Origin of the sequence: Paenibacillus sp. EZ-K15 (genome assembly GCF_002573715.1) — a bacterium.
Lineage (GTDB): Bacteria > Bacillota > Bacilli > Paenibacillales > Paenibacillaceae > Paenibacillus_AQ.
The window spans coordinates 230,105-287,775 of the sequence record NZ_PDHM01000017.1 but is presented as its reverse complement, the minus strand read 5'-3'; the positions used below and the strand labels follow the sequence as shown (position 1 = coordinate 287,775).

Genomic DNA, 57,671 nt, shown 5'->3' with positions numbered 1-57,671 from the left:
TATCTGGACCAGACCTCATTGTTTAATCCCGATAACGTATGGAAGCAGGCAATGGACCGCTACCGCTTTGACGGCAGCAAGGTCGGTGCCGGAGACATGTACGGACTGCCCAAGGACGTAGGACCATGGTCATTTGTTTATAACAAGGATTTGTTTGACAAAGCGGGCGTACCTTACCCTTCTGCAACGGCAGGGGAATGGACCTGGGACAACATGCTGGAAGCCGCCCAAAAGCTGACGGTCGACGCTAACGGCGACGGAAAGCCCGATCAATATGGTGTAGGCGCTTACAGTTTGGAATCGGCAGTATGGGGCAACGGCGGTGAATATATCGACTACGCCACCGGCACGGTAAAGGTTAACGAGCCCGAATTCTATGAGGCGATGCAATTTGTCGCTGACCTGAACCTGAAACATAAGGTCAGTCCGAATCAGGAAGCCGAGCAAGCGATGAATGCATATACCCGCTTTATTAACGGCCAGCTGGCGATGTTTGCGATGGGCCCATGGGATCAGCCTGCATTCTGGGAGCTGCCCTTCGGTTGGGACATTGCTGCATGGCCGGCAAGCCCGAATACGGGACAAACGGCGACCTGGCTCGGCTCGATGGGATTTTCCGTTTCGGCGAAATCCAAACACCCGCAGGAAGCGTTCGACTTGGCGGCCTTTCTGTCCCTGGATGAGCAAGGGCAGCGCGAAAACTATCAGCTTGGTCAAGCGGTTCCTAACCTGATCGACATGGCAGAAGGCGAATTTAAGGAAATGGACGAAGGACCGCAAACACGGCAAGTATTCCTCGATATTATCCAAGATTACGGACGCCCGGACGTGGTGGCTTTCTCGAAGGATACGCAATGGATCGATACGTTCAACCAGAACGCGAGCAAAGTATGGAACGGTGAGATGTCGGCGAAAGACTTTACGGCCCAGATCCAGCCGAAGATGCAGGAGCTGTACGACAAAGGAAATAAATAAATAATGCCGCAGAGGCAGGGGGCGTCAGCCATCCATATCGGCGCCTCCCGCCGTACGGACATCCTGTCATAACGAATACAGGCGAAGGTGGAATGGAATATGGGTACCAAGCTTGGCGGGTATCGCAGAAGAGAACTGGCGTGGTTGTATCTGTTTGTGGCTCCGCCGGTTCTCGGGGTTCTTTTGTTCGGCCTTGTGCCGATATTGTTCTCGATCTATATCAGCTTTCATAAGTGGGATATGCTTACCGATCCACAGTGGTCGGGGCTCGCAAACTATAAGGATCTGTTGAAAGACGAGAAAGTGTTCAAATCGTTGTACAATACGATCTATTTGATGATCGGCATTCCACTTGGCATGATCCTCTCGATGCTGCTGGCCATTTTGATGAACCGCAAATTCGCCGGCATCTCGTTCATGCGGACGATTTATTATCTTCCGGTCATATCGCCGATTATCGCGGTATCACTGCTGTGGCAGTGGATATTGAATCAGGATTACGGATTGCTCAACAACTTCCTGTGGGAAACGTTCGGTATCACCGGGCCTAACTGGCTGGGCAAGCCGGAGTGGGTGAAGCCTTCGCTCATCCTGATCGGGCTGTGGAGCGGCATCGGCGGGAACATGGTGCTGTACCTTGCAGGACTGCAATCGATCTCCTCAACGTATTATGAAGCTGCGGAAATCGATGGTGCCGGTGCATGGCACAAGCTGACGCGAATTACGATCCCGCTGCTCACGCCGATCCATTTTTTCGTCATCGTCATGGGCATCATTGGCGCGTTCCAGTCATTCAGCCAAATTTACGTGCTTGCGGTGGATGGCGGGCCGGAATACAGCGGTGCCACGGTCGTCTATTACATTTTCCAGCACGCGTTCGAGTACTTCAATATGGGCTATGCCAGCGCGGTGGCCTGGGTACTGGGCATTCTCATCTTTATCGTTACGCTCATTCAATTTAAGCTTTCCAATCGATGGGTTTACCAAGACTAGGGGGGAAATCTGTGAAACGGGAAAAAATGACGGACCTCTGGTCGCTGCTGCTGTTGCTATGCGGTTCGATCTTTATGATCGCACCGTTCATATGGACCATCTCGACTTCATTAAAGGATCGGCGAAACGTATTTGAAATTCCGCCACAGTGGATTCCCGATCCGTTAACGTTCGATAACTACGCAAAAGTCTGGCTGGAGTCGCCCTTGCTACACGGATTCATGAACAGCTTGATCATCGTGGTGATCGTCCTAACGATTGGGATGCTGGTATCCGCGATGTCTGCCTATGCGTTCGGTAAATTCGAATTTCCTTACAAAGGCATGCTGTTCATGGGTTTGCTCGGAACGATGATGATTCCGTATTCGGTCGTTATGATACCGCAGTATATCGGATTTTCCAGGTTGGATTGGGTGGACACACTGCTGCCGCTCATCGTGCCCGGCCTGTTCGGCAATATCGTTGTCATCTTTTTTATCAGGCAATATTTGCAAAGCGCGATGCCGACGGAATTGATCGAAGCGGCGAAGATCGACGGCTGCAGCTTTCCGGGCATATTCTTCAAAATCGCGCTGCCGATCATGAAGCCGGCGCTCGCCGCCCAGGCCGCACTTGGCTTTATGGGCATCTGGAACGATTTTCTTGGTCCGCTGATTTACTTGCACACGCCCGAGAAGCAAACGATTCAAGTGCTGATCGCCTCAATGCAGGCTATGTACATTGGCCAGTCGGACTATCCGATGATCATGGCCGCTGCTATCATCGCCATGGTGCCGGTAATCATCGTGTTCTTTTTCTGCCAAAGATACTTTATCGAGTCGATGGCAATCAGCGGAATCAAGGGGTGAGGCATGTGCCGATAAGTATGCCGCGCCTGTCGAAGATCGTTTGTTGTCTTGGCACGTTAGGATTACTGGCCGGATTGGCATTGTCAGGATGCGATTCAAGAACGAAACCGGAGGCGGTCGATTTGGACATTTACAACGAAAAGATGTACGCCAATCCTTTTCCTTCCCTAGAGGAAGAATGGGAGGATTACGGCAACGGGGATCCGTATGTACTGCGGCATGACGGCCGCTATTATCTGTATGTCAGCACGAAGGATCACCGGACGGGCATCAAGGCGTGGATATCGGACAATCTGGTCGATTGGAGGTATGCGGGTCTGGTGACGGAGGATCCCGTATCGACCGGCGCCTACGCACCTGAAGTGATTTACTGGAACGGCTGGTTCTATCTCTATACGTCTCCGGCAGGAAGGGGGCATTATGTGTTTCGCAGCGAATCGCCGACAGGCCCGTTCGAACGGATCTCCGAGAACGTCGGGATGAGTATCGACGGCTCGGTGTTTATCGACGATGACGGCTCCTGGCTGTTTACCCATGCGGGTTCGTCGGGCATTGTCGGCGTTCCGATGGATGGACCTGCCGAATTCGGAGTGGGTCAGACGATCCCAGGGCCCTATCTGGGACATTGGACGGAAGGGTCCATGATTATCAAACGAAACGGAACCTATTACATGACGTATACCGGCAATCACGTGTTCAGCAAAGGCTATCGCATTCACTATGCCGTGTCCCATGATTCGCCGCTCGGTCCGTATACCGTTCCGGTCAACAACCCGCTTGTGATCAGTACCAAGCCGGAGTTCTACGGGCTCGGCCACAGCTCGACCGTATTGGGACCCGATCTGGATTCCTATTATCTCTTATATCATAACTTGACGGGAAGATCGCAAGAAGGCCCGCCTGTCCGTCGCATGAACATCGACAGGCTGGTCTTCAACGGAGACAAGATGGAGATTCTGGGGCCTACAAATTACGATCAGCCCGTTCCGGGAGGGCCGGTCTTTGCCGATAGGCTGGATGCAGCCGCCATCGATCAAAGCCGGTGGGAAGCAGTGAATTCTGGAGGAATGGCACAAATCATGAGCAAGGAGAGCACGGATCGAAGGTATACGGCCGAATACAACGTGGTCCCATCGAAGGCTCGCGTCGCGGCGTTGTTCGCGTATCAGGAAGCGAATCAATACGGATTCGCCGAAATCGAGCCCGAGCGAAACCGGATATCCGTGGGCAGGATGGAGGGCGGAACGCGCGATGTGCTTGCAACGGCGGAGATTGCCGAAGACACGGATTGGTCCAAGCTGCACACGATTCGCGTCGAGCGCGGAGAAGATCGGCTGCGGGTTTACCTGGACGGCACTCTGAAGCTTGATCAATCAGCGGAACCGTTTGGACCAGGCAAAATCGGTTATCGATACGAAACCGGCGAGCCGAGCTTTTCGTATACGGCATTCTCGAATCACGCTTCCGGCAGCAGTGACTTCGAAACGGCCAAACCGCTTCCGGGCAGCATTGAGGCGGTACATTACTTAAGCAATGAAGGCAGAGGATTCTCGGTCCGCCATCCATCGGCAGCAGGCGCATGGCGTAGTTCTGACGGTACGGCGATCCAGGTGGCAGAGGATGGGAGCTACTCGGCATCGCTGACGGAAAAAGGCGACTGGTTGCGTTATGCGGTGAACGTGTCGGAATCCGCCACGTATGCGCTGGACCTAACGGTCAAGGCCGGAGCGGGGCCGGCATCCTTCAAGCTGCTCGTGGACGATAAGAAAGCCGGGAACTATAAAGTCGACGGAAGCCATTACTCCGGTAGCGAACCCTGGGTTAAAATTCGGGTTGGATCCCTAAAGCTTGAAAAGGGATTACATAGCCTTGCCATTCAATTAGACAGCGACCAAAAGATGGAATGGAAAACAATGGACTTCGAGCTGGTCGACGAGCAAACGTTCAAGTTGGAGCATCTTCTGGAACAAACAAGCTCCGAGGATGTCCACGGCCAGTGGATCGAAACCACCGGCGGTTTTGCAGGCGCTGCCGATTCCGATGCCAAGATGTATGGAGGAAGCACACTTTGGACCGACTATCGCATCCGAACGACCGTAAAGCTTGGCGACGATCCGTCCGGTCAGGCGGGCGTGCTCTTCCGAGTGACTAACGAGTCGGATTTCCGGGATCAAGTGAGCGATTCGCTGATGGGATATTTCCTTGCGGTCAGCGCGACGAAGCTTGAGCTGTACAAGCATAATTACGATTCCGAATTGCTGCATAGCGTCAAGGTTTCGCTGGAACCAAACGAGCCGGCAAGCTTGCGAATTGAGGCGGTTCGAGGCACGATTCGCGTATATCTACAGGGCGGGGAAGAGCCGATCCTGACATATGATGATCCCCAGGCATTCATGCAGGGGAGAGTAGGCCTGCGATCGGTTCATGCGGAGCAGATCGAACTCGGCGACTTAACGGTGGAATCCATAGGTACGAAATAGATACGATAAACTTACAGAAGATGGAGAGTGGAACATAATGTCTAGCTCGCACAAATATATTAAAGACTATCCCAGACCGCAATTGGTACGTGAAAACTGGGAAAATCTGAACGGGGAATGGGATTTCCGGTTCGACGACGCATGGGAAGGGGAAGGTGGCAAGTGGTACGACCGTCTTGAAGCCGACCGCAAAATTACGGTCCCCTTCGCGTTCGAGACGAAAGCAAGCGGTATAGCAGATGAATCGTTCCATCCTTGCGTATGGTATGAGAAGATGGTTGCCATACCTGCTAAGGAAGCAGGCAAACGTGTCTTGCTGCATTTTCAAGCGGTCGATTACTCGGCGACCCTGTGGGTCAACGGCCACAAAATCGGTACGCATGAGGGAGGATACGCAGCCTTTTCCTTCGACATTACCGAAGCGGTCGAGCTTGGCCGAGAGAACAGGATTACCGTTCGAGCCGTGGACAGCAACAGCTGTACCCAACCGCGCGGCAAGCAGCGATGGATGAAGGACAACTTCGGCTGCTGGTACGTGCAGACGACGGGGATATGGCAGACCGTATGGATGGAGTACGTGAATCCGATTCATATCAACCGGGTGAAAATAACCCCGGAGCTTGAGCGCGGGGCAGCGAACTTCCATTACGAACTCGGCAATTCCGGGCATGATTATGATGGATTGACCCTGCAGACCATCATCCGGTTTGACGGTAAGCTGATCCGGTCGACGGAAACGAGCGTAGAGCGAGGCACCGTAGCAGTTGATGTGAGCGTTGTTAACGAGGCCGTGGGCGAATGGAAGATCAAGCCATGGCACCCGAACCATCCGAATTTATATGACGTCGAGATGATCCTGAAACAAAACGGTAATCCCATCGACACAGTCTATTCCTATTTCGGCATGCGGAGCATCCGGATCGTAGGCGATCAAATTATATTGAATCATACGCCGATCTATCAGAGACTGCTGCTGGACCAGGGCTATTGGAACGATACGCATCTGACGCCTCCGTCGGAGGAAGCGCTGCTGGAAGACATCGACAAAACGCTTGCCCTCGGCTTTAACGGCGTGCGCAAGCATCAGAAGCTGGAGGATCCCCGTTACTTATATTGGTGCGACCGCAAAGGGCTGCTGGTATGGTCGGAAATGCCGTCGACCTACGAATTCGGGGACGATGCGGTGGAGCGATTCACGAATGAGTGGATGGCTGTCGTCCGGCAGCATTACAATCATCCTTCCATTATCGCATGGGTACCGTTCAACGAGTCCTGGGGGATAACAGACATAGCCACCGACCGCAAGCAGCAGCAATTTACCGAATCGATCTATCATTTGACCAAGGCATTCGACCAGATGCGGCCGGTCATCGTGAACGATGGCTGGGAGCATACGGTTTCGGATATCATCACACTCCACGATTATGAAGAGATAGGCGCTATGCTGGAAGAGCGATATCGGGACAAAGACGCGCTGTTAGGCAACGAATTTGCGCATAACAAGCATCGTTATCCATTCGCACAGGGTTATGGCTATCGAGGCCAGCCTGTGATCATCAGCGAATATGGCGGCATCGCCTTTACAAGCGAAGAGGGTTGGGGTTACGGCAATCAGGTTCGCAACGAGGAGGAATTTTTGAAGCGATACGAGGGAATTACGCAAGCGATTAAAAACTTACCCTACGTGAGCGGATTCTGCTATACGCAAATTACGGACGTACAGCAGGAAGTGAACGGCTTGCTGACGATCGATCGTAAACCGAAAGTGAATATGGACTCGATACGAAGCATAAACCTGGCGTAAGCATCAAGAGGACGTTCACTCATACTTTTTTTCTTGGAATCGATTAAGTTTCTCGTGAGATATAGGCATGCACAGCGAAGAAGGGACCTGTCAATCGACGGGTCCCTTCTTCCAGCCGTTTTGGAGTTTGTTTTTCATATAACGGGCAAATACAACGTGCCGGATATAGGCCCACAATGAAGAGTTGCATGAGGCTCAACCTGAACAGAATGGATAAGCGCGAAAAACTCCACGAAAGAGCTGGTAATGACAACACCTATTCAATAAATGCAAACGTCGGACAATTGATGGGCAGTGTGCACTGATGCATGCGGTTTGCCCTGATGTATGCGGCGTGCACTGATGTATGCGGTGTGCGTCTGATATATGCGGCGTGCACTGATGTATGCAGCGTGCAACAGGTGTATACGGTGCCCAACTGATGTATGCGGACAGGAGATCCGCTATTTCCGAATAAATGTGCCAAATTCAAGTATTCGCGGACACAGAATCCGTTATTTTCGGCTTTTTCCTGTTTTTAGGGTGATATGCCAGGCAATAGCGGAATCTGTGTCCGCTTAACCTTATATTTAGCCCCTTTGCTTACAAATAGCGGAATCACGGTCCGCATGGAGTTAGTCTAACAGCTTCTATCTCGTAAAATGCCCCCAAAGCATCATTGGTTTCCCATAAGGGTTTCTCTATATTTTAAATATTTTCGTACCTGGCGATAAATATTCAGATTATATTAATGTGTCCAAAAGTAGATAAATTGGAAAGGATAATAGCGATACAAGAAACATGTCGTGTATCTATGAGTCTTATATAATGGCGCGCATCATGGAGATGTACCCTATGGTCGAATTCATGTAACTTTGACCGACCGATACACCCGAGAAATGGCGCTACAATAATTATATTACAATCCAAAAAGTTATCTCTAGTAAGGAGAACAGTATGCAATGTAGACGGGAGAACTTTATGTTACGACGTAAGTTGTTGTCCTCAGAAAACCACTATCTCTGCAAAGAAAATGAGGATATTATGTTCATATGGAAAGGGACTGACGAGAGAACTAAAAATGAACGGGAGGTTATTCTTATAATATGAAAGATATGAATTATTACAATACCTTTATTCAAGTTGCCGAAGACTGCCCTGCTAGCGCGGCTATAATTCGGAAGGCTAAAGGTGAGTCTAAGACCATACCGGTTATTCAGTATGAAATGATATCGAACCATCCCTACCAGTACACGCAAGAGGATGTGTTATTTGAAGTGTTTGCCGCGCGCAATCATATCTCGGAAAATGATAGGGTATCCGCTCGCGAGAAGTTTTTCTCCAAAGGGCAGCCTTGCCTGCGGACCTCATCATTGGGCAAGCGCTATGGCTGGGGTATTCATCATAACGCTCAAGGAAAAGTCGCGATCTATGCTGTAGAGTCAGACGATTATATAAAAATCATGAACGATAAAGGCATTACTCAAGTAAAGGCGATGCGCTCCAAACGAGCATAGGAGATATCGGAAATTTCATGTTCGCCTACACAGTCCAAAGAGACACACAAGAATTGTAATCAAAGGATCGGAACATAGATCATTGGATCGGCCGCCGTTCTGATGGACGTAAAATGAGCAATTAAGAAGAAATGTCACATGAGGTTTTAAGTTAAAATGAGTATAAATCGCGTGAGATAATACACGAAAGGGTGGGATGATGTCAGAAGCCGAAGATGATAAGAAAATCCATTGGAAAAGGAATATCATTCTCTTCTTAAGCAGCCAGACACTCTCACTGTTTGGTTCTGCCTTGGTGCAATATGCCATCATGTGGTACATCACGCTAACTACGCAGTCAGGCATGATGATGACGCTGTATATTATTTGCGGATTCATTCCGACGTTTTTGCTGTCGCCGTTTGCGGGCGTATGGGCGGACCGCTTCAATCGTAAATCGCTCATTATGATTGCGGATGCTATGATCGCGGTGGTTACGTTAATTTTGGCCATTACGTTTCTGCTTGGCTACCAAGCAGTTTGGCTGCTGTTTGTCATTTCTGCCGTACGCGCACTCGGGGCAGGCATTCAGACACCAGCGGTCGGGGCGATATTACCTCAAATTGTGCCGCAAGAGAAGCTAACGAAAGTTAACGGAATTAACGGCAGCCTGCAAGCACTCACCATGTTCGTAGCGCCTATTGTCAGCGCTGCTTTGCTTACCATGGCAACGATCGAAGTGATTTTTTTTATCGACGTCGTTACGGCTGCGATCGCGATCTTTACCTTGTTTGTTTTTCTCAAAATTCCGCTGCACAAAAAGGCATCTGATACGCAAAGTACAGGCTACCTGGACGACTTCAAGGAGGGCTTGGTGTATATAAAAACAGCATGCCTTTTTAAAATCCTTTTTTATCTTCTTCGCATTTTTCTTTGTGCTCATGGCACCTGCTGCCTTTCTGACTCCGCTGCAGGTTACCCGCAGCTTCGGTGACGATGTATGGCGCTTAACGGCAATCGAAATCGCGTTTTCAGTCGGCATGATGGCAGGAGGAGGGATCATTGCTTCATGGGGCGGGTTCAAAAATAAAGTGTACACGATGGCTATAGCCAGCTTCATCATGGCCGTGTCTACTTTTGCGCTCGGCATTGTACCTGTATTTTGGATTTACTTAGTCATCATGGCTGTATTTGGAGTAGCGATGCCCATATTTAATACGCCGACGACCGTCATGCTGCAGGAGAAGGTGGACGAAAATTATCTGGGACGTATATTCGGTGTCTTCGGGATGATCTCGACTTCGATGATGCCCATCGGGATGTTGATATTCGGCCCGCTTGCTGATGTGGTTAAAATCGAATGGCTGCTGATCGGTACCGGACTGTTTATGTTCGTACTTACGGTGTTCTTCGCTCGCAACAAGCGATTGCTTGAAGCGGGTTTGCCGCTGCCAAAAGAACAAGAAGCCACATCGGATTAATGCTTCAAGCCTGGACCACAGCGGCTTCAGATCTAGTACGTCCGTCTGCCATGGGATGTTTCTCCAGTTATAACAAGCGAGGATGAATATCCGAACGCCCCATTCGTTAAAGGATCAGCAGAAAAAAAGGATCAGCAGAGAATCGACATACCGAATGAAGTGTGGAAGCTTATACGATGTGTCCCAGGCTGGTTTCCGGTTGCGCAGGAACCATAAAGAATATGGCCACGTCATGAATATAAGGAGCTAGTGACCTTTAGAGGTTACAGCTCCTTTTGTCGTGAGACAAGAATATCTACGTCGATGAAGCCGTGGTTATCGAGACTCTGATCCATTCTTTATTTTTCTAATACCAACTGGGCGTAGTTTTTGACAATTTTCGCTCTATCGAATCATGTTATATTTATTGTTGACAGATTTTAACACCAGGAAGATAATAATTGTAACTATGGTAAAAGGAGGGAATGTGTTTTAGGAGTTTTTGTTCGAAATGGAATTTCTAAACGTAAAGATTGGGTTGTACCTCGTATATTAACCCACTAAAGGAGTGTAGTCATGTACGATAAAATCGTAGACATTTTGTGCTCTATCAAAGAAGACCAACCGGAACTCCGCCAAAACCTGTCCCCCGATACGGATCTAAACAACGATATAGGCCTCGATTCTCTGCAAATGATCCAGTTTATGCTCAAAGTCGAAGATCAGTTAAACGTGGTTATTGACTATGACCAATTCGATTACGAACATCTCCAGTCGATCGACTCATTTATCACTTTTCTGAAAAGCTGCCAATCGCAGGAGCAGCCCCTATACGAAGATGTCAAGCAATGAAGCCGGCGTGATTCCGAAAATCGTGATGGGTACTTTCGATCCCGAAACACGTTGGAGGGATCCGGATCTGGCCCGGCTGCCCGCTATGCCCGATAAGGACCGGGAATCGATTGTCCTCTGCATGGACGAGCTGCTATTTCCATTTTGCGGACCGGACGATGTCCTTTACAGTCGTTGCAAAATCGATCCGGCGCTGCACGAATACCTGAACGGGCTGGGTTTTTCTTTTCAGTCCCGTTATCACTATGATTTGAACGATGAGCATAAACCTTTACCAGGATCAGACGTTTTTAAGCGGTGCATGTTCAGCCTTGCAGCCGAACAAGCCCAAAATCCTATAACGGCAAACAGGGTGCTGCAGACGGCCGGTGCCGGTTATTCGGAGGGTGCACTCTTGCCGGGATCGATCTCTTCCTCATATGCCGCAAACGGTTTGCGCCAAACACAATCACCGGATGAAGCGTTGCTCACCAACGCCACAAACATTCTATCACCGTACGCTATTACGGCAGAAACGGAAACTTACCTCCGTACCGCCGGACCGTTTGGTCCTTTACCGGACATGGAGACGGTTGTACGTGTCAATTCCAAGATATACTCGAGCAGACTCCTTGCTAGAATTGGCGAGAAGCGCTACGGGATGGAGGCAAACAGCGCTGCGGAAATAGAGGCAATTGGAACTACGCTTTTGAGGCGGGGACCGTATTTGCTGAAAGATCCATTCGGTGTTTCGGGCAAAGGTAACCTGCTCATTGACAGCGGAGCTATGCAGCGAAGGATAGCGGAGCACCTGTATAAACAGGAGGGGAGTGGATTGCGCGTTCAATTCCTGCTGGAGCCCCTGCTGCCGAAAGTGACCGACTTCAGTTCTCACTGGTTTATCCAGGAGAACGGTGAGAAGGAGTTCATCTCCGTTCAGCGGATGATGAATCACCAGCAAAATTACAGCGGGTCTATCCAAGCCGATGAAGATTTTAACGACATGCTGGAGAACGCCGGCTATTTTACCGTGATAGAGAAAGCGCTCCGGACCCTGGCTGAGGACGGCTACCACGGCTTTGTCTGCTTCGACTCCATGATCCTGGAGGACGGAGAAGTCGTATCCATCGTGGAGATCAACGCCCGCAAGTCCATGGGACTGATTAACGCGTATCTCGATAAATGGTGGGAACCATACGGCCTTACCGGCTGGCTTACGTTCTTCTCTCTCGGTCTTCCGGAAGGCTTCACATTCGGGAAACTCCTGCAGTCTCTGCGCGAATCCGGTCTTCTGTTGACAGCACCCGGGGTTTACGGGATCGTTCCTTTATCATCCAATACCGTCATGGTGAACGAGATTCTAACACGGCGCCGTATCGCCGAAGGAACACAGAACAAACGGGGGATACCGAAGGGACGGCTGTATGCAGCCGTGCTGGGGCGTGACGACGAACATCGCAGTGAATTGGTCAAAAGCCTGCGTCAGATGCTCGCCGACTTATCCGTTAAAGTGTACAACTAAATCTGGAACTCGGAGGCTGCGCATGTATTCATCTTCGGTCACCTTGCTGGCGTCGGGCAATTCGCTTGGCGCATACATTCCGGCTATGCATCTGCATACGTACCTGCAAGGCAAAGGTATCGGAACAGAGGTTCATGTTCTGGAGAACTTGTATCACGAGGAAGTACGGCACAAGATACGCTCTACCAAAAAAGCATTCCATGCGGATTTCTCCGTTGCCCGTATGGGCCATAAGCTGGCCAAGCCCGTTGACTCTTCCCTGGACGAGGAAGCGGTTCGGAGAATGCTGGACGACTGGAGACAGGCCGGTGTCTCCCGCTTTGCCGTCTTTACCGGCTTCTGGCTGCCAATCCTGGAGCGTTATAAGGCAGCTGCCGGCATCCCGCTGGACATCCGGCTGATTCGGTTGGATGCGAGTGATACGCCGTCTTATAAGGTACACAAGCAATTATATTTAGGCTACGACAACATCTGGTTCTACGAGCCCTCAAAGCTGTCGCCGCGCAGTTACCTTGCTTCGGACGAAGTGGAGCCTCTGCCATACGCGCAGCGTACCGGACGCATTTTGATCCATGGCGGCGGCTGGGGGATCGGGACCTATGCCGGAACGATCTCAGAACTTCGTAAGCTCGGATACAGCCTTGATGTGATCGTTTACGATCCCTCCGAGGTGGAGGAGGACGACGGGGTTACGCGCTACTTCGGAACGGAGGCCTTCTGGGATCCGTGGAGCAGGGATGCGCGGGGACGGCACACATTTCCGCCGATGGTCCGTTATGTCCGTGAAGACGGCGTTCTCCGGGAGTTTCCACTCGGGGATTACTCTGCTTACACGGACCTCATGCGAAATTGCGTTGCAATCATCAGCAAGCCGGGGGGAGCGACCCTGAACGACTCGCTGGCGTTCGGAATCCCTTTTGTCATGCTGGAACCGTTTGGCGACCATGAACTTCATAATTCAGCCTATTGGGAATCCTGTGGTTTCGGTATCCGGTTTGGGGAATGGAAAGCTCAGGATTTTTCGAAACCTATGCTAGAGGAGATTTGCAGACGTTTGCTGGAGCAGCGATCAAAAATCAACCATTATGGGAGGAACACCTATGCAGCCGAAAACAGCAGTTACCTTTGACCAACTGACGTTCCGTAATATGAAAAGAACCCTGGTACCGCTAGCGGAAACGGGAAGGAAGCTCAAAGAGGACCCGACTTATGCGGCCCCTGTGCCTTATGAGATTGGGATCAAACTCAATAACGGATGCAATCTGCGCTGCAAGCATTGCTTCGAATGGAATCCGGAAGGCTTCCATCATGGCTTTGCAAAAGAAGTAAAGAACGACGAAATCGAGATTCCTGTCGTGGAGAAACTTCTTGCCGAAACGAGAGAACGCAAATCGCGCGTGTTCCTGTGGGGCGGGGAGCCGCTGTTCTACTCCAAGTTCGATGAACTGGCGGAGCTGCTGGCCAAAGAAGACCGGTATACGACCATTTGTACGAATGCGATTCTCATTGAACAGAAGCTGGATTCTATTCTGAAAATGTCGGAAAATCTGGTCATGCTGGTCAGCCTGGAAGGCTTCGAGAAAGAGAATGACGCAATAAGAGGCAAAGGCACATTCAAGAAAGTGATCCACGCCATACAACTCCTGCTGGATCTGCAAAAGCAGGGCTTGTATAAAGGCAAAGTATCTGTAGCTCTGACAGTAAATGACCAGATGGTCGGCAAGCTTTACAGCTTTATGGAATACTTTGAAGAGATGGGCGTAGATTCCGTGTACTTCTGCTTCCCTTGGTACATCCCTTCCGGTACGGCGGAGAAAATGGACACCTATTTTGATGCCCATTTCCCTCACCTTGCTTCCCGCTTTGCGGACGATCACAAGAACAGCTGGCACTCCTTCACGTTTCATATCTCGCCGGATAATTTTGATACATTGATCGAAGAGCTGAAACGCGTCAATTCGCGCGTATGGAATGTACGTATCCGCTATCAGCCCGCGCTGGAGCCCGAAGAGGTGGAAGGGTTTATCCGGGGAAGCGAGAAGCCGGCCATGAACCGGACGAAGTGCTTCTCGATCTCGAACCGGATGGACGTGATGCCGGACGGCAAAGTGAATCCGTGCAAATTTTTCCCGGAATTCAGTGTCGGCAATTTGTACGAAGATAGCGTGGCGGATATTTTCCACGGCGAAGATCTTCGCAAACAGCGCGAGGTTCTGGCCTGCGGTCTGATGCCGATTTGCTCGAAATGTGTGCTGCTTTATAACAATGGAGTTTAAGCGTTTAAACTTTATGCCGTTCATTCAGGCAGATCAGGCAAACGTTTGGGAGGAGCGGAGATGGACTATATCCGTGTGCGGGAGCTGCACAAATCGTTTGTGTATTACCGGAAAGAAGCAGGACTCAAAAATTCATTGAAAAATTTGTTTGCTCGCAAGTCACTGGTGAAGGAAGCGGTTAAATCCGTTTCCTTCGATATCGGTCCCGGCGAGTGCGTTGGTTTTCTCGGGCCCAACGGGGCGGGCAAGACTACGACGCTCAAGATGTTATCGGGCATTCTATATCCCACGAGTGGAGAGGCCGATGTACTCGGCTATGTCCCGTGGGAGCGAAAGAACGAGTTCAAGCGGCTATTCTCCATTGTGATGGGTCAGAAAAACCAGCTTTGGTGGGACCTTCCCGCCAGCGAGTCGATTTATTTGAACAAATGTATTTATGACGTGGACGATGATCTCTACCGCCGGAGTCTTGCCGAGTTATCGGAAATGCTCGATGTGCAGGACCTTCTGGACGTGCAGGTGCGTCGGTTATCCCTGGGGGAGCGGATGAAGATGGAGCTCATCGCCGCTCTGATCCACCGCCCTAAGCTGCTTTATCTCGATGAGCCGACGATCGGCCTCGATTTCCCTTCCCAGAAGAAGGTCAGGGAGTTTCTGAAATACTACAATGAACAATTCGGCGCGACGATTCTGCTGACGAGCCACTACATGAAGGATGTGGAGGATCTGTGCAAGCGGACGATCATCATTAATGAAGGCAGTATTCTGTATGACGGTGATCTTCATAAAATCAACGATCTTTTTGGCGAGAACAAAGTGATAAGGCTGCAATTCTCCGAACCCGTTGCTGAGCAGCGGGTGGCCAAATTCGGAAAAATAGTCAGCGCAGACGACTACAACGCAGTTTTGGAGCTGCCTAAGTACCGCTTGAAGGAAGTGTCGCGTGCCGTGCTCGACTCGTTTCCGATCGTGGACTGGACAATAGAGGACGTGGCGATCGAGGAAAGTATTTCGATGCTCTACCGCAAGGAATCCGTCGGATGAACAGAGGCAAATTGTATAGGGCTGTTTTTTCAATGGGCGTCCAGCATTCGATGGAATACCGTTTTCACTTCTTTCTTGGTCTTCTGGGGGCCACGTTTCCGATTCTTGTCCAGTATTTCATCTGGACGGCGGTGTACCGGCATTCCGGTCAGGATGCGCTGTTCTCGTATTCGTACGGTCAAATTATATTGTATACGATCTTGGCGGGATTGGTGTCCAAGCTGATCGCTACCCAGTTCGAGCACCAGATTGCCGACGATATCAAAAACGGTGGTCTTAACAAGTATTTGATCAAACCGATCAGCTATTTCGGGTATCGGCTGGTATCTTTTTTCGGCCAGAAGGCGATCTATTACGGGATTACAGCTTTACTGCTCATCGGGATTATTGGGTTCGCATCTGCTGGTGGCGTGCTCGAGCTCCAGGCTATACGCCTGATTCTGTTCGCGGTCACGCTATCGGGGGCGCTTTTGCTCAATTTCCTGATCGCCTACTGCATCTGCGCGAGTGCTTTTTATCTGCATGAGATCTCGTATTTTTTTGTCATTACAAGTCTGCTCGTCAATATTTTGAGCGGAGGCATGTTTCCGCTCGAGATTTTCGGGGAGTCGGTTGTGAAGGCACTTCAGTACACGCCATTCCCATATACGATTTATTTTCCGGTCAATATCCTCAGCGGCAAAGCGGAAGCAGCGGTTATGTACCAAGGGCTGCTCATCCAGTGTGGGTGGATTCTACTGTTCTTTTGGCTATCCCGCCTGACGTGGCACGTTTCCATGAAGAAATATTCGGCAGTAGGGGGGTAACGGATGTTGCGTATGTTAAAAATCGCGAGGAAATACATGCGGCTGTACGGTTTATTCATCAAAAATTGCCTCATCGCTCAAATGGAGTTTCGGGGCAATTTTATGATGAGCCTGCTGGTCGAATCCGTCTACCTGCTCGCCAAGCTGTTATATGTGCTCGTCGTGTTCCGCACCGATCTTCATGTAGATGGCATACCGCCCGAAGGGCTGCTTCTATTTATAGGCATGCATACGGTGGTGACCGGAATTTATGTCGGCCTGTTTTTTACAAATTTCATGAAAATTCCGGAATATATTAAGGACGGTTCGCTTGATTTAATGCTGACGAAGCCGGTATCCCTTCAGTTCATGGCTTCCTTGCGTTACGTCGATTTGGCGCTGCCGATCCCCGATATTCTGGTTGGGTTCGTCATGGTCGGTATCGGCTGGCATGCCATGGATATTCCACTGACGCTCCTGCAGTTTGCAGGGTTTGCCCTGCTGCTGCTCGTCTCTGTTGTCATCACATACTGCCTGATGATCATCCCGGCGCTGCTGTCATTCTGGTTCGTCCAGACGGGCTCTGTATCAGAGATCGCGCATTCCATTTGGGACGCCAACAATTTCCCTATGGCTATTTACCCGGCCTGGGTCCGACGGATCGGGACCTTTGTTATTCCTCTATTCCTCATTACCAATTTCGGACCGATGTTTCTGCTTGAGCAGCTCAACTGGCTTCATGTGGGACTGGCGCTGGCCGCTTCGCTTCTGCTCTTCGCAGCTGTACGGCTGCTCTGGAAACAGGCCGTAAAAGGATACAGCAGCGCGAGCAGTTAAGCCAGCAGTTTGGTGGGGCTGAATGCCAAACTTGCATCCATGCATGAGGAAGGAGAGTAGATGGGTCGGGCTCAATCGCAGGAACACTGCTGGTCAGGATTCCGGATCACTTGTCAGAAAGGGGAGAATCAGATGAACGCGTTTCAGCTTCCGGTGGTGAATCCGCCGCTTAAAGGATTTTTGCGGTGGGCTTACACACTCTCGATCACCAGCATCCACGAAGAAACGATGCCTTGGTATTACAGCAATTTTATCCAATTGTTCTGCAAAAAAAACTTTCTGGAGGACAGCAGGCAGTATTATGTCGATTTTTTTCGGGGCAAGCCCAACGAACTGAATTTCAACAACCCGTTTCTTCTCACCTGCTCGGTCAATTATACGATTCTGGAGAGTTTGGCATTGGACGCCTGGCCGAAATTTTTCGCGGATCAGATCCAAAACGGCTATTATTGCGTTGTGTTTTTGGACGAAGCCAGGCTATCGCCCGCGGCCTCCTATCAGAAGGAGCCGTTCCCTCATCATCTTTTTCTATACGGTTTCGATTGGGACGAGAGTGTCTTCTATGCGTCGATGTTCGATCATACGGGAGTTTACCGCAATTTGCAGATCCCGTTCCGGGAGTTCCAGGAGGCCGTTCAGTCCATGAGGCATCTTCTAAAGGAGAAGCTCACGGCCGACCATCATACGTACTTTTATAAATATGAGCCGCATTCTCCATATCCTTTTGATAAAACAGCCGCGATTGACCAGCTGCGCGATTATTTAAACGGAGAAACTCATCTAAACCGGATCAATTACAATTCGGACAACGAGGAAGCTTTTGGAATCAAGGTATACGATTATTTGCGGCTGTACTATGATGCCGTAGAGGGCAACGATTCCCGGCTCGGTGATCGTAACGATGTAAGACACCTTCATGTGCTCTGGGAGCACAAAAAGATGATGAGCGAGCGGATCGGATACTTGGTGGATGAGGGGATCATCCCGTATGATGAAGAGCTTGTGGCTGGCTACAAGGATATCACCAAAAGGGCGATGAAGCTGAGAGATCAGTATATTCGTCATGAAATTCGCGAAGATAAAGAAATGTTTGAACGGCTGAGGCTCCGGTTCGATGAGTTCCAAAAGGAAGAGCCTGTTCTCCTGCAAAAACTGATTACGCTGCTCGAAGGCTGAAAAAAAGCCCCCGGGGAGAACCTTCGGAACCGGTTGCGATACATACCGGAAGGCCTGGTTTTCTACGGGGGCTCTAATTTACATTCATGAAAGTCAAAAAAGGAGTGATTTAATGACATTAGCAGCAGTGAAAAAACAGGATTTCGATTCATTGAATGATGAAAGACTCGGGTGGGCTTGCATGGAACCAACCTTCCTTGAGATTCGCGGAAAAGATATGTCCGTGAAAGCACAAGTAATTTCTCAACTCACCAAGGGAAAACAGGTATTATGTATGTTTAGAGTATTATACGATCATGCGAAAAACTCGGTGAGTGAGTACTATAGGTATAGAAAAACAGTTGATGATAGAAGAAAAAGAAGTTGAGTTATGGGTTCCAGTTGTTAAAGCCCGTTAGAAACATTGGAATATACTGTACAGCCATGTTTACAGAAAGGGCCATCCCATAAAGATCGGCCCTTTAATTAATTAAAAAAACGACCGCAGCCGGCCAGAACGATCGAGAGAAGACGAACGGGATACACCTTCGAAGCTCTCTCAAACGTTGCATTTCTTTGTGTTTCATCTCCTGTATCCGGATTCCAAGCACTTTTTTAGCATTTCATTCTCCCGCTTGAATCGCTGTACTTGCCTACTTGATCGATGTATTCATCTCGTCATCCCCGCTAATCCACCAGTCCGAACTCACCCAATTCTCGATATTTTCTCGCGTATTTCCCCTGTCTTAATCTTATACGAATAGTCTTTAAATTTTTGTCCTCTGATTGTCACGAAAAAGCACCCCCTCGAATTTCATCGGATAAACCCGGATCTGATCTGGCTTCTTTTCAGAATAGCAAAATGAAGAGCGAAGGCAACTCCTCAGACCTTAAGAAAAAATTTATTTTCCCTTACACTTTCCTTAAATTCTTCCATTCAAACTAACAGTATGACCATGATTGAGGTTAAAAACAGAACGAAGTTTCTACTATTCTTACTCACTTTAAGGGTGGGGAAAAGGAGTCGTTTTTTTGTTTTTTTATCACAGTTTAGGAGGCTTTTACATGGAGAAGAAGACGGTTGCGGTATTGTTTGGCGGTTGTTCCGGCGAGTATGAGGTATCTTTAAGCTCAGCTGCTGCAGTGATCGGACATTTGGATATTGAAAAATATAATCTTGTATTAATCGGAATTACACAGGAAGGATCATGGCTTAGATATAGTGGAAATCTTGAGGATATTCGCAATGACCGCTGGCATGCGCATCCGAGTTGTATCCCTTCCTTTTTCTCGCCTAGCCGGGAAATCAAAGGGCTCATTGAGCTTGTTCATACAGAATATCATGTGACGCCGATTGATGTTGTACTTCCGGTGCTTCACGGCAAATACGGTGAGGACGGAACCTTGCAGGGATTATTGGAACTGGCGGGTATACCATTTGTTGGATGTGACATGCTGTCATCCGCATTATGTATGGACAAGGAGTTGGCCCACACATTGGTTCAGGCTGCAGGTATGGACACGCCACGTTCCTTGACGGTCTATAGGGGTGGAAGTATGGAAAAGGTATTGGCAGCAGCAGAAGAGCTGGGGTTCCCGCTTTTTGTCAAGCCGGCGAGGTCCGGGTCTTCACTAGGCATTACGAAGGTGCATGACATGAAAGAGTTGGCAGCAGGGACAGCCTTTGCCTTTACACACGACAGTAAAGTCGTCATTGAGCAAAATATAAACGGATTCGAAGTGGGCTGTGCCATTCTAGGCAATTCTGATCCTATAATCGGCGCGATTGATGAGATTGAACTAGAGGGAGGATTTTTTGATTATTCGGAAAAGTACTCCTTGCACAGTTCGAAGATTCACTTGCCTGCCCGCATCGATAAGGACACGGCAAACAAAGTCAAAGAAACTGCGCTGGCTATATATAAAACGCTTGGCTGCAGCGGGTTTGCGCGGATAGACATGTTCCTTACCCCTGACGGAAGGATTGTGTTTAACGAGGTCAACACGATACCGGGTTTCACGTCGAACTCCCGCTATCCGAGCATGCTCCAAGCCAGCGGCTTGACTTATGCGGATATTCTTGACCAACTGCTACAGCTCGCCGTTGGGGAGGTTTGAGACTTATGGAGAACATGAACATCTGGCATGGTATCCGCAGGCCTTATTTGGAACAGACTGCAGAAATTGAACTTGATCGGGCAGCCGTGCATCGTGGACATCTCATTCTAGTAAATCGCGAGCATCCTGTTAAGATGGTTCCGCAAGAGCTGAATCTGCTTCCGGTTAAGCACATTCAAGCAATTGAGACGGAGCAGCAAAAGATGTACCTAGAGCAAATCTGTCTGCAGCAGTTGACCGCATTATTGCATGCATGCCATGGGTTGGAGCAAATTGTGGCCGTTAGCGGTTATCGCTCCAGCATAGAGCAGCGAGCGCTTTATCAAAGTTCATTACTGGAAAGAGGGGCATTGTTTACAGCCAATTATGTTGCCCGCCCCAATGAGAGTGAGCATCAGACGGGACTCGCAGTCGATGTAGGGTATAACGACGGCATCATCGATTATATTAGTCCGTCCTTTCCTGATCATGGTGTTTGCGGGACATTTAAGCAGCTTGCATCGAAATATGGGTTTATCCAGCGGTACAAGGAGGGCAAAGAGCAGATTACTAATATTGCAGAGGAACCCTGGCATTTTCGATATGTCGGATTCCCGCACGCGGTCATTATTGAGCAACAAGGACTATGCTTTGAGGAGTATATTTCGTGGTTAAAACCATTTCCGCTTAGAAAAGAGCATCTCTATTTCGAGTATGAAAACTCTATGATCGAAATTTATTCCGTGCCAGCGCAAGCAGCTATGACAAAGATACCAATCACGAAGTGTGAACGATATCAACTATCAGGTAACAACGTAGACGGATTTATAGTTACGGTATTTCATGAAAAAGGCAGTGGATATGTTGGCATCTAGAAACAGCTTCGGTGTAATCGATCAGCTCAAAATCATGGCGGCCATCGTAAAAGAAATGGGTCGAAGCAGCACACTACCGGTCAGCAGGCCAAGAGCCTGGGCGGAGATCAATCTAAACCACTTAAGACATAATCTGAAAGAATTGAAACGCGTTCTTCCTGATACTTGCGATATGATGGCGGTTGTGAAAGCAAATGCTTATGGGCATGGTGGGCCCGAGGTGGCCAAATTTCTTGCTGGCGAAGGCGTGGGATATTTTGCGGTGGCGGCTTATTCGGAGGGGATTGCGTTACGAAAACAAGGCGTTTTCGTTGAGATTTTGGTATTGGGATATACACCACCTGAAGCCTTCAGCGATTTGGTACGATATCGACTGACACAGACAGTGGTGAGTGTTGATTATGCGGAAGAGCTTAACCAGTATGGACGAAAGTATGGCAACAAGATGAATGTTCATATCAAAATTGATACGGGGATGAGCCGTCTTGGGGTACTCTATGACCACTTCGAACCTATCTGCAATATGTACAAGCAGTCGAATTTGCAAGTAACCGGTATTTACAGTCATCTATCGATGTCCGACAGCCAGAAGGAAGAGGATATTCTCTACACTAAGCAGCAAATCGACCGCTACCATCAAGTGATTGAGCAGATAAGGAAGGCAGGTCTTGACCCCGGCATGCTTCATATTCAAAGCAGCTATGGCATTTTGAACTATCCCGATAATGGCTACAGTCTGGCGCGTCCGGGTATTGCTCTGTACGGCCTGCTTTCCAATGAAGATGATCGGCCCAATGTAAAGATTCACCTGCGTCCCGTTCTCTCCTTGAAGGCAAATGTTGCTCAAGTCAAGACAATTCAAGCAGAGACCCCCGTCGGATATGGGCGGAATTATATACCGAATCAGACAAGCCGAATTGCGGTAGTGTCCATTGGATATGCTGACGGCATTTCAAGGGCATTATTCGAGCAAGACGGATTCGTCTTGGTCAGGGGGAGAAAAGCGGATATTGTCGGCAACATATGCATGGACCAAATGATGATCGATGTCACTCATATTGAAGGCGTTCAGGCGGGAGATACGGTCACACTCATCGGACAAGATGGAAAGGAGACGATCACAGCAGGGCAAATCGCTCGCCGTTCCGGTACGGTGACCAATGAAGTACTCAGTGGAATCGGAGAACGGGTTGAAAGAGTGTATATAAATTAAATTGCTGTTCAGATCGTATGACTTGAAGAAGATATGAATCGAAGGTTGAAAGAAATTACACGAACTCGTTTTAAAAAGAATGGTGCAGATACAGAGACTACATCCAACTTGAGAGTAAATCTATTCTATTTCAGCACGTTTTTTATATTTTGCACCTTAATTATAAGGCTGGCGGTTCTTCAATTCGTAGAAGGACCCGAACTTAAAGAACTGGAAACTAGCGGCCAGGTCAAAAATATCCCGCTTTTGCCGGTCAGGGGCAGCGTTATCGATGCTTCGGGAACTCCGCTTGCTTATTCTACATCATCGCAGGCATTGTATATTACGCTCCTCAAAGATTACAGTTCATCTGATAGAGGGATGAAGAATCGGCCAGAGATTGAAAAGCTGGCGAAAGAAATAGTTACAGTCATTAATCAATTCGGTGATCCCAAAGCAGACAAGCTGACGATCGAAGAAGTGATGAAAGCGATGGACCTTGATTATAAAATGCAGCTTGGTTATGAACCGCGTCGGATTAAGGCAGAACTTTCGTCCAGGGAAGTCGCTTATTTCATGGAGCATAAAAGTAAATACCCTGGTATAGAGGTTGTAGAAGAAAGCCGGCGGCAATACGACCCTGATAAAGTAGCAGTCCAGGCGATTGGCTACTTGAAGGAATTTCGGGGAAGCAAGGAAATCGAGAAATATAAAGAGATGGATGCCAAGAACAAGACTCAGAAGGATTCTGGGCTTGTCTATACGGAGCGGGAGAAAGTCGGCGTAGACGGTTTGGAGATGATGTTTCAGGAGGAGTTACGCGGAAAGAACGGCTACATGAGTATCCCCATAAATCCGAGAAACATGGCTGACGGCGTGCCTGCCATGATTCCCCCCGAGAAAGGCTACAATATTCATACTACCATTCATAAGGATATCCAGGTTGCTGCACAGCAGGCAATCGTCGATCAACTGAAATGGCTTCGTACTCATCCGGTTTCCGGAAAGTTGCACGGTGAAGCCCAAACCGGTTATGCAGTTGCCTTGGAAGTGAATACAGGCAATGTTGTAGCTATGGCCAGCATACCTGACTATGATCCGAATGTGTGGGAACAGGGTTCAGATGATTGGAACACCGTATTGAGCCACTACGGGAACGGAACGATTTCACCATATGCCTCTGGTCGATCCGGTAACAAATTAGAATCACTAGTGCTCCTGGGTTCTACCGTCAAGCCGTTAACGGTATTGATTGGCCTTAATGAACAATTGTTTGGTCCTAATGATTATTATATCGATCAGGGGGCTGCTTTTTTTGGAAAGGATAATTCCAGGGTTCGGAACTCCGGGGGGAAAGTATTCGGGGCGTTAAATGCAAGAAAAGCCATTGAGAATTCCTCTAATGCTTTTATGGTCGATTGGATCGGGGAAAGGCTGCATACGAAATATGGATCTAAATCTATTGAGGTATGGGACAAATATATGAAGGATTTTGGCTTAGGTGTTTCAACTCAATCCGGGTTGCCTTATGAGCATGTTGGAATCGTTGAATATGAAAATATTGAACAAGCAGGCAGTTATTTGGCGGCCATGGCGTATGCTTCATTCGGTCAATCGGGTAAATATACAACCCTTCAATTGGCACAATATGCAAGTACACTAGCGAATCGCGGTGTGCGTATAAAGCCTCAGCTTGCCAGCAAGATCGAAGATCAGAGTGGTCAAGTCATTAAGAAATACGAGCGCGAAATATTAAATAAAGTAGTATTCCCTGAGCAATTTTGGGAGGAAGTGATAGCTGGGATGAATACACAAGGGCTTCGGGCTTTTGAAGATTTCAAATATGATTTTGCGCGAAAAACAGGTACATCGGAGCAAGATATCTATGTGAATGGTCAAAGAAAAAGACTAGAGAACGGTGTTTTCATTGCTTTCGCCCCACGTGAAAAACCGAAACTTGCAGTAGCTGTCGTCATACCTGAAGGTGGCTTTGGTTCGCAGAGTGCTGCACCGGTGGCTCGAAAGATCTTCGACGCCTATGATGAATTTTATGGACTCGATGGCTCGCCCAAACATATAAAAAAAGATCATTGATCATGCGCGTGGCAACATGGAGTGAAAATAGAAACCGTCAGCAATTGTTTGCATTTATAGAATAAGCCCATAATTTATTGTGAAACAGAGAGGAGTATTACCGTTGATAGACAAGTTTTTTACTAGAAACAAGCACTATTGTATCCAAAGGATTTTGGGATCCTGGATGCTGCTTAATCTATTAAGCTTATCGGCAGCACCGGTCATTCTGCTGGCTGCTCCTAGCACCATCGCTACGGCGGAAACCACAGATACGTCCAGTACAGGCGAGTCGGCAACAGAGAATAACAAGACCAAGTCTGATCGAATCCCATCGGTAGAGCAGCTCGGATTGAACGTGAAATCGGCCGTACTGCTGGAGCCGTCCACGGGTCAAGTGCTCTTGTCCATCAATGCGGATGTTGCGTTGCCCCCAGCCAGTATGACGAAAATGATGAGTGAATATATCGTAGCGGAACAGGTGAAGCAAGGAAAGCTGTCTTGGGACGATACGGTAACCGTTCGAGAAAATGCGGCGAATACCATCGGCTCCCGAGTATTTCTGGCCGAAGGCGATCAACATACGGTTAGAGAGCTTTACACTGCGATGGCTGTCGGCTCGGCTAACGATGCGACCGTTGCCTTGGCGGAGCATGTTGCCGGCTCAGAGCAAGCCTTCGTGAAGATGATGAACGAAACGGCGAAGAAAATGGGCCTTAAAACAGCATTCTTTATCAATTCTTCAGGGCTAAGTCTTGCGGATATGCCGGAGAAGTTTCGTCCGGCAGAGGACAAAGAGACGGTCATGTCCGCGATGGATGCCGCCATCCTGGCGAAATTTCTTATTGAAGACCATCCGGATTTTTCCGAATTCACGGCTCTTCAAAACTATAAATTCCGTGACCGTGACGATCAACCGATCATCAACAATAACTGGATGCTGGCAACGAACAAAAACATTCCCAACTTCCTCACGTATGCCTATGATGGCTTGGATGGGTTGAAAACAGGGTATACTGAGGCTGCAAAATACTGCTTTACCGGGACTGCTGAACGTAACGGTATGCGCCTAATTAGTGTCGTTATGGGTACAGCATCGGAGCATGCACGTTTTAAGGAGACACGCAAAGTTATGGACTACGGATTCAACCATTTTGAAGTGCGAGAATTGCACCCTGAAGGGGCGATCGTCGAAGGCTTCGAGCATGTGCAGGTGAAGAAAGGCAAAGTGAAGGAAACGAAGCTTGTAACCGACCGTGCGCTAACGCTCGTCGTGCCTAAGGGTTTTACGGGCGACAACCTTCAGGTCAAGGCCAAACTGGACACCGACACCTTGACAGCACCAGTCACCAAGGACATGAAGGTGGGATCCGTGACTTACAGCTACAAATTCGAAGGTATGTCCAGCATTCAGAGCGACACGCTGAATTTGGTTACAAGCGAGGTGACTAAGAAAGCGGGCTGGTTCAAACAATTCTTAGGCGCGATTGGCGATTTCTTCGCGAATTTGTTCAATTCGATCAAAAATCTTTTCTAGAGGCTGCTTGTTAAGCATATTATATTAAGTTTCTGAACAAAAACCTGCCAGCTATTGCTTGGCAGGTTTTTGTTCATTTTATCATTCTAGTTTATATGTTCTTGTTGGAGGCCAGTTGCTAAGGATAGCCCTATTTTTCAGCAACGATAGTGAACATAGCTCTGTGACGGTTCAGGATTTTTTCTCCTGCACTATAAAATTTAGTATCAAATCCTTTATGGACCTGAATTTTAGTAAAACCGATAAATCTAAGCATTTCGCTATCCCAACCCGGTCTTCTTACGTAGGTCAATGGCAAGGTAAGCGCCAGTTGATCACCTTCTTCAATGTCTTTCTCTTCGCGGTAAGGCAAATAGCCTTGCTCAATAGCTTCCTCCTTATCTTTACGATAAAGATCTGCCTCCTGATGGAAGCGGAGTAAGAAAGCTCGGCATTCTCACGGTCGTGGATCGCATCATCCATCAAACCATCGCCCAGCAGTTGCAACCGCTATTTGAGCCGCTTTTCTCGGATGGAAGATACGGATACCGCCCAGGGTGGAGCGCTCAGCAGGCGATCCGAAAATTGAAAGCTTATACGGAGCAGGGATACGGCCACGCGGTAGAAATTGACCTCTCGAAGTACTTTGACACGCTGAACCATGAGCTGTTGATGAACCTCCTGCGCAAACAAATCGAGGACAAGCGCGTAACCGACCTGATTAAAAAGTACCTGAAAAGCGGAGTCATTGAAAACGGAGTACGCCACGAAACGGAAGAAGGCTCTCCTCAGGGAGGTCCCCTATCGCCGCTTTTGGCGAACATCTACCTGAACGAATGCGACCAGGAGATGAGAAGCCGAGGAGTGATCGTCATTCGATATGCAGATGACATCGTGGTACTGGTAAGAAGCAAGCGGGCGGCAACGCGGCTTTTGGAATCCTGCCGGTCGTATCTGGAGAACAAGCTGAGGCTCAAGATGAATCCGCAGAAGAACATGGCTGCTAGCGTTGTGGCGCAGAAGCATTTCAAATTCCTCGGCTTTGCCCTGGGGAAGAACGGAAGCGGCGTGTATATCCACGTACATCGACAATCCCTGGCAAAAAGCTGAAAGAGCTAATGAGCCGGAGTCAAGGCAGGAATGCAAGGCAGGTAATGGAGAACGTAAAGGTCTACATTCGCGGATGGATCGGTTATTTCTATGTAGCCGACATGAAGCGAATCCTGCAAAGCTGGAATGAATGGCTGCGAAGGCGGATGCGCATGTACATCTGGAAGCAATGGAAGAAGCCGAGAACGAAGGTAGAGAACCTGCGGAAGCTAGGAGTGCCGGAGTGGCAGGCCTACCCATGGGGAAACACCCGGCTGGGTTACTGGCGCATTGGCGGAAGCGCGATCCCGCAACGCTCTGTTACAAACGAAAAGCTCGCACAGGCAGGGTATTATGACTTACCTGCTGAGTACGAGCGTCTACCTCAATTGCACTTAAACGGTTGAACCGCCGTATACCGAACGGTACGTACGGTGGTGTGGAAGGTCGGCTACTCAACTAATGGGTAGCCTCCTATCCGATTTTATGGTTTCATGATAGCCGTGTTAGCCTAACTTCTTCGATAATGCATCCCATATGCTCATCAGTTGAGTAATGGCGGCATCCATCGCTTCGTATGAAACACCGTCCCGCGCTTGTGTCGACATTCCTTGCAGAAATGTTTCGAATAAGGTTACCAGCATGGGGATATCCGTTGAATCCGGCAACTCTCCATTGGCTACGGCCCGCTCTATACAGTCTTTTAGCCAACTGTGGACCCTTGCTCGTTCCTTGGCAAGCATCTCTCGGATGTGTTGTTGTTCGGGTGAACAATTCACAGCGGACAAAATCAACAGACAACCGAGAGGGTGGGAACTTTCTGTCTGCATTTGAGCCGATCGTCGTAGCCCTTGTTCGATAGCCGTTTTTGATGTCACGCTTGTATCCCTGAAACTTTCAGAAACTTGTCCATACGTCGAGATATATTGATCCATTACTTCTCGGAACAGAGATTCTTTTGATTCGAAAGCGGCATAGAAACTCGCTGCAGATATATCGCCCATGGCAGCACGTAACTGAGCAAGCGAAGTGGATTCATAGCCGTGTTCCCAGAACAGAAGCATGGCGGCAGCAACTGCCTCGTCACGATTAAAAGCGCGTGGACGTCCCGTTCGTGCCATATAATTGCCCCCCTTCATTACTTTTATACTAATCGATCCAGAAGTCCTTGACAAGGGAGAAGGATGAATTTAATATATGGAATGATCGATCCATAATTAAATTTATCATGAGGGGGAAAATATTTTGTCTCAATTATCATCTTCCACGGGTACGGCACAAACGGCAATTACGCCTGCCGGACTTCCTTGGTTAGCACTGCTCGCGCTTGCGATGACAGGTTTTATTTGTATCTTTACAGAAACCATTCCAGCCGGTTTACTACCGCATATCTCGGGAGGTTTGAATATTACAACAGGAATGGCCGGACAGCTCGTAACTTCCTATGCTTTGGGTTCCATTGTGGCGGCAATTCCGTTTGCTATGTTTACCGGTGGGATGAGGCGACGTCCGCTTCTGCTAGCCATTATTGTAGGTTTTTTTATCTTCAACTCGATTACCGCCCTGTCAAGCAGCTATGCATTAACGCTGGTCGCTCGATTTTTCGCTGGTGTATCTGCCGGTGCCGCATGGGGGATGATCCCCGGATACGCACGTCGCATGGTTCCGGATGCTTTAAGAGGCCGTGCCTTGGCAGTCGCGATGGTTGGTACTCCGATTGCTCTTACGCTAGGCGTGCCGGTTGGCACCTTGCTCGGTGATCTGATCGGTTGGCGACTTGTATTCGGACTCATGTCGCTTCTGACTCTCGCATTAATTGGATGGGTTCTGTGGCAGGTGCCGGACTATCCCGGGCAGCCTGCAAATCAACGTATGACGATCCGTCAAGTGTTTGTTATGCCCGGCATCCGTCCGGTTCTAATGGTGGTACTGACGTGGATGCTGGCACACAATATTTTATATACGTATATCGCGCCGTTTCTTGAGCCTTTGGGACTGGCTGGGCGTGTTGATCTGGTTTTGCTTGTATTTGGAGCATTCGCACTTATTTCGATCTGGATTGTGGGTCTGTTGATAGATCGACACCTGCGCCTGCTTGTCCTACTTAGTCTGTTGGGCTTCCTGCTGGCAGCCGCAGCACTATGGACGGGCGTCACATCGGCATTCGTCGTTTATGCGGTCGTGGCATTATGGGGATTTACCTTCGGCGGCGCCGCAACCATACTGCAAACAGCGCTTGCCGATGCAAGTGGTGAAGAAGGTGTGGATATCGTAATGCCAATCAATACTACAGTCTGGAATCTGGCCATCGCAGGTGGCGGGATTGTCGGGGGTGCTTTGTTGGAGTTTATTGGAGTCAAGTCGTTTCCGGGAGTGCTGTTGATTCTGCTGCTCATTGCATTGACTATTGCGTGGAGTTCGAAGAAACATGGCTTTCCCAGCAAAACATGAGACTTTATAGGTTTGTTTTTCATGCAGAGAGCATTTGAGATCATGTAATTGATCAATGCATACGGATTTCTTACCGGTATAAACGATGGCGCAGAGTACCCTTAATCGGAGAATGAAAAGGTGCTGAAAAAGAAATCGATGGATAAAAACTTGTATAATCCATGTTATGCTATGCTTGTAATATATTAACGTTAATATAGTGATGAAATCGGTAGTAACGGTATATACTCACCTGAAGTAAGTATGCCAGTAAGGATCTTTAAAACTCATAAAGGAGAAACATATAATGAGTATAGAATCAGAACTCTCGTCTCAAATATACCGGCTTGGGGAATTACACAATGATTTTAGAAACGGTGAATTTGAAGAAATGAACACGCTATATTCAGATGAATTTCAAGGCATCCTGTACATGCCTTCAACGGGAAAAATGGAGATGTATAATGCCGAGCAAATCAAAAAAGGAAATGAAGATGCTGCACGTTATTACAAAGGCAAAAACATTAAGTTTATTTTTTCGGGACTGAAAATCCTTCCCCAATCAGAGGATCAGGCCGCAGTTTCATATGAAGTCACGCACCTAAACGATACTAAAATAGTACGAGCCATTTCACTCGAAGTGTGGAAAAGAGTAGACGGCAAATGGAGAATGATTCGCTGGTATGAGGAAAAGGGGGAGGCCCTTTAAAATATATGATCTCACTTGGACCCGTTACATGGGATATCCTGCACCCCTAATGTTGAGTTAAGTTTCACCCAAGCGATTCGAAATGGGGTTGGTATGAAAGGAGTGCGCATGGACCAAAACATAAAATTAATGTTCTTGGATGAACATGCCATTGAAGGTGCAGCACGGTTCGGAGTTAGCCTCAAGGAGCTGACTTTCATTGGAGGATTTCAAAATTTTATATATTCCTACAATCGCAATCATATGAAATATATCCTCCGTTTCACTCCGAGCACTCATCGTACAGATAAAGGACTTGCAGCTGAAATAGAATGGATTCGTTATCTATCAGAGAATGGTTTGGCAGTCTCAGAATCGATATCATCGATTAATGGAAAGGACTTTGAACGAATCCAAGGAAATCTTATTGATTTCTACGTGACCTCATTCAGATATGCACCTGGTCGTAAAATCGGATACCCAGAATGCCTAGATAATCCAGTACTTTACGAGCAATGCGGCCGCCTGACTGGCCGTCTCCATGAACTATCGAAGCGTTACAAACAAAAGGCAAATAGACACACATGGGAATGCAATGAATACCTCTTACAGGCCAAACATTATATACCGGCAGAGCATCTACCAATTCTTCATGCGCTTGATGAACTAAGAGGACATTTGTCCAGTCTCCGTGTTACTACTGATAATTTCGGTTTGATACACGGAGATATCAATGTAGGAAATTTCATGGTTGATGAATCAGGGGAAATAACGCTCTTTGACTTCGATGAATGCCAGTACAGTTGGTATGTCGAAGACATTGCCATCCAGCTTTATTATTTGCTCTACGTATTCGGGGAAGATTCGAAGGCTGAGCGTAAGGTGCAGTACGAACTTTTCATGAAACATTTCGAGCGAGGCTATACAGAGGATGGCCGTCAAATGCCTGACGGCTGGAAGGATCAACTGGAGCTCTTCCTGAGACTGCGTGAAATTATCGTGGTTGTCGGTATGCACCGGAGTTGGGATCTAAGTCAAGCAGATGGTTGGACCCGTGATTTTTTAAGGGATAGTAGGATGCGGATTCTAAAAGGAATTTCGTTGATCGACGAATTACACTAACTGAATCAGCGTTCGTACCACATGGAATGAGACTAATATCGTGGATTAAAACGCTGCGTGCAAAGAGAGTCTTTATCATAACTCATGATGGAACGATAACAAACTACCGATGCTTGTTAGGTGAAGATGGATTAACGAGGGATGATTTCTTAGGGGAAGCTGGCTGGTGCAAGGTGAAAATATAATTAGAATATTGGCTAATTCTGGAGCGGAATTTAAGAACCGCGAAATGAGGGAGGAGATGGCGGCTGAACAAGCGCACATGGTATGTCTTTCTGGCAATTTGCGTCCTGATTCTAATTAGTGCGATGATATATTCGGCGTTTCAAAACAGAACATCGTTTAAGGAGATGGTACTGGATCAGTTGATTGAGCCTGGGACCATTAGCCATATGAGCGTCGGGAAAAATCGGTTCCGTCCGAACGAGCAAGTGATACAAATTACAGATCCCGCGGAGATCGAGCGCATCATGAACAGCTTTTCCGAAGTCAAACTGCGTAAAACCAGCAGAGTGGATTACGATGGCGACGAATATGAAGTTTGGTTCCAGGGCCGGAATGGCCCGACCTTCGCCGTATACTTCTATAGTCCGGACCTCGTGCGAATCTATAACGGTTCGAGCAATCATAAAAGGTATGGCAAGGAGTATAAAATTGTCAACGACTTCGATCGTGGGATCATCGAAAATCTATTCAAATGAATGAATGAGGAGAAAGGTCATTGGGACGATGACGTTTCTCTTCTTTATATTTTGAAAACCCAAGACCGATTTGATGATTATTTAATTATATTCAGTCCTTATCATTTTTAATCGTCTTCTGCTGTTTTGAAATAAATACTGGAATGTTCGTTCCGGTTAGGTTATACTCATTATGAAAAGGAGGAGTGAACCATGGGACGGACCAAAGAATTTGATCGAGAGCAAGTACTGCGCAAAGCCATGATTGTTTTTTGGGAAAAAGGATATGAAGCTGCAAGCATACCGGATTTACTGGAATCCATGGAGTTGAGCAGATCCAGTATGTACGAAACGTTTCAGGATAAACAGACACTGTATTACGAGGCCATCCAATATTATAAAAAAATGTCGCAAAAAAAACGTGATCTGATGATACATGGAACTTCTGCGATCACAGGGATCCGCCAGTATTTCGACCTGCACATCATGAACGCTTTTGCCACGCACGGCGAAGCTTTCCCCAATGGATGCCTGATTACGAATGCTTCCGTTGGTTTAGATACGGTGGATGAGCCCTTGCAGAATACGATTCGCCAAAGTTTTACGGAATTGGAGCAGCTGTTTTATGAGACGTTAAAGAAAGGGCAAGAAGCGGGAGAAATAGCTCCGGAGAAAGATATTAAAATGTTCTCGTACCTGCTGCTGAATCTCAATCATAGCATTAACGTAATGGCCAGAATCCAAAGCGATATCCATAAAGTCCACGGTATGATGAACGCGGTCTTCGAAATGCTGTAAACCTATTTTTTTAATCAAACCGGAACGATCATTCCCGAAAATATCCCCCTTGAGTATGAGCATAGGGGGCTAGCTATCTCTATACTGGAACGATTGTTCCTATATTTCGACTTAATAATTCACAAAATAAGGAGTGCTTATCATGAATGAAAACGCAATGGAAAGGTTGGAGAAATCCGTTTCTAGATGGATCACGCTGGTTCTTGCTGTTGCCTGTGGTTTGATCGTTGCAAATCTTTACTATACACAACCTTTAATTGAATCGATCAGCTCGGCCATAGGGTTATCTTCGGAAGCTGCAGGGTTGATCGTCACGCTGACACAAATCGGCTACGGGATCGGCTTATTATTTATCGTCCCTTTGGGGGATTTGCTTGAAAACCGCAAATTGGTGGTTACGCTGCTGATTCTGACGTCTATTGTTTTGATCATCGCCGCTGAAGCCCGAAGTGCGGCTTTGTTTCTTGCCGCTTCCTTGTTTATAGGTGTCGGGGCCGTTGCGGCCCAGATCCTAGTTCCATACGCGGCGCATCTTTCCCCTGAGGAGACGCGTGGACGTAATGTAGGCAACGTAATGAGCGGTCTGTTATTGGGTATTATGCTGGCCCGTCCGGTTTCGAGTATGGTGGATACATATTTCGGCTGGCATGCCATCTTTATTATTTCCTCCGCTATGCTCTTGGTACTGGCTCTTGTATTGGCAAAAGTCCTTCCGGCAAGGCAGCCGCAAACTAAGGACAAATATCCGGTAATCATCTCATCCATGCTGCATCTGCTCAAGACAACGCCGATTCTGCGGCGCCGCGCACTGTATCACGCGTTTTTGTTCGGCATGTTTAGTCTGTTCTGGACAACGGTTCCGCTCGTTTTAACGAGTCCGGTGTTTCATTTTTCTTCAACAGGTGTAGCACTTTTCGCTTTGGCAGGGGTTTCTGGTGCGGCGGCGGCTCCTATTGCTGGCCGCTTTGCAGATAAAGGCCTGATACGTTCGGCAACGGGATTGTCCATCGCGCTGGTGATTCTATCGGGACTTTTGCCGATTATGTTTCCAGGAGGTTCTATATTCGCTATCGTAATCCTCGTAATAGCTGCTATTTTGCTCGACATGGGCGTGTCCGCTAATTTGGTGTTAGGACAGCGAGCGATCTTCGCTTTGGGAGCTGAGGTGCGCAGCCGACTGAACGGCATGTATATGGCGATCTTTTTTGCGGGTGGAGCCATAGGCTCCGCAGTCGGGGGATGGGCTTACGCCATGGGCGGCTGGAAAGCGGCGATGTGGGTTGGCGTTCTTTTTCCGATCTTGGCATTACTGTACTTTTTTACGGAAAAAAGAGGGGCACACGGCGATATAAGCTGAATGACTGTTGATTCTTTCAGGAATGAGGGCATCGATGTTTTTTAACAGGCACTAGTTGAGAACGTGTGAATATATCGGAGTTTATGTTTGACATAGCCGCGGAATATCGCGGCTTCTTTAATTTTTTCGCAGCCATAATTTAAACATGAATCGAAATAGTAGGCATTTCATCTACAAGGGAAAATATGTATCTTCATTTGCTTTACCGATAGCATTTCGAATCTTGTAGTGTGTTATCCTAGGTTGGTCAGAAAAGATTATACAGTTAAACAAATGGGGGGATTAGGTGAGTCAGGAAATCGCAGCCGATATCGCTATGGAGTTCAGAAACAATCAAAAGGTGCTGTCGCCATCGGTGATGAAACCCGGCAAGCCATTCTTAAAACATTGATAGAGGGGCCGCAAAATCCCGGAATGAGAGTGGGAGAGATCAGGTTGAATACTCATCTATCTCGTCCAGCAGTTTCTCATCATTTGAAGATTTTAAAAGATGCTCAGATTGTAAGTGTTCGTAAAGAAGGGACCATCAATTACTATAGGCTGGATTCGAAAAGCAAGCTTCAGTCTTTAAAAAATCTAGTTCATGTAATCGAAAGAGCGTTGTTGCAATGCGAATAAATCGTAAGAAGGAGTGGTCACAGATGTATCGAACCGTCGAGGCGGCAAACGGTGTTCAAATTCCTCAGCTTGGTTTTGGCGTGTATAAAATCGAGAAGGGAGCTGTCTTTGAAAAAACCATCGCAGCGGCAATTCAAACGGGATATCGTCATTTCGATACAGCGAAGATATACGGCAATGAAGAAGCGTTGGGCCGAGAATTGCAAAAAAGTGGTCTTCCACGAGATGAGTTTTTCATTACTTCCAAGGTATGGACAACCGATCTTGGATATCATGCAACGAAAAAAGCGTTTGAGCAGACTTGTCGGAAACTGAATGTTACGTATCTCGATATGTATTTGATTCATTTTGCTGGACCTCATTACGAGAAAGCGTGGGCGGCGATGGAGGATTTGTACATGGAAGGGAGAATTAAAGTCATTGGCGTAGCAAATTTCGAAATCGAGCACTTGGAGCATCTCAAAAAGCAATCTCGGATATCACCGATGATCAACCAAATCGAAACGCATCCGGAGTTTCAACAACACGATTTGCATGATTATATGGTTCGTGATCGGATACTGCATGAAGCTTGGGGGCCACTGGGACAAGGAAACAAGGCTTTGCTGGAGCATCCGGTTCTCGTTGAGAGTGCCCGTAATCATCAAAAGTCAGTTGCACAAATCATATTACGTTGGCATATAAATCGGGGGGTTATTATCATCCCCAAATCGTCAAATCTGCAAAGGATAAAGGAAAACAGCGAAATTTTTGACTTTGATCTGAGCGAGGAAGAAATGGACCGAATCCGGCAGCTAGACACAGGTACAAGATATTCCGTTAACCCGACTGGCTACATGATAAATCCGATTTACGTCCAGTTGATGAAGCTATTAGTAAAATAAGTGCGGTCTGTTCTTAAAGATAATAGCACCATCAATGTACACCTTATTAGATGTTACAGAACAAGAACATAAACGCGGTAACACTACAATTACTCCCGAAACGGCAGAACAGGAGGATTACATGCTTTTATGGTAAACTTCTAATTAAGAAGTCTAGGCAAGTAAGGAGTGGAGTAGTTGTTTGCTGAGCAGCGGCATCAAATTATTATTCAGAAACTGAATCAGGACAAATCGATCCGAGCGTCGGAGCTCATGGAGCATTTCGGGGTTTCGTTCGAGACGATCAGACGTGACCTCGAATATTTAGAAAGCGAAGGCTACCTGCGGCGGGTGCACGGCGGGGCGATTCTGAAGGAGCCCGACTATAGCCGGGAAATCCCGCTGCCGATCCGCGAATCTATATATATGGAAGAGAAGACGGAGCTTTCTCAAATCGCGGTTCGTTATGTGACCGAAGGGATGTCTATCGCGCTTGACCCCAGTACGACAAACAACCAGATTGCGAAGGCGCTGAAAGCCAAGTTCGATCGATTAACCGTGATTACAAACTCGCTTCCGATCGTCAACGAATTAGTTTCGATGCCAGGGTATACGGTGATTATGACCGGGGGCGTTATTCGGCATGAAGAGCAAAGCATCATCGGGGATTTGGCGGAAGAGTTTTCATCGCGATTTCATGCGGATTTGTTCTTTATGAGTATGAGCGGGGTTACGTTGGAAGCAGGGATTACAGATTACGGAGTCGGCGAAATTCAGGTGAAAAAAATAATGCTTGCGAACGCGAAGCGCTGCATCGCCCTCGCAGACAGCAGCAAGTTCGGACAAAATTCATTTATCAAAGTATGCGGAGTAACCGAGGTCGAACGATTTGTGACGGATTCCAAAATCGACCGGGATATCGTTGAACAATTTAGCCAAAGCGGCATCGAAATCGTCTATAAATAATAGAATCCACTTGAACGATTTTTGGTTTCCACGAACCAGGGATCGTTTATTTTTATGTTTAACATCGGTTTTTTGGTTATAAGCTGTTGTGTTTATGTGTATTTATGTGTTTATGGGACAGGTATGTTCGATCAACAGATTTCGAAACAAAACAGATTGTAAATCATAAATATTTGTATGTGATTGATTGTATATATGTGGTATTATCTGTATTAATCAAGAGTCGAGGAAATAAACAATTGCTTCTCAAAGGGAGGAGAAACCAATGAAAATCCACTTTCTTGGAACGGCTGCAGCGGAAGGATTTCCAAACCCGTTCTGCCGCTGTGACGCCTGCTGCAATGCGAGGTCGCTCGCAGGAAAAAACATTCGAACGAGAAGCTCTGTATTGATCGATGGCATTATCAAGGTTGACTATTCCGCAGATTCCCATATGCAGGCGCTCCGTGATCGGATCGATTTGGGCGCGGTTGAGCATCTATTGTTCACGCATACGCATTACGATCATTTTCAGCCATCGGATCTGTACAACCGTATCGAAGGATTTGCGCACGGTATCGATCACCCCTTACATATTTACGGCAACGATTCGGCCATTAACCAGACTATAGCCGCACTTGGGCCGGACGCTGGAGGCAGGTTCGCGTTCCACTTATTGCGTCCGTTCGAGACGATTTCACTCAGCGACACACAGGTCACCCCTTTGCTTGCAAATCATGACCCCATGGAAACTTGTTTGCTGTTTTACATAGAAAAAGGGGGTAAAACGCTTTTTTACGGCAATGACACCGGATGGCTGCATGACGACACTTGGAAATGGCTTCAAGGCAAAGTAATCGATATGGCGATAATCGATTGCACGCATAGCTTTACGAACAATGATCGTAATCCAAACCATATGGGGATTGAAACTGTGCTGGAGGTTCAGCGCGTGTGGCGGGAAGAAGGTACGCTTGGGAGTAACAGTCTTGTATATGTGACTCATTTTACACATAACTCCGGATTTCTGCATGATGATTTTGAACGAGCTTTCGAACCCGCGGGCATTAAGGTGGCTTACGATGGCCTAATCGTCGACCTATGACGAGTGACAGCAGCAACGCAATGGAACAGCGCCAGATTAGGATTGTCGGCATCGTAACCGCGCTAACTCTCTTCGGCGATTCCATGCTGTACATTGTCCTCCCAGTGTATTGGAAGGAAGCGGGACTGGACGCGCTTTGGCAGGTAGGCGTACTGTTGTCTGTGAACCGACTAGTAAGGCTGCCCCTGAATCCTGTAATTGGCTGGCTGTATCATCGGATGTCGCTTCGAACCGGTCTGTTCATCTCCGTTTTGTTAGCGGCGCTTACTACAGTAGGATACGGCATCTTCAAAGGGTTCGTTCTTTGGATAGTGTTGCGAGCGGTGTGGGGGATTGCATGGTCCTTGATGCGAATGGGCGGGTATTTGACCGTCATTCGCTACTCCGACGATACGAATCGAGGGCGCTTAATGGGAACGTATAACGGGTTGTGGCGCCTTGGCAGCTTGGTAGGCGTACTGTTCGGAGGGTTGCTTGTGCCCTTCTTCGGGTTACGGTCTGTCTCGATATGGTTTGGCATGATGGCATTGGTCGGACTTCCGTTGATCGCGGCATCCATAAATCAAGGGAAAGCTTCCGGGACACATCAAATGGAACTAACTCGTAGTAACTTAAATACGGTGTGGTCGCTGCAGGTGAAGAAAATCGTTCTAAGCGGATTAATTATATCATTACTGCACGCCGTGTTCGGCGCGACACTCACGTATCTTATCGACACGAGTTATCCAACGGGGATACCATGGTTCGGATTGATCATTGGCAGTACGGCGTTAGGCGGCGTATTGACAGCGCTTCGCTGTACTTGGGAGCCGTTCTTAGCTCGATGGTTCGGACAGCGTACGGATGGACCGAGAGGAAGGCTGCCATTATTTATGCTATCGTTGGCGGGTGCGGCAGCCGGTTACGCATTACTTCCGTGGCAGCTGCCGATCGGTATTTGGATTGTTATTGTTATTTTCGTCATGATTACAAGCACTGCGCTGGGTACGATCATGGACGCAATGGCTTCTGACGCCGCGAAGAGCACATCCGTTATTACAGTCATGACCGCTTATTCCGTATCCACCGATTTAGGGGCGGCGATCGGTCCGACATTGATTTATTGGGTGGTCGGTTTGCAGTATGGCGTGACATCGATGTATTTGGCGTGCGCTGCTGTATTCATTTTAATCGGGTTATGGTATTGGAAGGAATATGCGACAAAGGGGCGGGTATACCTTGGTGAAAAAGCTAAAGTTACGTGAGGATGGAACGTTTGTCATCGTGCAGTTTTCTGATGTTGAGTTTATTGACGCTGAGGACCTGGATCCGGAGACGCCGCTTCTCGACTCCATGACGAAGGCGACGATGGAGAGAATCATCGCGATTGAGCAGCCGGATCTTGTTGTGTTTGCAGGCGACTTAACGGCAAGTGCTAGAAGCAAAGATCCACTTCAATCGTTCCGAAGCGCGGTCGCTGTCGCTGAAGAAAACCGCGTAGCGTGGGCGGCTGTGTTTGGTAATCATGACTCGGAAGGGAGCTTGCCTCGAAAGAGAATGCATGAGGAGCAGCTCCTACATGAATATTGCGTAGCCCAACCGGATCCTCCGGGGGTTAGCGGAGCGGGAAACTACGTGCTGACGATTAACGATCGGGCGGAGAAGCCAGCGGTCTCGTTGTTTTTCCTCGATAGCGGCGATTACTCACCGATTGAAGCGGTGGGCGGATACGACTGGATACGCCGTGATCAAATCGAATGGTATGTATCCGAATCACGGCAATTGGCCGAGCGAAATGGCGGGGCGCCTTTGCCCGCACTGGCTTTTTTCCATATTCCGCTGCCGGAATACGATGAGGTATGGAAGACGAAAGTGTGTGAGGGCCATTGCAGCGAATGGATCAGCTCGCCGAAGGTAAATTCAGGCTTGTTTGCCGCCATGGTAGAGATGGGCGATGTGATGGGTACGTTCGTCGGACATGACCACTCAAACGATTATTGCGGGACACTGCACGGCATACGTCTTTGCTACGGGAGGTCTACTCGTTACGTTAGTTATGTAGATGGTGTGCGTAAGGATAAGTTTCCGACGGGAGCAAGAGTCATTCGATTAAATGCGGGTGAACGACAGTTCGAGACATGGATCCGCCAGAGCGACGGACTAGTCGCGAAATTACCGATACATAAGCCGGACACTCGGTAAGTGAATTTAATTGAATAAGCTGCGAATCTTGCACACTACTTACTTCAGAATGTACAGGCATCGATTTAACATGACAATCTTGAAGTGAACAAAATTTTGCACGGGCCATTCAGCCTGTGCTTTTTTTGTCAGGCAGTCATGCTTAATGAATGGACATTTACCAGTATGGAAAAAGAAACGTTATGACTTCGAAAGCCGCATTGTATGCGTCTTTTTTTGTTTTAAGATGGACTGACTGAAAACAATAGACAAATAAAAAGGAAGCTAACAGAAGTCAGATACCGGCAGCTGTTTTCTAAACTAACAGTTTAAACACTTGAGTTCATTTTTGCACAAAAGGGTCTCCATGAATTGAACTGTCTTTCATGAATTGCCTGTGGGTATAATCAAATTGCAAAAGGCACTACACTAACGGCAAAGGAGTTGATGCCGTATTCTGGACGAAAGAAGTACCCGGATTTTGACGCTGCTTTATGAGGCGGCCGATTATGTGTCGTTGGAAGAACTGATGCAGAAGGTCGGTATCTCCAGACGAACCGTTTATTATGATATGGAAAAAATAAACGATTACTTGAAAGCGATTCATCTTCCGCCGGTCAAATATGTCAGGACAGTTGGCTATTATTTGCCCGATGAGAGCAGGGCCGGTCTTCCGCAGTCAACCGGGAAGCCTCATACACAGCAGTATTATTTGTCCCCACGGGAAAGAATGGCGTGGATGTCGCTCTATCTGTTGTCGGCGGAGGGTCCGCTCTTTGTTCATCATTTGACGGATCTTTTGCAGGTTAGCCGAGGAACTGTGCTCAAAGATTTGAATATGGTCCGGTCGGACATGTTGGCCTCAAAACTCAAGGTAACCTACGATCGCAAGCAGGGCTATGACGTAAATGGGGAGGAACGTGACAAGCGGAAGGCTCTGAACTATTATTTCGGTCAGGTTTTCGGTGATGCAGGTTGGGAGCAGGTATTTAACCGAAACCCGGAATCGGAGGGACCGGATCTTGCCGAAAACTTATTTCCCCCTATGAAGTCGGGACACCTGAAGCGGGTGTATCGCCTTATCTCGGATAGCGAAGTAACGCTGGGCGTAGATTTGACGGACGAGATGTTATTTCATTTGACGGCACGCTTCCTGTTGTATGTACGACGTATTCAGGAAGAGCAGTTTATCTCAATAGACGAAGATGAACGAAACGTGCTGAGGCGGATGCCAGAGTATGAAGTTGCCGCTGGGGTTGCTGAAGGTCTCGGCCAAATGTTCGGTGTCTCTATCCCGGATGAAGAAATCTGCTACTTTACGATGCATCTGCTGGGAGCGAGAGTCAACCGGATGGAACAGATGACCGGATCCGAAGAAGTACTCAAGCAGCTTCGGCAAGTGACCAGACAGATGACAGATGATTTTCAGCGTTACGCCTGCGTATTCCTGCCGAACCGGGAAGCGATGGAGGAGAATCTGCTTGTCCACTTGAAGCCGGCTTATTACCGGATCATATACGGACTCGGGCTTGAAAATCCGCTGCTCGAAAATATCCTGTCCAAGTACAGGGAAGTATTCGAGCTGACCCGTCGCTCCGCGACACCGTTCGAACAACTGGTTGGACGTCCGCTTGACGACAACGAAATCGGATACCTTGCCATGCATTTCGGCGGTTGGCTGCGCAGAGAGAACACGAAGCCGGCTGTACGTAGACAGGCCGCCATCGTCTGTGTCAACGGCATTTCCGCTTCGCGAATGTTGAAATCGCAGCTGGAGAACCTCTTCTCGGCAGTGGATATTACAGCGGTACTCTCGCTGCGGAATTACGAGACGTTTGATGAAGAGAATGTTGATTTTATTTTCTCAACGGTACCGCTGCCGGATAGTAAAGTGCCCGTTCTCCTAGTGAATCCGATTCTCAGCGATAAGGATAAGGAACACCTGCTGAACCAAGTCAACATGGTTGCCGGCCGTAAATCAAAGACCCCGGCGTACTCGGTTCAAGCGCTGCTGGACATCGTCCATAAATATGCCGCGGTTAGGGATGAAGCAGGACTTACGGAGGAGCTTAACCACTACTTGTCTGTTGGGAAAACATGGCTGAGTGAAGCACGCAAGCCATCATTGTCGGATCTGCTCACTGGACAGATGATCCAAATGAAAAGAGAAGCGGCCGACTGGCGGAGCGCCATACGCGAAGCCTCCGAACCCCTGCTGAAGGATGGGCGCATCGATGAAGCTTATATCGATGCGATGATTTCCAAAGTGGAGGCGCTCGGCCCATACATCGTCGTTGCACCAGGCATCGCGATTGCGCATGGCAAGCCGCAGGATGGTGTCCGGCGGCTGGGAATCAGTCTGCTGCGACTGGAGCAACCCGTCGCCTTTTCAGAAGAAGCAAGGCATCAAGTTCAGATTATTCTGGTACTGGCGGCGATTGACGGCGAATCCCACCTCAAAGCGCTGTCGGAGCTGACCATCCTGCTCAGGGAGAAGGAAAACCTGATCCGTCTGAAAGAGGCCAAGACGAAAGAAGAGATACTACAGCAATTACACACCGGTCTTTAGCATCGATTAGAATACCGGACTTGGGAGAGATGAGAATGAAATTTTTGGAACCGTCACTAATTGCCTTGGATGTGGAGGCCGAGACGGCTGAAGAAGCGATCCGCTTAGCAGGAGATCTGCTGGTAAAAGCAGGTGCGGCGGAAGAACGTTATGCCGACGCCATGGTGAAATCTTACCGTGAAAGAGGTCCGTACTTTGTTCTTGCACCACATATCGCACTTCCGCATGCTCGTGCAGAGGATGGGGTGAATGAAGCGTCCGTCTCGCTGATTAAATTGAAGAAGCCGGTCGTATTCGGCCATGCGGCCAACGACCCGGTACAGCTTGTATTTGCGCTCGGCGGCTCTTCAAGTTCGGAGCATATCGCCATGCTGCGCAAGCTGACCACCTTGCTAAGCAGCCCGGGCAGTATTGAACATTTCATGAATGCAACTGATGTAGAGACAATCCAACAACTCATTAGGGGGAACGAACAATGAAAATTTTATGCGTATGCGGTCTTGGACAAGGAACGAGTCTGATTTTGAGAATGAATGTGGAGAACGTGCTGAGCGGTATGGGAGTAAATGCCGACGTGGAGCATACGGACGTTTCCACGGCATCCGGAACCGCTGCAGACTATATCATAACAAGCAATGAACTGGCACAAAGCCTTCAAGGTCATGCGGCCAAAATTGTTATCGTCAACAACTATTTTGACAATAACGAAATCAAACAGAAGCTGGAAGAAGTGCTGTAAACCATTAGAAAGGGAGAGGGCATATGGACGTACTTTTTTGGATTGCCACCAACATTTTTGGAACGCCCGCCATTCTGCTCGGATTTATCGTTCTGGTCGGCCTTCTGCTTCAGAAGAAATCAACGAGCCAGCTTGTAAGCGGCACCTTTAAAGCGATCATCGGCTTCCTCGTCATCGGCGCAGGCTCTGATGTCATCGTGAAAGCCTTGAATGTATTCGAGCCGATGTGGAAGGAAGTCTTCGGATTGGAGAGCGGATCCCTTGGTACCTTCATGGGTCAGGAGGCATTCAACTCCAAATTCGGAAGCGCCGTTACGCTTGCTATGCTTATCGGTTTTCTGATCAACGTTCTGCTGGCACGCTTCACCCGGTTTAAATTTATTTACCTGACCGGGCACATGATGTTCTGGACGTCGACCGTTTTCGCTGGCGTGATCGTTCATGCGGCCAGCGGCATCTCCATCTGGAAGCTGGTACTGATGCTCGCTGTCGTCCTTGGTGTGTACTGGACCTTCCAGCCGGCGCTGGTTCAGCCGTTCCTGCGTAAAATTACGGGCAACGATAACATTGCGCTTGGTCACACATCGGCTTCGGTTGCTTTGCTTGCTGCCTTGTCCGGTAAATTGTTCGGCAACAAAAACAACGATTCCGAGAAAATCAAAGTACCCAAAGGCTTTGAGTTCCTCCGCGACTCCAACGTCATCACTGCGCTCAGCATGGGAGTTTTGTTCCTGATCGGGGCCATTATTCTATCGACGAAAGGCACACCGGCGGCTGCGGAACTGATGAAACAATCGGGTGACCAGAACTTTATTATTTACTCTATAATCCAATCGTTTACATTCGCAGGCGGAATCGCCATCGTTCTGATGGGGGTCCGGATGTTCGTCGGTGAGCTGGTACCGGCCTTCAACGGGATCGCGACCAAACTCGTACCAGGCGCCAAACCGGCACTCGATGCGCCAGTTGTGTACCCTTACGCGCCGAATGCGGTGGTTCTTGGATTCCTGGGAGCTTTCGCGGGAGCGATTATCTGGCTGCTTGTACTTGGCAACACCGTTGCTTACATTTTCGTGCCAACGATGATCGTCTTATTTTTCCACGGTGCTACGGCTGGGGTGTTCGGGAACTCGACAGGTGGTGTTCGCGGGGCCGTTATCGGCGGCTTCATCACTTCCACCGTTGTAGCTTGGGGACAGTTTCTGATGGTTCGCTTCTTCATCGCCTCGACGGTGCCGGATACAGCCATGTGGGCAGCTGATTCCGATATGTTCATCATTGGACCGATTCTGCACTTCCTGGCGAAGTTGTTCTTTTAACCATCCGACAACAAAGACGGCTGAGTCCTCTCGACTCAGCCGTCTAAAAGATAACAGAGTGGAGGAGAAACGATATGGGCTTTATCCGTACTTTACATGGAGATATCAGCAAAGAGGAGCTGGGCTTTACGTATTCCCACGAACATATCGTATGCCGCCCGGCCTACTGGCAAGAACGGGGAGAGGACGATTTGCTGCTGGACGATAAAGAGAAGTCCAAGCGCGACGTTCTTGATTTCAAACAACACGGCGGACGCTCGATCGTGGACGCTACAGCCATCGATTATGGGCGAGATGTTCAGGCGGTACAGGAAATCGCAATTGAAACCGGCATTCATATTGTAGGAACGGCGGGATTCAACAAGAGCTTTCTGTGGGATGCCAAAATCAAAGAGGAGCTTAAACCGCTGATCGGCCATTATGAAACCTACGCCCAGTGGATTGAAGCAAAAAGCATCAACGAGCTGGCGGATTTCGTCATCCGGGAGGTGGAAGAAGGGCTGGAAGGCACGCCTTTCAAAGCAGGCCAGGTTAAATTCGGGACAGGCTATAACCGCATTACGCCTCTGGAGGAGAAGACGCTGCGCGCTGTAGCGCGCGCTCATCATGAGACGAAGGCACCCATTCACTCCCATACCGAAGTTGGCACCATGGCATTGGAGCAAATCGAGCTCTTGAAGAGCGAAGGTGTGGATCTGTCTTTTTTAAGCCTGGGACATATGGACCGCAATCCCGACCCCTACTACCATGAGCAGATCGCCTCAACGGGAGCTTACATGAGCTTTGACGGTATCGGCAAAATCAAGTATGCACCGGAAAGCACCCGAATCTCGCTTATTCTGGAGCTTGTCCGCAAAGGCTTCGAAGATCAGATTCTCATCAGCGGTGATACCGCCCGGAAAACCTACTACAAGCATTACGACCAGGGTCTCGGTCTGGAGTACATTATTTCCAAATGGGTACCGCGCTTTGTAGACGAGGCGAACCGAAACGGCTTTGATGGACAAAAACTGGTGGAGAAATTCTTCGTAAGCAACCCGGCCAACTGCTTTTCATTTAAAAAGTAAGGGGGGCGCCACGATGAAATTCGAACTCGAAAATTCGGTTGAGGTGAAGGATAAAATTCGCCACTTCCGCGCTGCCATACTTCCTATTGGTGCCGTTGAAGCGCATGGTCCCCATCTGCCGCTGGGTACCGATAACCTGCTCGCGACCAGACTCGCGGACAGATTAGCAGAGCGGACGGAAAGCTTCGTTCTGCCGACCCTTCCCTATGGACAGGTGTGGAGTCTGCGCAATTTCCCGGGGAGCATCAACGTCTCAAACGAAGCGCTCATCCGACTGCTTGCAGATATCGGCGAAAGCTTGTACCAGCAAGGATTCCGCATTTTCGTCATGGTCAACGGCCATCTCGGCAATGCGGTTGCGTTGAAGGAAGCTGCGAGAATGTTATACGAACGGGTGCCCGAACTTAAGGTGTTCTATTTCTTTTATCCTGGCACGAAGGAAGTAACGGCTTCGGTACGGGAAGCTTCGGCTGCACACGCGAGCTATATGCATGCCGATGAAATCGAAACATCCTACATGCTCTATCTTGCGGGCGAATATGTGGACATGAGCAAAGCGATCGATGGCGCCCCGAATATCCCGATCGAAGCGGATTGCACACCAACACCGTGGGAGGAAATGACTTCTTCTGCCGTACTCGGGGATGCAACGCTGGCAACGAGGGAGAAAGGGGAGAAGATTATCGAGCGCAGCCTGGAAGTGATGGCCGAGATGGTGCTCCGGGCTAAAAGAGCATTGTCAATGGATCATCCACCGGAAGAGAACAGATAGCATTGTAAATACAAGAACAACGAGGTGAAAGAGACGATGATGAACACCTATTTTGATGTGATTGGCGGGTTGTTGAACAAAGTCCGAACCGAGCAGGCCAAGTCGATCCGTGAAGCGGCAGAGAAAGTGGCAGCCTGTATTCAGCAAGGTGGTATTATACACTTATTCGGCTGTGGACATTCGCATATATTGACCGAAGAAGTCTTTTACCGAGCAGGCGGACTCGTACCGATTCGCCCGATCCTGGTCGAGAAGCTGATGCTTCACGAAGGCGCGGTCCGTTCGTCAGAGCTGGAAAGACAAAACGACCTTGCTGTCGATTTTATGAAGGAGCAGGATATCCGCGAGGGCGAGGTTGTCTTCGTACTGTCCACTTCGGGCCGAAATCCCGTTCCGGTGGATGTCGCTTTGATGGCGAAGGAGAAGGGGGCCTTTACTGTAGGCATTACCTCACTGGAATATTCCAAAAGCATGCCGTCCCGGCACAGCAGCGGCAAGCATCTGGCCGATGCCGTTGATCTGGTGATCGATAATTTCTCGGTCAAGGGAGATGCCGTATTGAGCCATCCGGGCCTCCAGGTGCCTTTCACGCCGAGCTCGACGGTCGTCGGGGCCCTCATATTGAACTCCCTGTTCGCCGAATCTATTGAGATTATGATTGAACAAGGCTTCAAGCCCCCTGTATTTCTCAGCGGAAATATCGATGGTTCCGATGAACACAACAACGCGTTGGTTGAGGCTTATAAAGGACGGATCGCTTTATTGGCATGATCAGGATGTACCGAGCAGTAAAGAAAATATACGAGGTCTGACATAGAGGAGGAAAGACATGTTCGCACAAACCGTAACCATACAGAATGAGCAGGGCTTTCATGTCCGTCCAGCTCAGCTTTTCTCGGAAAAAGCAGGACAGTTTGGAGCAGAGGTTCATCTGAAGACTAGCGAAGGACGCACCGCGGATTGCAAAAGCATGCTGGAGCTGATGACGCTCGGCGTTGAGCAAGGAGCTGTCGTGACCATCGAAGCTAATGGAGATGGAGAACAAGAGGTAGTCGAAGCGCTGATACAGTTAGTCGAAAGCAAGTTTGGTGAAGCCTGATGAAGAGGCTGCATATTCAAGGAATCGGCGTATCGGAGGGAATCCGGATCGCTAAGGCATACATTTACAAGCCTTCGCTGGGGACCAGCAGTGACAGCAGCCTCGAAGAGAAGTTTATTCCGGATACCCCGGTCGCAATCGATGCAGAGCTTATCAAGCTCCGTGAAGCCAAAGTCGGCTGCGCGGAACAATTGGAGGAGCTGACGGAGAGAGCGAAGGAAACCGTGGGCGAAGAGCAAGCCGGCATTCTTGCGGGACAGCGGAAGCTTCTGGACGATCCTGCCTTCTATCCGAAGATGGAGGCAAGAGTCCGAGAGAAGCTGGAGCCAGCCCCAAGGGCCGTTGCCGAAATTGTGAGCCAGGTCGCTTCCATGTTGGAAGGCATGAACAATGATTATATGAAGGAGCGGGCCGCGGACATTCGCGATATCGGTAATCGTCTTCTCGCCTGCTTGTCGCCAGGACAATCGCGTGACTTTACGGGAATCACCGAACCGGTTATCTTGGTCGCTGACGATTTGGCGCCGTCGGATACGGTACAGTTGGACCCTGCCTTGGTTATCGGCTTTATTACCCGTACTGGAGGAGCGACCTCGCATACCGCTATTCTCGCACGGTCGCTCGGAATTGCCGCTATCGTCGGCGCTGGTGACGGCGTCGACGGCATCGAGGACGGCGATACGCTGGTCCTTGACGGCTCAGCCGGGCTGTGCGTTGCCCGGCCGGACGAGGCAGAAGCGGAGCAGTATCGGCTCCGCATGCTGCAGGACCTCGAGCGCAGACAGTCGCTCGAGGTGTACGCGGCGCGTCAGGCAGTGACCGCCGACGGCGTGCGCGTGGAACTCGCGGCGAACATCGGCAGCGCCGCAGAAGCCGAGACCGCCGTCCGGCAGGGCGCGGACGGCGTAGGGCTGTTCCGCACGGAGTTCCTGTTCATGAACGCCCCGGCCATGCCGGGCGAGGAGGAGCAGTTCCGTGCGTATCAGGAAGCGGCCCGGATGATGGAGGGCCGCCCCGTGATCATCCGCACGATGGACATCGGCGGAGATAAGGAGCTTCCGTATCTGCAGCTGCCGAAGGAAACGAACCCGTTCCTGGGCTACCGTGCGATACGGGTAGGACTTGTTCGCCAGGAGCTGCTTCGCACGCAGCTAAGGGCGGTGCTTCGGGCCAGTGCCTTCGGTACGGTGAAGGTGATGTTCCCGATGATCTCCGGCCTCCAGGAATGGAGACAGGCCAGAGCCATCCTGACAGATGTTCAGGCGGAATTGAGGCAAGATGGCGTCCGGTTCGACGAGAAGATGGAAGTTGGCATCATGGTTGAGATTCCCTCAACGGCCGTGTTGGCGGGACTATTCGCGAGCGAAGTCGATTTCTTCAGCATCGGTACGAACGACCTCGTGCAGTATACGGTCGCAGCGGACCGCATGAATGAACATGTCGCACACCTGTACGATTATTTCCATCCAGCCGTGCTTCAGTTAATCCGCACGGTCATTGAGGCTTCCCACACGGCCGGTAAATGGACCGGCATGTGCGGCAGTATGGCGGGCGATCCGCTGGCGGCACCGCTCTTACTCGGACTAGGTCTTGACGAATGGAGCATGGAGGCCGGCGGTCTCAGCCGGATGAAGGAAAGGCTCGCTAGCCTGGATCGTCAGGAATGCCGCGAGCTGGCAAAGCGCATTCTTCGCCTTGATACGCCCCAAGCGGTTCGTCAGGCGCTGGAGGAATTTCATCACGCCCAAAAGGCAGTGGTATAGATTCCGTATCCACATGGCTTGGCCTATTAGCAGGCGTTGAGGGTGTTCCAAGAAAGTGTGGTATGCCCGTATGAGAGATCGCTAGTTTGGGTCAAATAGATGCTACAAATAAAGAAATGGCGGTACAGGGGGTTACTCCGGTACCGCCATTTCTTTTTTATCGAATATCTAATGATTTGAGCATAGTTACACTCGCTTGATAGTATTGAGCGGGAGTTAACCTAGAATGTAGCTCAACTGCATGCTTACCCTTTACGACGCAGTGCATTGGCAATTAGGCCCACGATGAAGCCCCAAACGGCATTTACCGCAAAGACACTTACCATTGCCAGTGGATTAGTTAAAGGACCTTGCAATTTTCCATCGATAAGGGGAGAGGCAATACCGCTTATAATGATAGCGAATAAGGCATAACTCAAACCCGCAAAAACAAGAATGACAACGGGATAAGCGGTTCTTTTGAATAGAACGATCATGAGCCAGGCCAAGGAGATAAGGACCGTCATCAGAATGCTGCCGAATGCTTGGCCGATCAGATCCATGATCCCGGTCATCTTCATGATGGGTCTGATAAGCGCTAAAGCGCCCAGTCCAAGAATAAAAAGCAGATTTTCTTTCACAATATCCATTGTTCTCATATCCATTCCGTTCCTTTCCGATGTTGGATGATGAAGTCGATAAGCCATAGTCCAATTCATTCCCCAACAAGTATGATGATTGCCGATGCCCCGGTGCTTCAAGTTCTCGGCTGTTATTAACATTAACAAATCCATGTTGTGAACTTATGACGATACTTTGCGATTTGCGTGAATTTTTTACGATGGATTTCCCGATCTCCTGACAGCCATAATATGCTAGACTACCTATATATTGCTTTTAGGAGTCCATCATACGATGAAGACATTTACCATCTTGTACATTGAAGACGATCAGGAAATCGGTTCCTGGTCCAAGGATTTTTTAATCGGTCAAGGCTATGAAGTGATATGGGAGAGCTCAGGCCATGATGCGGAAGCAGCAATGGAACGTTGCGATCTAGTCATTTTGGACATTATGCTTCCGGGTTTGGACGGATTCACGGTCGGTCAGCGGCTAAAACGAATCAATCCCGCCGTACCCATCCTGATGCTTACGGCTAGAACCGCAATCGAGGATAAGCTTACTGGCTTGTCTTTTGCCGATGATTATATGACCAAGCCGTTTCATCCGGATGAGTTGGCTGCCCGGATTCAAGTCCTCCTCAGGCGTTCCGTCACTGCGGAACCGGAACGGCTTCTGATCCGGCATTTAATCATTGACCGAAAAGGAAGCCGTATATGGAATTCCGAAACTGGGGAAGAGATTGTGCTTACAGGTAAGCAGTTCCATATATTCATGTATTTCCTGGACCATTTGAATCACATATTGACCCAGAAGCAGATTTATGAAGCCGTTTGGGGTGAACCGCATCTGAACGGAGATAAAACGCTGAACGTGCATATCCGGCATCTGCGCGAGAAGATTGAGCTGGATTCCGGTTCCCCCCAAATTATCGAGACGATCCGCGGTGTAGGATACCGGGTGCGATCATGAGGATCCGAGGCTCGTTAATGAGCAAATACCTGATCTTTATTTTGACAGCCTTACTGCTATGGCCGATTATTCCAGCCTTGTTTTATTTACCTGGCTATATGTTTAGCGATCATCCAGTATATCGTCCTGAAGAGATAACCCGCATGTGGCAACAGGAGGCAGCCAACCTGGACGGTGCAGGAAGGGATAGGATTAATTCCAAACTGCGGGAGTTGAACGAGGACTATCCGAATGCTGAGATATTCTGGGTGGACCCATCAGGGATGACGAATGCAGTCAGGGACCTCTCGGAAGATATACCTGAGCAATGGACTTATCTGGATATTCTCTCCATTCAAGAGCAAGATCGTAATCAAGAAACGCTGGTCTTAACCTCCCTCATCGGAAACGATCCGAAACAAGGTTTTATGGTGATGCGGGTCCCGGAATCCCATATCCTTAATGCAGAAATGTCGCTTTCGGGAAACTTGCCCCTAATCTTTCTGTTTTTAATGATCTGTGGATGCTTCTTTATGCTGTCATGGCTGTTCTTCATTAAGCTTCGCAAAAGACTGATCAGGCTTCAATCGGCAATGACCGTAAACGGATTGAAAGAAATTCCGAATGAAGTCACGATCATGAAGGACGACGAGATCGGAGAACTCGAAGGCTCTTTTAACCGGATGGTGAAAGAGCTCAAAGAAAGTCAAAAACGGGAGCGGGAGGAGGAGGAACTGCGTAAGCAATTTATTTCAACGATTTCCCACGATCTTCGAACCCCGCTGACTGTCATCCGGCAGCATGTCCATACCGTTCGAAAAGACCCTGCTTCTTCCCAGGGACAGGTTTCACTTTCGGTCATCGAGCATAAGCTCGATGACATCAGTAATCTGATGGATAATTTGCTGTCATACACGCTGTTATCGGCGGGGAAGTATCCGCTACACAAGCAGCCGATTGATATTATAGAAGAGGTTCGGAATCGAGTGGCTCAGTGGTATCCGGTATTCGAGGCTAAGGAATTTGATGTCCTTGTCGAGCTTCCTGACCAGACATTAATTTGGGATGCGGACCCATTGTGGTTTAACCGGATCCTGGATAATGTGTTTCAGAACGTGGTACGTCATGCGGGAGCGGGTCGGTACATTGGCATTCAAATGATTGAGCGTCAGAAGCAGCTGATGCTGGTCATCAGCGATAAGGGGCCTGGATCCTGCAACGAGTCACCTGAAAAAGGCGCAGGAATCGGGTTGTCCATTGTATCGATGATGGCCAGGGAGATGGATATGCAATGGGAATTGAAATCCGACGCAAACGGAAGTGCGTTTTATATTTGGAAGGATAGCAGTTGCGGTGTTATAACTAACGTGACAGATTAAGCATTGAAAGGGTGATGGTAAAGGGAACTAGTGTGACATAGAAATCGCCCGCATGTTATTCGAATTTAATATACGTTTCCTTTCGAAGACCAAGGAAGAAGCTGCGTTCAAGTCACTCAGAGTGACTTATACGCAGCTTCTTTTTTGAGTATTGACATACCTAAATCCGGAAAGAGAGTTCTACGGCTTCTCGTCAACGAATTTAATCCAAACTTAAACTTGAGGTCACTTTGTTTTTCGATTAGGGAGATAGAATGGAGTGTGAGGTAAAGGCCGAGTTATTTAAGGAGGTAAGTTAACCAACATGAAGGTTGAGCATAAGAAAGTTTCCGTCGAGTTGCAGGCACCGCAATGGATGAAGATGCGTAGAATTTGTGGTTATGGCGCTGCCATAGCGGTGACGCCGTATCTATTGATTAAAATGGCATGGACGCTCGGTTACTTCATACCAACCGAGCAAATGGGCGACACGAGTTGGCGTGCGATCAACGCAGCTACCGCAGTGCTTGCCGCTGTTGGAATCCTGCTGGCAATGGCGTTCACCAGGCCGTGGGGCGAACGTCTGCCTGCATGGCTGGTAGCCTTCCCAGTATGGGTTGGTACCGGTCTGCTCGTTCCCATGTTGCTCTTGGCACCGGTGTTAGGACCGGCGGCTATGACTCGGGATCAGGCGGCGGGGGCCGCCGACGTTTGGGCATACGAACAGTTCTTTGTCATGGTCTCGCTGGTTGGCATCGGCATTTGTCTGCCTCTCGCCTTCGTAGGGTATGCGAAGACACGGTGGCCGGAGGCGTTCGGTGATTCGATTGACTATAGCAGGTCACCGGGTAATACTTGGAGATTGCAGCTTACATTGTCCAGGCTGGTTGGAGCCGGCTGTATCCTGTTAGGTATCATTAAGGTGTTCTGGGCTGCTGGAGGCACCCTCGGTATTGATCCGGCCAGACTGGACGATCGTGATGTATGGTGGCATCTGCTGACGTTTAGTACCGGAGCGTGGTCCATTGCGGGGGCGTGGGGATTGCTGGTGTTAACTTCCCGCCGCGGACCGTTGAGATTTCTGTACCCGATGGCGTCAGTATGGATTTCGTCGGGCATGCTGTTCTCTTATAACCTCTTTGCCGCTATTCGTACCGATTCGCAGTTCTCGCCAGAGTACCAACTGCTGCGGATACTGACCACAGAGGCCGGTGTCATCTTAGGCGTCATGATGTTAATGATCATTCTGTTTGTTTTGCACGATCGACGAAGAGCCTTGTAGGGTTGCTTACCGGACGATTCGTTGGAACAAGTTAATGTTTATTGCGATATCGATTCGGAACAGTACGTCGTTCAAGTTACTGACATCCTTGCCTATCGGAAGGAAGAAAACAAACATGCTTATGAAGTCGCGGATATCGCGGCTTTTTTGTTTAGGCGAATCCAAACATACAGACCAACCAAGAGAAATGATTGTTCAAAAGTATGATTTTAACAGAATGAAGGCAATCTATACATGATTGGCTCACTTATATCAAAGTAGTGGAGGGTATGAATGTCTATTTTTAAACCATCGCAAATGGCGCGCTCGATTTATGAGATTGACGGAGAAACACTCCAGCAGGCAGGTATTAAAGGGATAATCCTTGACTGGACTAATACCATAATGACGAAGAATGCTGACTCCATAACAGATTCGATGAAATCTTGGCTGACTAATATGCAGTCCCGATATGGAATTAAGGTGATCATCGTCTCTAACAGCAAACCTCCGGTGCGTGACCACGGACAGATCCATGAGATTCCAGCTTTGTTCGAAGCCGGTAAACCGAAGAAAAAAGCGTTTTTAGCCGCATTGAATATACTTGGAACCCGTAGTAACGAGACAGCCGTTATTGGAAACGGCATAATTACAGATTTATGGGGTGGAAACCGTCTAGGGATGTACACGATTTTTATATCTTCTTCATGGGTGAAACCTCGGATATTAGGGGTAGTCAAACGACTATTCGTAAAAGTGCTTCGAGTATAAACGAACGTGCTACAGAATGAACACAATTGATGTGAATCCGCGGGGTGAATGGATTGGATTTTTTCGAGAGTAAAGAATCGTTGACAACCATGGAATGGATCTTAAGAGCTATTGTTAGCTTCGTTTTTTTACTTCTTGCAGCTAAATTAATGGGGCAGCGTTCCATATCTCAATTGAGGTTTCTCGATTTCGTTTTGGCTCTAACGCTCGGTAATATTATAGCTCACCCGCTTTCAGACGAGAAACTGGGGTTAAAGGGATCTATGATCACGACTATCGTTCTAGTAGTTTTATACATTGCAGCTACGTGGTTGAGTCTGAAGTGGCCGTTCTTCAAACGATATCTAGATCCATCACCAATCACACTTGTTAAACATGGACGCATCCAGTTTCATAACTTATCTAAAGCAAGGATCTCTATTGATTTTTTATTTTCTGAGTTAAGAAAAGAAAAAGTGGAGGATATACAAAAGGTAGCCCTTGCCGTATGGGAGCCGGGCGGAACCATATCCGTTTTTATGGACACACCATTCCAACCGGTTACTCCGGCAGATATGAAATTAGAGACGGAGCCGTTTAAGATCTCAAGGCCGATCATCGTAGATGGAAAAATCGATTTGTCGCTCCTACAGGAAATGGGGAAGGATTTAGATTGGCTTCATTCAAAAATAGCACCTTCTAATACGAATATTCACGATGTAATACTTGCGACTATCGAGAACGAGAACGTGCGAGTTTATTCAGAACCAAAAAAGTAGGAGCGCTCCGGCTACGTTCCCTATTGAATTGGAAATCTTGAATGGTCTAATCAGATCATTCGATGGAGGCATTATCAGCGGGCATCCCCTTACGGGGACATGCTCATGGTAATGCCTTTTCTTGTAGCTTTTTTAATATACCAGAGACGTAGATTGTGAAAGGATGGATCAAGAAAATCATGAAAAAATGGCTCCGTAAGGATGCTTCGGCGACCATGTTCTTTCTCGTGCCAAGCGGTATCGGATTTGCACTCTATTACCTTATTCCATTTGCCATGGGCGTGTACTATTCCTTTATGAGCCAATCGGTAGACGGCCATTTTGTGGGTCTCGGTAATTACGTGGAGCTGATTGGAAGTGCTTCCTTCCGCAAGGCGGCATCCAACACGTTTTACTTCATAAACGGGAAAACTCCACGAAAGAGCTGGAAATGACAATACCGATTCAATAATGTAAACGTCGGACAATTGATGGGCAGTGTGGATGATGTGTCCGTGTGCACAGCTGTGCGCGGTGTGCACTGATGTATGCAGTGTGCACTGATGTATGCAATTTGCACTGATGTATGCGGTGTGTGCACTGATGTATGCGGACAGGAGGTCCGCTATTTCCCAACAACTGTACCAAATTCAAGGATTCGCGGACACAGGATCCGTTATTCTCGGCTTTTCCCTGTTTTTGCGGTGATATACCGGCAATAGCGGAACCTGTGTCCGCTTAACCTTATGTTTAGCACCTTTGTTCACAAATAGCGGAATCACGGTCCGCTAGGAGTTGGTCTGGTAGCTTCTTCCTCATAACCCCCTAAAGTATGATTGGTTTCCCATATGGGTTTCCAACAATATCAACTTTATGGGGGTTGACTTCATTAATATGTATCCCCAGCCTCTATGTATCTTCAGCCTCTGCTTTTATATGTTCTCCGTGAGCAGTATCGCCCTCGCCGCTGACCCCCTTGACCTTTACCATCTCCAGTACCTTTTCGGTCAGTTTTATTTCCTCAATCGACATGGTTAGCGGCAGCCTGAAAGTTATGGTCAATCCCAATGAGTTAGCAGAATGCGGCGGAACAGATGAATAAGCGACAACGAGCAAAGTGATTGCTTTCCATCTGGATTATCCATCTATAGGAATGCTAAGGGGCAGCTTATATTAACAACAAATAAACCGGCACAAGAATGTGCCGGTTGACTGATATTTCTGATACCTAAAAAAGCCATAGATACATGATAGTGTATTAAAAAATTCAATATAAGTCTATTACTTTTTTTGGATAAATTGTATGTTATATAAGCGACCGCGGCGCAAAACGAATAAGCCAAGATAATGAGGGGAGAAGCCTTGCATGATTACACTCAGAAAAATCACGTTAGAAAACCGACGTGCCATATTTAATCTGGAAGTTGAAGAAGATCAACGGCGATTCGTTGCGTCCAATCTATCGAGCGTGGCTTCGTGTTATGTCCTTGCAACCAATGACGGACATCCATTTCCATTTGCCATTTACGCGGATGAACAGCCGGTCGGTTTTGTTATGATTACTTATAGAATCACCGGGTACGAACTCCCGACCATCGCGGACGACAGCTATTGCATCCTGCGGCTGATGATTGACAAGCAATATCAGAACAGAGGCTATGGTCGGGAAGCCATGACAAAAATCTTGGATTTTATCCGCACCTTTCCGGCAGGGCCTGCACATTACTGTTGGATTTCTTATAAGGCTGATAACGTGGCCGCCAAAAAGCTTTATGAAAGCTACGGCTTCCGTGACAACGGCGAAAGCATCGGAGACGAGCTAATAACCGTGTTACGACTCTGATTCACTGCTTCAATGAATCAACCTTTGAAGAAGCTGTCCCAAAAGTTAAGATCTGTTCGCTCGATAAGACCGCTCGATAGATGAAAAAAACAGCAATAATAAGGAAATGGCGGTGCTAGGGAGGTAATCCCTGCACCGCCATTTCTGGCTTTTGGTCTATTGCTGCCTTCTTGAGCAAATTGTGGGCGAGCGAAAGTCACCCGACTCAAGGCTAGCAGTTTCCGTACCTTCTCTGCAGTTTGGGATGATGGCTAAGCCGCTTATCGGCTTCATTCAAATGCTCAATAATAGAGGCTGGCAGGTTCATTAGGATTCTCCTCCTAGCTTGGTATCTTATTTTGTCATTCCTTGTTCTAGTGCGAGTTGTTCGGTGTTCGAAGGCCATGTTCACACAACGCTTGATGGAGCACAATATGTAACTTATGAAACTTGATCATAGGTTCATAATTCACACATTCTCAACATCATATATGAGCAATGATCGCGGAGATTCGAATGAGAAAAAAGATGATAGCAGCGGGATTACGCCGGACAGAGGGATGACAATGCACATCTTACACATTTACGATGTCATGCAGTCTTCTCTACACTTTGGAATGTAAGCGTTACCTGTTAACCACTGAAACGTGATGTACGTAAGTGAACCAGATAACCTGACATGAATCGATATTTGAGAAAGGAGGGGAAGCATGAAGGGGAAAAGACTACTTGCTGTGATATCCGGAAGAC

At 48.4% G+C, this 57,671-nt stretch carries 54 protein-coding genes and 2 pseudogenes (2 of these 56 running past the window's edge); 52 read left to right on the top strand and 4 right to left on the bottom strand.

The genetic code is table 11. The features are described from left to right. From CRG97_RS17915 to CRG97_RS17815, 21 genes and pseudogenes are all read left to right on the top strand, one after another. Positions 1–975: the 3' portion of an ABC transporter substrate-binding protein gene (locus CRG97_RS17915; protein WP_098745871.1), read on the top strand. Its footprint begins 408 nt before the window's first position; 975 of the gene's 1,383 nt are visible here — the last part of the coding sequence; its start codon lies beyond the left edge, outside the window; the stop codon is at positions 973–975. A 99-nt stretch (positions 976–1,074) separates the two neighbouring features. Further along, a complete protein-coding gene (locus CRG97_RS17910) occupies positions 1,075–1,968 on the top strand; it encodes a carbohydrate ABC transporter permease (RefSeq protein WP_098745868.1) in 894 nt (297 codons plus the stop codon). 11 nt (positions 1,969–1,979) lie between these two features. Next, positions 1,980–2,816 carry a carbohydrate ABC transporter permease gene (locus tag CRG97_RS17905; RefSeq protein ID WP_098745865.1) on the top strand — a complete coding sequence of 279 codons (837 nt, stop codon included), beginning with the start codon at positions 1,980–1,982 and terminating at the stop codon, positions 2,814–2,816. Between the two features lie 5 nt (positions 2,817–2,821). Further along, a complete protein-coding gene (locus tag CRG97_RS17900) occupies positions 2,822–5,296 on the top strand; it encodes a family 43 glycosylhydrolase (RefSeq protein WP_237566474.1) in 2,475 nt (824 codons plus the stop codon). Positions 5,297–5,333: 37 nt separating this feature from the next. Then, positions 5,334–7,100 (top strand): glycoside hydrolase family 2 protein, encoded by a 1,767-nt coding sequence (locus CRG97_RS17895; RefSeq protein WP_098745858.1) that lies wholly within the window; start codon positions 5,334–5,336, stop codon positions 7,098–7,100. A gap of 1,085 nt (positions 7,101–8,185) precedes the next feature. Next, entirely contained in the window at positions 8,186–8,596 is a 411-nt protein-coding gene (locus tag CRG97_RS17890; protein ID WP_098745855.1) for a DUF6157 family protein, read from the top strand. 199 nt (positions 8,597–8,795) lie between these two features. Further along, positions 8,796–10,056: pseudogene (locus tag CRG97_RS17885) on the top strand (MFS transporter). A 555-nt stretch (positions 10,057–10,611) separates the two neighbouring features. After that, complete coding sequence (locus CRG97_RS17880) at positions 10,612–10,887, top strand: acyl carrier protein (RefSeq protein ID WP_098745853.1); 276 nt, start codon at positions 10,612–10,614, stop codon at positions 10,885–10,887. Beyond that, complete coding sequence (locus CRG97_RS17875) at positions 10,874–12,388, top strand: ATP-grasp domain-containing protein (RefSeq protein WP_098745851.1); 1,515 nt, start codon at positions 10,874–10,876, stop codon at positions 12,386–12,388. The genes CRG97_RS17880 and CRG97_RS17875 overlap by 14 nt, the downstream gene beginning before the upstream one ends. Before the next feature lie 22 nt (positions 12,389–12,410). Then, positions 12,411–13,517: a glycosyltransferase family protein gene (locus CRG97_RS17870; protein WP_098745848.1), complete on the top strand. Its 1,107-nt coding sequence runs from the start codon at positions 12,411–12,413 to the stop codon at positions 13,515–13,517. Beyond that, positions 13,489–14,664 (top strand): radical SAM protein, encoded by a 1,176-nt coding sequence (locus CRG97_RS17865; protein ID WP_076321628.1) that lies wholly within the window; start codon positions 13,489–13,491, stop codon positions 14,662–14,664. The genes CRG97_RS17870 and CRG97_RS17865 overlap by 29 nt, the downstream gene beginning before the upstream one ends. Before the next feature lie 60 nt (positions 14,665–14,724). After that, positions 14,725–15,708, top strand: coding sequence for an ABC transporter ATP-binding protein (locus CRG97_RS17860; protein WP_098745845.1), 984 nt, complete (start codon positions 14,725–14,727; stop codon positions 15,706–15,708). Further along, complete coding sequence (locus CRG97_RS17855) at positions 15,705–16,514, top strand: ABC transporter permease (RefSeq protein ID WP_098745842.1); 810 nt, start codon at positions 15,705–15,707, stop codon at positions 16,512–16,514. The genes CRG97_RS17860 and CRG97_RS17855 overlap by 4 nt, the downstream gene beginning before the upstream one ends. A 3-nt stretch (positions 16,515–16,517) precedes the next feature. Continuing rightward, positions 16,518–17,330 carry an ABC transporter permease gene (locus CRG97_RS17850; RefSeq protein WP_237566473.1) on the top strand — a complete coding sequence of 271 codons (813 nt, stop codon included), beginning with the start codon at positions 16,518–16,520 and terminating at the stop codon, positions 17,328–17,330. Between the two features lie 132 nt (positions 17,331–17,462). Beyond that, a complete protein-coding gene (locus CRG97_RS17845) occupies positions 17,463–18,506 on the top strand; it encodes a hypothetical protein (RefSeq protein ID WP_098746672.1) in 1,044 nt (347 codons plus the stop codon). Positions 18,507–18,618: 112 nt separating this feature from the next. After that, positions 18,619–18,873, top strand: a complete 255-nt coding sequence (locus tag CRG97_RS17840; protein ID WP_098745840.1) for a hypothetical protein — start codon at positions 18,619–18,621, stop codon at positions 18,871–18,873. A gap of 677 nt (positions 18,874–19,550) precedes the next feature. After that, positions 19,551–20,603: a D-alanine--D-serine ligase VanG gene (gene vanG, locus CRG97_RS17835; protein WP_098745837.1), complete on the top strand. Its 1,053-nt coding sequence runs from the start codon at positions 19,551–19,553 to the stop codon at positions 20,601–20,603. A 5-nt stretch (positions 20,604–20,608) separates the two neighbouring features. After that, positions 20,609–21,457, top strand: a complete 849-nt coding sequence (locus tag CRG97_RS17830) for a D-alanyl-D-alanine carboxypeptidase family protein (RefSeq protein WP_237566472.1) — start codon at positions 20,609–20,611, stop codon at positions 21,455–21,457. Continuing rightward, on the top strand, positions 21,444–22,670 hold the full coding sequence (vanT, locus tag CRG97_RS17825; protein ID WP_237566471.1) for a serine racemase VanT catalytic subunit: 1,227 nt from the start codon (positions 21,444–21,446) through the stop codon (positions 22,668–22,670). Before CRG97_RS17830 ends, vanT begins: the two co-directional genes overlap by 14 nt. 45 nt (positions 22,671–22,715) lie before the next feature. Next, positions 22,716–24,743: a peptidoglycan D,D-transpeptidase FtsI family protein gene (locus CRG97_RS17820; protein ID WP_481856208.1), complete on the top strand. Its 2,028-nt coding sequence runs from the start codon at positions 22,716–22,718 to the stop codon at positions 24,741–24,743. Positions 24,744–24,846: 103 nt separating this feature from the next. Continuing rightward, on the top strand, positions 24,847–26,259 hold the full coding sequence (locus CRG97_RS17815; RefSeq protein ID WP_098745828.1) for a D-alanyl-D-alanine carboxypeptidase family protein: 1,413 nt from the start codon (positions 24,847–24,849) through the stop codon (positions 26,257–26,259). A 130-nt stretch (positions 26,260–26,389) separates the two neighbouring features. Here the strand turns inward: CRG97_RS17815 and CRG97_RS33020 are convergent, their stop codons facing one another. Then, on the bottom strand, positions 26,390–26,611 hold the full coding sequence (locus CRG97_RS33020; protein WP_153047506.1) for a hypothetical protein: 222 nt from the start codon (positions 26,609–26,611) through the stop codon (positions 26,390–26,392). Between the two features lie 92 nt (positions 26,612–26,703). Between CRG97_RS33020 and CRG97_RS33310 the strand changes: the two genes are divergently transcribed. Next, positions 26,704–27,348: a reverse transcriptase domain-containing protein gene (locus tag CRG97_RS33310; RefSeq protein WP_202618959.1), complete on the top strand. Its 645-nt coding sequence runs from the start codon at positions 26,704–26,706 to the stop codon at positions 27,346–27,348. A gap of 44 nt (positions 27,349–27,392) precedes the next feature. Beyond that, a complete protein-coding gene (locus CRG97_RS33305; protein ID WP_237566470.1) occupies positions 27,393–27,734 on the top strand; it encodes a group II intron maturase-specific domain-containing protein in 342 nt (113 codons plus the stop codon). Positions 27,735–27,833: 99 nt separating this feature from the next. Here the strand turns inward: CRG97_RS33305 and CRG97_RS17800 are convergent, their stop codons facing one another. Continuing rightward, positions 27,834–28,448 carry a TetR/AcrR family transcriptional regulator gene (locus CRG97_RS17800; RefSeq protein ID WP_098745822.1) on the bottom strand — a complete coding sequence of 205 codons (615 nt, stop codon included), beginning with the start codon at positions 28,446–28,448 and terminating at the stop codon, positions 27,834–27,836. A gap of 124 nt (positions 28,449–28,572) precedes the next feature. On the opposite strand from CRG97_RS17800, the gene CRG97_RS17795 reads away from it, so the two are divergent. The 21 genes and pseudogenes from CRG97_RS17795 (at position 28,573) to ptsP (ending at position 49,421) form a co-directional block, all read left to right on the top strand. Beyond that, the gene (locus CRG97_RS17795; RefSeq protein WP_098745819.1) at positions 28,573–29,778 is read left to right on the top strand and encodes an MFS transporter; all 1,206 of its coding nucleotides are present in this window, start codon (positions 28,573–28,575) and stop codon (positions 29,776–29,778) included. A 286-nt stretch (positions 29,779–30,064) separates the two neighbouring features. After that, positions 30,065–30,466 (top strand): nuclear transport factor 2 family protein, encoded by a 402-nt coding sequence (locus CRG97_RS17790; RefSeq protein ID WP_098745816.1) that lies wholly within the window; start codon positions 30,065–30,067, stop codon positions 30,464–30,466. A gap of 108 nt (positions 30,467–30,574) precedes the next feature. Further along, positions 30,575–31,567: a phosphotransferase enzyme family protein gene (locus CRG97_RS17785; protein WP_161952951.1), complete on the top strand. Its 993-nt coding sequence runs from the start codon at positions 30,575–30,577 to the stop codon at positions 31,565–31,567. 365 nt (positions 31,568–31,932) lie between these two features. Then, the gene (locus CRG97_RS17780) at positions 31,933–32,268 is read left to right on the top strand and encodes a hypothetical protein (RefSeq protein ID WP_237566469.1); all 336 of its coding nucleotides are present in this window, start codon (positions 31,933–31,935) and stop codon (positions 32,266–32,268) included. 192 nt (positions 32,269–32,460) lie between these two features. Beyond that, on the top strand, positions 32,461–33,045 hold the full coding sequence (locus tag CRG97_RS17775; RefSeq protein WP_098745807.1) for a TetR/AcrR family transcriptional regulator: 585 nt from the start codon (positions 32,461–32,463) through the stop codon (positions 33,043–33,045). Between the two features lie 142 nt (positions 33,046–33,187). After that, the gene (locus CRG97_RS17770; protein ID WP_098745804.1) at positions 33,188–34,402 is read left to right on the top strand and encodes an MFS transporter; all 1,215 of its coding nucleotides are present in this window, start codon (positions 33,188–33,190) and stop codon (positions 34,400–34,402) included. Between the two features lie 316 nt (positions 34,403–34,718). Continuing rightward, a pseudogene (locus CRG97_RS17765) lies at positions 34,719–35,020 on the top strand (ArsR/SmtB family transcription factor). Between the two features lie 23 nt (positions 35,021–35,043). Then, a complete protein-coding gene (locus CRG97_RS17760; RefSeq protein ID WP_098745800.1) occupies positions 35,044–35,904 on the top strand; it encodes an aldo/keto reductase in 861 nt (286 codons plus the stop codon). 177 nt (positions 35,905–36,081) lie between these two features. Then, complete coding sequence (locus CRG97_RS17755; RefSeq protein WP_098745797.1) at positions 36,082–36,849, top strand: DeoR/GlpR family DNA-binding transcription regulator; 768 nt, start codon at positions 36,082–36,084, stop codon at positions 36,847–36,849. A 265-nt stretch (positions 36,850–37,114) separates the two neighbouring features. Beyond that, on the top strand, positions 37,115–37,933 hold the full coding sequence (locus tag CRG97_RS17750; protein ID WP_098745794.1) for an MBL fold metallo-hydrolase: 819 nt from the start codon (positions 37,115–37,117) through the stop codon (positions 37,931–37,933). Between the two features lie 20 nt (positions 37,934–37,953). After that, the gene (locus CRG97_RS17745; RefSeq protein ID WP_161952950.1) at positions 37,954–39,177 is read left to right on the top strand and encodes an MFS transporter; all 1,224 of its coding nucleotides are present in this window, start codon (positions 37,954–37,956) and stop codon (positions 39,175–39,177) included. Then, on the top strand, positions 39,152–40,114 hold the full coding sequence (locus CRG97_RS17740; RefSeq protein WP_098745789.1) for a metallophosphoesterase family protein: 963 nt from the start codon (positions 39,152–39,154) through the stop codon (positions 40,112–40,114). Before CRG97_RS17745 ends, CRG97_RS17740 begins: the two co-directional genes overlap by 26 nt. Positions 40,115–40,547: 433 nt before the next feature. Then, positions 40,548–42,662: a BglG family transcription antiterminator gene (locus CRG97_RS17735; protein ID WP_343225202.1), complete on the top strand. Its 2,115-nt coding sequence runs from the start codon at positions 40,548–40,550 to the stop codon at positions 42,660–42,662. A gap of 35 nt (positions 42,663–42,697) precedes the next feature. Further along, positions 42,698–43,141, top strand: coding sequence for a PTS sugar transporter subunit IIA (locus tag CRG97_RS17730; RefSeq protein WP_098745783.1), 444 nt, complete (start codon positions 42,698–42,700; stop codon positions 43,139–43,141). Next, entirely contained in the window at positions 43,138–43,401 is a 264-nt protein-coding gene (locus CRG97_RS17725) for a PTS sugar transporter subunit IIB (protein WP_076321610.1), read from the top strand. The genes CRG97_RS17730 and CRG97_RS17725 overlap by 4 nt, the downstream gene beginning before the upstream one ends. Positions 43,402–43,424: 23 nt before the next feature. Continuing rightward, positions 43,425–44,720, top strand: coding sequence for a PTS ascorbate transporter subunit IIC (locus CRG97_RS17720; protein WP_076321609.1), 1,296 nt, complete (start codon positions 43,425–43,427; stop codon positions 44,718–44,720). Positions 44,721–44,794: 74 nt separating this feature from the next. Further along, entirely contained in the window at positions 44,795–45,787 is a 993-nt protein-coding gene (locus tag CRG97_RS17715) for a phosphotriesterase family protein (protein WP_098745781.1), read from the top strand. Positions 45,788–45,800: 13 nt separating this feature from the next. Then, on the top strand, positions 45,801–46,559 hold the full coding sequence (locus CRG97_RS17710; RefSeq protein WP_098745778.1) for a creatininase family protein: 759 nt from the start codon (positions 45,801–45,803) through the stop codon (positions 46,557–46,559). A gap of 36 nt (positions 46,560–46,595) precedes the next feature. Next, complete coding sequence (locus CRG97_RS17705; RefSeq protein ID WP_098745775.1) at positions 46,596–47,330, top strand: SIS domain-containing protein; 735 nt, start codon at positions 46,596–46,598, stop codon at positions 47,328–47,330. Between the two features lie 58 nt (positions 47,331–47,388). Continuing rightward, positions 47,389–47,658 (top strand): HPr family phosphocarrier protein, encoded by a 270-nt coding sequence (locus CRG97_RS17700; protein WP_098745772.1) that lies wholly within the window; start codon positions 47,389–47,391, stop codon positions 47,656–47,658. Further along, positions 47,658–49,421, top strand: coding sequence for a phosphoenolpyruvate--protein phosphotransferase (gene ptsP / locus CRG97_RS17695; protein WP_098745769.1), 1,764 nt, complete (start codon positions 47,658–47,660; stop codon positions 49,419–49,421). The genes CRG97_RS17700 and ptsP overlap by 1 nt, the downstream gene beginning before the upstream one ends. Positions 49,422–49,666: 245 nt before the next feature. Here ptsP and CRG97_RS17690 read toward each other — a convergent pair whose 3' ends face one another. Beyond that, positions 49,667–50,050 (bottom strand): hypothetical protein, encoded by a 384-nt coding sequence (locus CRG97_RS17690; RefSeq protein WP_237566468.1) that lies wholly within the window; start codon positions 50,048–50,050, stop codon positions 49,667–49,669. Positions 50,051–50,315: 265 nt separating this feature from the next. On the opposite strand from CRG97_RS17690, the gene CRG97_RS17685 reads away from it, so the two are divergent. The 6 genes from CRG97_RS17685 (at position 50,316) to CRG97_RS17660 (ending at position 55,554) form a co-directional block, all read left to right on the top strand. Next, on the top strand, positions 50,316–50,993 hold the full coding sequence (locus CRG97_RS17685; RefSeq protein WP_098745766.1) for a response regulator transcription factor: 678 nt from the start codon (positions 50,316–50,318) through the stop codon (positions 50,991–50,993). A 17-nt stretch (positions 50,994–51,010) separates the two neighbouring features. Beyond that, complete coding sequence (locus CRG97_RS17680) at positions 51,011–52,351, top strand: sensor histidine kinase (protein ID WP_098745762.1); 1,341 nt, start codon at positions 51,011–51,013, stop codon at positions 52,349–52,351. 304 nt (positions 52,352–52,655) lie between these two features. Beyond that, a complete protein-coding gene (locus CRG97_RS17675) occupies positions 52,656–53,612 on the top strand; it encodes a hypothetical protein (protein ID WP_098745760.1) in 957 nt (318 codons plus the stop codon). A 273-nt stretch (positions 53,613–53,885) separates the two neighbouring features. Then, the gene (locus CRG97_RS17670; RefSeq protein ID WP_098745757.1) at positions 53,886–54,362 is read left to right on the top strand and encodes a YqeG family HAD IIIA-type phosphatase; all 477 of its coding nucleotides are present in this window, start codon (positions 53,886–53,888) and stop codon (positions 54,360–54,362) included. Positions 54,363–54,415: 53 nt separating this feature from the next. Further along, the gene (locus CRG97_RS17665; RefSeq protein WP_098745754.1) at positions 54,416–55,120 is read left to right on the top strand and encodes a DUF421 domain-containing protein; all 705 of its coding nucleotides are present in this window, start codon (positions 54,416–54,418) and stop codon (positions 55,118–55,120) included. A gap of 179 nt (positions 55,121–55,299) precedes the next feature. Further along, entirely contained in the window at positions 55,300–55,554 is a 255-nt protein-coding gene (locus CRG97_RS17660; RefSeq protein ID WP_481856207.1) for a hypothetical protein, read from the top strand. A 454-nt stretch (positions 55,555–56,008) separates the two neighbouring features. Here CRG97_RS17660 and CRG97_RS34030 read toward each other — a convergent pair whose 3' ends face one another. Then, positions 56,009–56,131 carry a hypothetical protein gene (locus CRG97_RS34030; protein WP_272914370.1) on the bottom strand — a complete coding sequence of 41 codons (123 nt, stop codon included), beginning with the start codon at positions 56,129–56,131 and terminating at the stop codon, positions 56,009–56,011. A gap of 334 nt (positions 56,132–56,465) precedes the next feature. Between CRG97_RS34030 and CRG97_RS17655 the strand changes: the two genes are divergently transcribed. Beyond that, the gene (locus CRG97_RS17655; protein WP_098745751.1) at positions 56,466–56,942 is read left to right on the top strand and encodes a GNAT family N-acetyltransferase; all 477 of its coding nucleotides are present in this window, start codon (positions 56,466–56,468) and stop codon (positions 56,940–56,942) included. 689 nt (positions 56,943–57,631) lie between these two features. Next, on the top strand, positions 57,632–57,671 hold the 5' portion of the coding sequence (locus CRG97_RS17650) for an ABC transporter permease (RefSeq protein WP_098745748.1). 950 nt of this gene lie beyond the right edge of the window; 40 of the gene's 990 nt are visible here — the first part of the coding sequence; its start codon is at positions 57,632–57,634; the stop codon falls past the right edge of the window.

Coding starts and splice junctions, on each gene's coding strand:
- CRG97_RS17655 (WP_098745751.1), top strand. CDS start 56,466: ATGATTACACTCAGAAAAATCACGTTAGAAAACCGACGTGCCATATTT.
- ptsP (WP_098745769.1), top strand. CDS start 47,658: ATGAAGAGGCTGCATATTCAAGGAATCGGCGTATCGGAGGGAATCCGG.
- CRG97_RS17830 (WP_237566472.1), top strand. CDS start 20,609: ATGGAGAACATGAACATCTGGCATGGTATCCGCAGGCCTTATTTGGAA.
- CRG97_RS17840 (WP_098745840.1), top strand. CDS start 18,619: ATGACATTAGCAGCAGTGAAAAAACAGGATTTCGATTCATTGAATGAT.
- CRG97_RS17675 (WP_098745760.1), top strand. CDS start 52,656: ATGAAGGTTGAGCATAAGAAAGTTTCCGTCGAGTTGCAGGCACCGCAA.
- CRG97_RS17770 (WP_098745804.1), top strand. CDS start 33,188: ATGAATGAAAACGCAATGGAAAGGTTGGAGAAATCCGTTTCTAGATGG.
- CRG97_RS17660 (WP_481856207.1), top strand. CDS start 55,300: ATGAAAAAATGGCTCCGTAAGGATGCTTCGGCGACCATGTTCTTTCTC.
- CRG97_RS17725 (WP_076321610.1), top strand. CDS start 43,138: ATGAAAATTTTATGCGTATGCGGTCTTGGACAAGGAACGAGTCTGATT.
- CRG97_RS17855 (WP_098745842.1), top strand. CDS start 15,705: ATGAACAGAGGCAAATTGTATAGGGCTGTTTTTTCAATGGGCGTCCAG.
- CRG97_RS17705 (WP_098745775.1), top strand. CDS start 46,596: ATGATGAACACCTATTTTGATGTGATTGGCGGGTTGTTGAACAAAGTC.
- CRG97_RS17865 (WP_076321628.1), top strand. CDS start 13,489: ATGCAGCCGAAAACAGCAGTTACCTTTGACCAACTGACGTTCCGTAAT.
- CRG97_RS17910 (WP_098745868.1), top strand. CDS start 1,075: ATGGGTACCAAGCTTGGCGGGTATCGCAGAAGAGAACTGGCGTGGTTG.
- CRG97_RS33305 (WP_237566470.1), top strand. CDS start 27,393: ATGGAGAACGTAAAGGTCTACATTCGCGGATGGATCGGTTATTTCTAT.
- CRG97_RS17670 (WP_098745757.1), top strand. CDS start 53,886: ATGTCTATTTTTAAACCATCGCAAATGGCGCGCTCGATTTATGAGATT.
- CRG97_RS17690 (WP_237566468.1), bottom strand. CDS start 50,050: ATGGATATTGTGAAAGAAAATCTGCTTTTTATTCTTGGACTGGGCGCT.
- CRG97_RS17890 (WP_098745855.1), top strand. CDS start 8,186: ATGAAAGATATGAATTATTACAATACCTTTATTCAAGTTGCCGAAGAC.
- CRG97_RS17745 (WP_161952950.1), top strand. CDS start 37,954: ATGGAACAGCGCCAGATTAGGATTGTCGGCATCGTAACCGCGCTAACT.
- CRG97_RS34030 (WP_272914370.1), bottom strand. CDS start 56,131: ATGTCGATTGAGGAAATAAAACTGACCGAAAAGGTACTGGAGATGGTA.
- CRG97_RS17875 (WP_098745851.1), top strand. CDS start 10,874: ATGTCAAGCAATGAAGCCGGCGTGATTCCGAAAATCGTGATGGGTACT.
- CRG97_RS17800 (WP_098745822.1), bottom strand. CDS start 28,448: ATGGCACGAACGGGACGTCCACGCGCTTTTAATCGTGACGAGGCAGTT.
- CRG97_RS17870 (WP_098745848.1), top strand. CDS start 12,411: ATGTATTCATCTTCGGTCACCTTGCTGGCGTCGGGCAATTCGCTTGGC.
- CRG97_RS17880 (WP_098745853.1), top strand. CDS start 10,612: ATGTACGATAAAATCGTAGACATTTTGTGCTCTATCAAAGAAGACCAA.
- CRG97_RS17785 (WP_161952951.1), top strand. CDS start 30,575: ATGGACCAAAACATAAAATTAATGTTCTTGGATGAACATGCCATTGAA.
- CRG97_RS17710 (WP_098745778.1), top strand. CDS start 45,801: ATGAAATTCGAACTCGAAAATTCGGTTGAGGTGAAGGATAAAATTCGC.
- CRG97_RS17720 (WP_076321609.1), top strand. CDS start 43,425: ATGGACGTACTTTTTTGGATTGCCACCAACATTTTTGGAACGCCCGCC.
- CRG97_RS17850 (WP_237566473.1), top strand. CDS start 16,518: ATGTTGCGTATGTTAAAAATCGCGAGGAAATACATGCGGCTGTACGGT.
- CRG97_RS17895 (WP_098745858.1), top strand. CDS start 5,334: ATGTCTAGCTCGCACAAATATATTAAAGACTATCCCAGACCGCAATTG.
- CRG97_RS17750 (WP_098745794.1), top strand. CDS start 37,115: ATGAAAATCCACTTTCTTGGAACGGCTGCAGCGGAAGGATTTCCAAAC.
- CRG97_RS17680 (WP_098745762.1), top strand. CDS start 51,011: ATGAGCAAATACCTGATCTTTATTTTGACAGCCTTACTGCTATGGCCG.
- CRG97_RS17860 (WP_098745845.1), top strand. CDS start 14,725: ATGGACTATATCCGTGTGCGGGAGCTGCACAAATCGTTTGTGTATTAC.
- CRG97_RS17715 (WP_098745781.1), top strand. CDS start 44,795: ATGGGCTTTATCCGTACTTTACATGGAGATATCAGCAAAGAGGAGCTG.
- vanG (WP_098745837.1), top strand. CDS start 19,551: ATGGAGAAGAAGACGGTTGCGGTATTGTTTGGCGGTTGTTCCGGCGAG.
- CRG97_RS17760 (WP_098745800.1), top strand. CDS start 35,044: ATGTATCGAACCGTCGAGGCGGCAAACGGTGTTCAAATTCCTCAGCTT.
- vanT (WP_237566471.1), top strand. CDS start 21,444: ATGTTGGCATCTAGAAACAGCTTCGGTGTAATCGATCAGCTCAAAATC.
- CRG97_RS17685 (WP_098745766.1), top strand. CDS start 50,316: ATGAAGACATTTACCATCTTGTACATTGAAGACGATCAGGAAATCGGT.
- CRG97_RS17845 (WP_098746672.1), top strand. CDS start 17,463: ATGAACGCGTTTCAGCTTCCGGTGGTGAATCCGCCGCTTAAAGGATTT.
- CRG97_RS17790 (WP_098745816.1), top strand. CDS start 30,065: ATGAGTATAGAATCAGAACTCTCGTCTCAAATATACCGGCTTGGGGAA.
- CRG97_RS17700 (WP_098745772.1), top strand. CDS start 47,389: ATGTTCGCACAAACCGTAACCATACAGAATGAGCAGGGCTTTCATGTC.
- CRG97_RS17730 (WP_098745783.1), top strand. CDS start 42,698: ATGAAATTTTTGGAACCGTCACTAATTGCCTTGGATGTGGAGGCCGAG.
- CRG97_RS17775 (WP_098745807.1), top strand. CDS start 32,461: ATGGGACGGACCAAAGAATTTGATCGAGAGCAAGTACTGCGCAAAGCC.